53 protein-coding genes, 1 tRNA gene and 7 pseudogenes (2 of these 61 running past the window's edge) are annotated in these 56,240 nt (G+C 59.6%); 28 read left to right on the top strand and 33 right to left on the bottom strand.

Translation table 11 applies throughout. From position 1 onward, the window contains the following. Both RX328_RS29340 and RX328_RS29335 read right to left on the bottom strand, forming a co-directional pair. Positions 1-655 carry the 5' portion of an ABC transporter substrate-binding protein gene (locus RX328_RS29340; protein ID WP_213249678.1) on the bottom strand. It extends 320 nt beyond the left edge of the window, so only the first 655 of its 975 coding nucleotides appear in the window; its start codon is at positions 653-655; the stop codon falls past the left edge of the window. A 99-nt stretch (positions 656-754) separates the two neighbouring features. Continuing rightward, positions 755-1,732 (bottom strand): ABC transporter substrate-binding protein, encoded by a 978-nt coding sequence (locus RX328_RS29335; protein WP_213249680.1) that lies wholly within the window; start codon positions 1,730-1,732, stop codon positions 755-757. Between the two features lie 293 nt (positions 1,733-2,025). On the opposite strand from RX328_RS29335, the gene RX328_RS29330 reads away from it, so the two are divergent. Further along, the gene (locus tag RX328_RS29330) at positions 2,026-3,330 is read left to right on the top strand and encodes an adenylate/guanylate cyclase domain-containing protein (protein WP_213249682.1); all 1,305 of its coding nucleotides are present in this window, start codon (positions 2,026-2,028) and stop codon (positions 3,328-3,330) included. Between the two features lie 195 nt (positions 3,331-3,525). Here RX328_RS29330 and RX328_RS29325 read toward each other — a convergent pair whose 3' ends face one another. Together RX328_RS29325 and RX328_RS29320 are read right to left on the bottom strand one after the other, a co-directional pair. Beyond that, positions 3,526-4,485, bottom strand: a complete 960-nt coding sequence (locus RX328_RS29325; RefSeq protein ID WP_213249684.1) for an ABC transporter substrate-binding protein — start codon at positions 4,483-4,485, stop codon at positions 3,526-3,528. 101 nt (positions 4,486-4,586) lie between these two features. After that, complete coding sequence (locus tag RX328_RS29320) at positions 4,587-5,594, bottom strand: ABC transporter substrate-binding protein (RefSeq protein WP_213249686.1); 1,008 nt, start codon at positions 5,592-5,594, stop codon at positions 4,587-4,589. A gap of 271 nt (positions 5,595-5,865) precedes the next feature. On the opposite strand from RX328_RS29320, the gene RX328_RS29315 reads away from it, so the two are divergent. Continuing rightward, a complete protein-coding gene (locus RX328_RS29315) occupies positions 5,866-7,263 on the top strand; it encodes an IS1182 family transposase (protein WP_213249688.1) in 1,398 nt (465 codons plus the stop codon). A 196-nt stretch (positions 7,264-7,459) separates the two neighbouring features. Here RX328_RS29315 and RX328_RS29310 read toward each other — a convergent pair whose 3' ends face one another. The 7 genes from RX328_RS29310 to RX328_RS29280 all read right to left on the bottom strand — a co-directional run bounded on the left by RX328_RS29310 (position 7,460) and on the right by RX328_RS29280 (position 15,324). Further along, entirely contained in the window at positions 7,460-8,458 is a 999-nt protein-coding gene (locus RX328_RS29310) for an ABC transporter substrate-binding protein (protein WP_213249690.1), read from the bottom strand. A gap of 201 nt (positions 8,459-8,659) precedes the next feature. Further along, on the bottom strand, positions 8,660-9,664 hold the full coding sequence (locus RX328_RS29305; RefSeq protein WP_213249692.1) for an ABC transporter substrate-binding protein: 1,005 nt from the start codon (positions 9,662-9,664) through the stop codon (positions 8,660-8,662). A gap of 516 nt (positions 9,665-10,180) precedes the next feature. After that, a complete protein-coding gene (locus RX328_RS29300) occupies positions 10,181-11,158 on the bottom strand; it encodes an ABC transporter substrate-binding protein (protein WP_213249694.1) in 978 nt (325 codons plus the stop codon). Positions 11,159-11,428: 270 nt separating this feature from the next. Beyond that, positions 11,429-12,451 carry an ABC transporter substrate-binding protein gene (locus RX328_RS29295; RefSeq protein ID WP_213249696.1) on the bottom strand — a complete coding sequence of 341 codons (1,023 nt, stop codon included), beginning with the start codon at positions 12,449-12,451 and terminating at the stop codon, positions 11,429-11,431. 248 nt (positions 12,452-12,699) lie between these two features. Then, entirely contained in the window at positions 12,700-13,704 is a 1,005-nt protein-coding gene (locus RX328_RS29290; RefSeq protein ID WP_213249698.1) for an ABC transporter substrate-binding protein, read from the bottom strand. Positions 13,705-13,970: 266 nt separating this feature from the next. Beyond that, on the bottom strand, positions 13,971-14,933 hold the full coding sequence (locus RX328_RS29285) for an ABC transporter substrate-binding protein (protein WP_213249699.1): 963 nt from the start codon (positions 14,931-14,933) through the stop codon (positions 13,971-13,973). A 247-nt stretch (positions 14,934-15,180) separates the two neighbouring features. Then, positions 15,181-15,324, bottom strand: coding sequence for a hypothetical protein (locus tag RX328_RS29280; protein ID WP_410733919.1), 144 nt, complete (start codon positions 15,322-15,324; stop codon positions 15,181-15,183). 277 nt (positions 15,325-15,601) lie between these two features. Between RX328_RS29280 and RX328_RS29275 the strand changes: the two genes are divergently transcribed. From RX328_RS29275 to RX328_RS29250, 6 genes are all read left to right on the top strand, one after another. Further along, entirely contained in the window at positions 15,602-16,588 is a 987-nt protein-coding gene (locus RX328_RS29275) for an ABC transporter substrate-binding protein (protein ID WP_213249701.1), read from the top strand. After that, positions 16,585-17,580: an ABC transporter substrate-binding protein gene (locus tag RX328_RS29270; RefSeq protein WP_213249702.1), complete on the top strand. Its 996-nt coding sequence runs from the start codon at positions 16,585-16,587 to the stop codon at positions 17,578-17,580. The genes RX328_RS29275 and RX328_RS29270 overlap by 4 nt, the downstream gene beginning before the upstream one ends. Then, positions 17,577-18,533 (top strand): ABC transporter substrate-binding protein, encoded by a 957-nt coding sequence (locus tag RX328_RS29265; RefSeq protein ID WP_213249703.1) that lies wholly within the window; start codon positions 17,577-17,579, stop codon positions 18,531-18,533. Before RX328_RS29270 ends, RX328_RS29265 begins: the two co-directional genes overlap by 4 nt. Before the next feature lie 117 nt (positions 18,534-18,650). Further along, the gene (locus RX328_RS29260) at positions 18,651-21,254 is read left to right on the top strand and encodes an ATP-binding protein (RefSeq protein ID WP_213249704.1); all 2,604 of its coding nucleotides are present in this window, start codon (positions 18,651-18,653) and stop codon (positions 21,252-21,254) included. Next, a complete protein-coding gene (locus RX328_RS29255; RefSeq protein WP_213249706.1) occupies positions 21,251-21,640 on the top strand; it encodes a response regulator in 390 nt (129 codons plus the stop codon). The genes RX328_RS29260 and RX328_RS29255 overlap by 4 nt, the downstream gene beginning before the upstream one ends. Beyond that, entirely contained in the window at positions 21,637-22,890 is a 1,254-nt protein-coding gene (locus RX328_RS29250) for an adenylate/guanylate cyclase domain-containing protein (protein WP_213249708.1), read from the top strand. The genes RX328_RS29255 and RX328_RS29250 overlap by 4 nt, the downstream gene beginning before the upstream one ends. A 38-nt stretch (positions 22,891-22,928) precedes the next feature. Here the strand turns inward: RX328_RS29250 and RX328_RS29245 are convergent, their stop codons facing one another. Then, positions 22,929-23,636: an ABC transporter substrate-binding protein gene (locus RX328_RS29245; protein WP_312017974.1), complete on the bottom strand. Its 708-nt coding sequence runs from the start codon at positions 23,634-23,636 to the stop codon at positions 22,929-22,931. A 53-nt stretch (positions 23,637-23,689) separates the two neighbouring features. On the opposite strand from RX328_RS29245, the gene RX328_RS29240 reads away from it, so the two are divergent. After that, on the top strand, positions 23,690-23,926 hold the full coding sequence (locus RX328_RS29240) for a hypothetical protein (RefSeq protein WP_249726262.1): 237 nt from the start codon (positions 23,690-23,692) through the stop codon (positions 23,924-23,926). A 201-nt stretch (positions 23,927-24,127) separates the two neighbouring features. Beyond that, positions 24,128-24,256 (top strand): hypothetical protein, encoded by a 129-nt coding sequence (locus RX328_RS29235; RefSeq protein ID WP_317258522.1) that lies wholly within the window; start codon positions 24,128-24,130, stop codon positions 24,254-24,256. Here RX328_RS29235 and RX328_RS29230 read toward each other — a convergent pair. The 4 genes and pseudogenes from RX328_RS29230 to RX328_RS29215 form a co-directional block, all read right to left on the bottom strand. Beyond that, positions 24,253-24,522, bottom strand: a complete 270-nt coding sequence (locus RX328_RS29230) for a hypothetical protein (protein ID WP_213249712.1) — start codon at positions 24,520-24,522, stop codon at positions 24,253-24,255. The two genes, RX328_RS29235 and RX328_RS29230, sit on opposite strands and share 4 nt — an antisense overlap. Before the next feature lie 251 nt (positions 24,523-24,773). Next, positions 24,774-25,458, bottom strand: a pseudogene (locus tag RX328_RS29225) (SOS response-associated peptidase). A 472-nt stretch (positions 25,459-25,930) separates the two neighbouring features. After that, positions 25,931-26,338, bottom strand: a complete 408-nt coding sequence (locus RX328_RS29220) for a hypothetical protein (RefSeq protein ID WP_213249714.1) — start codon at positions 26,336-26,338, stop codon at positions 25,931-25,933. Next, positions 26,335-26,634 carry a PilZ domain-containing protein gene (locus RX328_RS29215; protein WP_213249716.1) on the bottom strand — a complete coding sequence of 100 codons (300 nt, stop codon included), beginning with the start codon at positions 26,632-26,634 and terminating at the stop codon, positions 26,335-26,337. The genes RX328_RS29220 and RX328_RS29215 overlap by 4 nt, the downstream gene beginning before the upstream one ends. A gap of 351 nt (positions 26,635-26,985) precedes the next feature. Here RX328_RS29215 and RX328_RS29210 point away from each other — a divergent pair, with 351 nt between their 5' ends. The 3 genes from RX328_RS29210 (at position 26,986) to ligD (ending at position 29,196) form a co-directional block, all read left to right on the top strand. Next, on the top strand, positions 26,986-27,279 hold the full coding sequence (locus RX328_RS29210) for a multiprotein-bridging factor 1 family protein (RefSeq protein ID WP_213249718.1): 294 nt from the start codon (positions 26,986-26,988) through the stop codon (positions 27,277-27,279). A 324-nt stretch (positions 27,280-27,603) separates the two neighbouring features. Continuing rightward, complete coding sequence (locus RX328_RS29205) at positions 27,604-27,945, top strand: hypothetical protein (RefSeq protein ID WP_213249720.1); 342 nt, start codon at positions 27,604-27,606, stop codon at positions 27,943-27,945. A gap of 309 nt (positions 27,946-28,254) precedes the next feature. Next, positions 28,255-29,196: a non-homologous end-joining DNA ligase gene (gene ligD / locus RX328_RS29200; protein WP_213249722.1), complete on the top strand. Its 942-nt coding sequence runs from the start codon at positions 28,255-28,257 to the stop codon at positions 29,194-29,196. Positions 29,197-30,127: 931 nt separating this feature from the next. On the opposite strand, the gene RX328_RS29195 is transcribed toward ligD, so the two are convergent. Further along, positions 30,128-30,298 (bottom strand): hypothetical protein, encoded by a 171-nt coding sequence (locus RX328_RS29195; RefSeq protein WP_213249724.1) that lies wholly within the window; start codon positions 30,296-30,298, stop codon positions 30,128-30,130. Between the two features lie 498 nt (positions 30,299-30,796). Then, complete coding sequence (locus tag RX328_RS29190) at positions 30,797-31,420, bottom strand: SOS response-associated peptidase family protein (protein WP_249726245.1); 624 nt, start codon at positions 31,418-31,420, stop codon at positions 30,797-30,799. A 49-nt stretch (positions 31,421-31,469) separates the two neighbouring features. On the opposite strand from RX328_RS29190, the pseudogene RX328_RS29185 reads away from it, so the two are divergent. The 5 genes and pseudogenes from RX328_RS29185 to RX328_RS29165 all read left to right on the top strand — a co-directional run bounded on the left by RX328_RS29185 (position 31,470) and on the right by RX328_RS29165 (position 34,645). Further along, positions 31,470-31,672, top strand: a pseudogene (locus RX328_RS29185) (cold-shock protein). A 314-nt stretch (positions 31,673-31,986) separates the two neighbouring features. Next, complete coding sequence (locus RX328_RS29180; RefSeq protein WP_213249726.1) at positions 31,987-32,181, top strand: hypothetical protein; 195 nt, start codon at positions 31,987-31,989, stop codon at positions 32,179-32,181. 63 nt (positions 32,182-32,244) lie between these two features. Then, positions 32,245-32,664, top strand: coding sequence for a hypothetical protein (locus tag RX328_RS29175; protein ID WP_312017975.1), 420 nt, complete (start codon positions 32,245-32,247; stop codon positions 32,662-32,664). A 553-nt stretch (positions 32,665-33,217) separates the two neighbouring features. Then, positions 33,218-33,871, top strand: a complete 654-nt coding sequence (locus tag RX328_RS29170) for a GGDEF domain-containing protein (protein ID WP_317258521.1) — start codon at positions 33,218-33,220, stop codon at positions 33,869-33,871. A 192-nt stretch (positions 33,872-34,063) separates the two neighbouring features. After that, the gene (locus RX328_RS29165; RefSeq protein ID WP_213249730.1) at positions 34,064-34,645 is read left to right on the top strand and encodes a thermonuclease family protein; all 582 of its coding nucleotides are present in this window, start codon (positions 34,064-34,066) and stop codon (positions 34,643-34,645) included. 715 nt (positions 34,646-35,360) lie between these two features. Here the strand turns inward: RX328_RS29165 and vapC are convergent. Further along, positions 35,361-35,785 (bottom strand): annotated as a pseudogene (gene vapC / locus RX328_RS29160) (tRNA(fMet)-specific endonuclease VapC). Continuing rightward, positions 35,785-36,018, bottom strand: coding sequence for a type II toxin-antitoxin system VapB family antitoxin (vapB, locus tag RX328_RS29155; RefSeq protein ID WP_213249732.1), 234 nt, complete (start codon positions 36,016-36,018; stop codon positions 35,785-35,787). The pseudogene vapC and the gene vapB overlap by 1 nt, the downstream one beginning before the upstream one ends. A gap of 269 nt (positions 36,019-36,287) precedes the next feature. Between vapB and RX328_RS29150 the strand changes: the two genes are divergently transcribed. After that, positions 36,288-36,626: a hypothetical protein gene (locus tag RX328_RS29150; RefSeq protein ID WP_213249734.1), complete on the top strand. Its 339-nt coding sequence runs from the start codon at positions 36,288-36,290 to the stop codon at positions 36,624-36,626. 96 nt (positions 36,627-36,722) lie between these two features. Here RX328_RS29150 and RX328_RS29145 read toward each other — a convergent pair. Continuing rightward, positions 36,723-36,944, bottom strand: a pseudogene (locus RX328_RS29145) (thiamine pyrophosphate-dependent enzyme); the annotation flags it as partial. Here RX328_RS29145 and RX328_RS29140 point away from each other — a divergent pair. The 3 genes and pseudogenes from RX328_RS29140 to RX328_RS29130 form a co-directional block, all read left to right on the top strand. After that, complete coding sequence (locus tag RX328_RS29140; protein WP_317258520.1) at positions 36,894-37,169, top strand: hypothetical protein; 276 nt, start codon at positions 36,894-36,896, stop codon at positions 37,167-37,169. The pseudogene RX328_RS29145 and the gene RX328_RS29140 sit on opposite strands and share 51 nt — an antisense overlap. 163 nt (positions 37,170-37,332) lie before the next feature. Then, the gene (locus tag RX328_RS29135) at positions 37,333-37,557 is read left to right on the top strand and encodes an antitoxin MazE family protein (protein ID WP_213249740.1); all 225 of its coding nucleotides are present in this window, start codon (positions 37,333-37,335) and stop codon (positions 37,555-37,557) included. After that, positions 37,554-37,817, top strand: a pseudogene (locus RX328_RS29130) (type II toxin-antitoxin system PemK/MazF family toxin); the annotation flags it as partial. The gene RX328_RS29135 and the pseudogene RX328_RS29130, both read left to right, overlap by 4 nt. A gap of 555 nt (positions 37,818-38,372) precedes the next feature. Here the strand turns inward: RX328_RS29130 and RX328_RS29125 are convergent. Beyond that, positions 38,373-39,266 carry an AAA family ATPase gene (locus RX328_RS29125; protein WP_213249744.1) on the bottom strand — a complete coding sequence of 298 codons (894 nt, stop codon included), beginning with the start codon at positions 39,264-39,266 and terminating at the stop codon, positions 38,373-38,375. A gap of 102 nt (positions 39,267-39,368) precedes the next feature. Between RX328_RS29125 and RX328_RS29120 the strand changes: the two are divergent. Then, a pseudogene (locus RX328_RS29120) lies at positions 39,369-40,176 on the top strand (NAD-dependent protein deacetylase). Positions 40,177-40,401: 225 nt separating this feature from the next. Here RX328_RS29120 and RX328_RS29115 read toward each other — a convergent pair. From RX328_RS29115 to RX328_RS29095, 5 genes are all read right to left on the bottom strand, one after another. Beyond that, positions 40,402-41,196, bottom strand: a complete 795-nt coding sequence (locus RX328_RS29115) for a hypothetical protein (RefSeq protein WP_213249746.1) — start codon at positions 41,194-41,196, stop codon at positions 40,402-40,404. Further along, a complete protein-coding gene (locus tag RX328_RS29110; protein WP_213249748.1) occupies positions 41,193-42,212 on the bottom strand; it encodes a DUF6538 domain-containing protein in 1,020 nt (339 codons plus the stop codon). The genes RX328_RS29115 and RX328_RS29110 overlap by 4 nt, the downstream gene beginning before the upstream one ends. Positions 42,213-42,308: 96 nt before the next feature. After that, positions 42,309-42,382 (bottom strand) — tRNA-Gln (locus tag RX328_RS29105). A gap of 221 nt (positions 42,383-42,603) precedes the next feature. Then, positions 42,604-45,750, bottom strand: coding sequence for a multidrug efflux RND transporter permease subunit (locus RX328_RS29100; RefSeq protein WP_213249750.1), 3,147 nt, complete (start codon positions 45,748-45,750; stop codon positions 42,604-42,606). Further along, positions 45,747-46,916, bottom strand: coding sequence for an efflux RND transporter periplasmic adaptor subunit (locus RX328_RS29095; RefSeq protein ID WP_213249752.1), 1,170 nt, complete (start codon positions 46,914-46,916; stop codon positions 45,747-45,749). Before RX328_RS29095 ends, RX328_RS29100 begins: the two co-directional genes overlap by 4 nt. Positions 46,917-47,294: 378 nt before the next feature. Between RX328_RS29095 and RX328_RS29090 the strand changes: the two are divergent. The 4 genes and pseudogenes from RX328_RS29090 to RX328_RS29075 form a co-directional block, all read left to right on the top strand. Beyond that, positions 47,295-47,618, top strand: a pseudogene (locus RX328_RS29090) (PKHD-type hydroxylase); the annotation flags it as partial. Positions 47,619-47,623: 5 nt separating this feature from the next. Further along, positions 47,624-48,589: a tonB-system energizer ExbB gene (gene exbB / locus RX328_RS29085; RefSeq protein ID WP_213250067.1), complete on the top strand. Its 966-nt coding sequence runs from the start codon at positions 47,624-47,626 to the stop codon at positions 48,587-48,589. A 3-nt stretch (positions 48,590-48,592) separates the two neighbouring features. Further along, positions 48,593-49,060 (top strand): TonB system transport protein ExbD, encoded by a 468-nt coding sequence (gene exbD, locus RX328_RS29080; RefSeq protein WP_213249754.1) that lies wholly within the window; start codon positions 48,593-48,595, stop codon positions 49,058-49,060. Continuing rightward, positions 49,057-49,842, top strand: a complete 786-nt coding sequence (locus tag RX328_RS29075; protein WP_213249756.1) for an energy transducer TonB — start codon at positions 49,057-49,059, stop codon at positions 49,840-49,842. The genes exbD and RX328_RS29075 overlap by 4 nt, the downstream gene beginning before the upstream one ends. Positions 49,843-49,960: 118 nt before the next feature. Here RX328_RS29075 and RX328_RS29070 read toward each other — a convergent pair whose 3' ends face one another. Genes RX328_RS29070 through RX328_RS29045 form a run of 6 tightly spaced genes read right to left on the bottom strand, consistent with a single transcriptional unit; the run spans position 49,961 to position 55,973 of the window. Beyond that, positions 49,961-51,412, bottom strand: coding sequence for an aldehyde dehydrogenase (locus RX328_RS29070; RefSeq protein ID WP_213249758.1), 1,452 nt, complete (start codon positions 51,410-51,412; stop codon positions 49,961-49,963). A gap of 23 nt (positions 51,413-51,435) precedes the next feature. After that, on the bottom strand, positions 51,436-52,170 hold the full coding sequence (locus RX328_RS29065; protein WP_213249759.1) for an ABC transporter ATP-binding protein: 735 nt from the start codon (positions 52,168-52,170) through the stop codon (positions 51,436-51,438). Next, entirely contained in the window at positions 52,163-52,912 is a 750-nt protein-coding gene (locus tag RX328_RS29060) for an ABC transporter ATP-binding protein (RefSeq protein WP_213249761.1), read from the bottom strand. The genes RX328_RS29065 and RX328_RS29060 overlap by 8 nt, the downstream gene beginning before the upstream one ends. Further along, positions 52,909-53,853 (bottom strand): branched-chain amino acid ABC transporter permease, encoded by a 945-nt coding sequence (locus tag RX328_RS29055; RefSeq protein WP_213249763.1) that lies wholly within the window; start codon positions 53,851-53,853, stop codon positions 52,909-52,911. The genes RX328_RS29060 and RX328_RS29055 overlap by 4 nt, the downstream gene beginning before the upstream one ends. Continuing rightward, positions 53,850-54,719 carry a branched-chain amino acid ABC transporter permease gene (locus RX328_RS29050; protein ID WP_235782635.1) on the bottom strand — a complete coding sequence of 290 codons (870 nt, stop codon included), beginning with the start codon at positions 54,717-54,719 and terminating at the stop codon, positions 53,850-53,852. The genes RX328_RS29055 and RX328_RS29050 overlap by 4 nt, the downstream gene beginning before the upstream one ends. Before the next feature lie 30 nt (positions 54,720-54,749). Continuing rightward, on the bottom strand, positions 54,750-55,973 hold the full coding sequence (locus RX328_RS29045) for an amino acid ABC transporter substrate-binding protein (RefSeq protein WP_213250069.1): 1,224 nt from the start codon (positions 55,971-55,973) through the stop codon (positions 54,750-54,752). Between the two features lie 173 nt (positions 55,974-56,146). On the opposite strand from RX328_RS29045, the gene RX328_RS29040 reads away from it, so the two are divergent. Beyond that, on the top strand, positions 56,147-56,240 hold the 5' end (the start) of the coding sequence (locus RX328_RS29040) for a helix-turn-helix domain-containing protein (protein ID WP_213249765.1). Its footprint extends 818 nt past the window's final position; the window shows 94 of its 912 coding nt (coding positions 1-94); it begins with the start codon at positions 56,147-56,149; its stop codon lies beyond the right edge, outside the window.

Genomic DNA, 56,240 nt, shown 5'->3' with positions numbered 1-56,240 from the left:
TCAAGCCGCCGATGCGATTTCGCCGCATTTGATCGAATGCGGTGGGTAGATCATTTCCGGACTCGACATAAACAGGCATCAATCCGACATTCATCGCAGGGGCGGCCTTCTCCAGCGATATTATGGCGAACGAAACATTCGGATCACCATGCGCGCCTAGAACAGCGACTCGTTCGAGAGTTGGTACGATCTCCTTCAGCATCTGTAGTCGCTTGGCGTAGGTATCGGTCGCCGCCTCAAACGTAACCCCCGTCAGGTTGCCGCCGGGGTGAGCGAGACTTTGAACCAATCCAATGTCGACGGGAGCGCCGACTGACAGAAATACGGTGGGAATGGTAGAGGTTATACGCTTTGCTGCTGCTCCACCAATCGTACCCCATACAACCAGGATATCGATGTCGGGAATCAGCCTAGTTATAGCGCCCTCGATTGCCTTCGGCTGCGGCGGCACAGTCAAACTGCTTACGACAATGTTCTTCCCTTGAATATAACCAAGAACGTCGAGCTTCTGTGTGAGGGCATGTAGCAGCTGATCTGCCACTTCGGAAGATGAGACGGAGCCAATCCGCCAGACTTTACCGGATTGCTGCGCGCGCGCTGCAATCGGCCACGTCGCCGTAACCCCGATGAGCGTTATGAACTCGCGCCGCCTCATGTGACTCACCCGCAAAAGATGACTGCGCAATTGCTAATCTATAGCAGCCCGGACCGCCCCGCGTGTTTCACGAGTGCCAATAACGAAAGTTGCTCAATTTCACTCGATCACCTTGTCAGCTCGAGCCATAAGGTTGTCGGGAATGGTTAGGCCAAGCGCCGCGGCCGTTGTGAGATTTAGAGCAAATTCGAAAGCGACCGGCTGCTCGACGGGAAGTTCAGCCGGGCTGGCTCCTTTAAAGATTTTGTCGACGTAATGCGCCACCTTGCGATAGACCGGCTTTAGATCAGGGCCGTAGCTCGCCAGTCCGCCCAAAACAACAAAAGTGCTGAGTTGATAAATCGCCGGTATTTTTGTTTTGGCGGCCAACGAAACAATCTTCGGCCGGGTGGGATCGGCTAGGACAAACAGAGCGTCGCAGTTTTCCTGCCTCATCCTGTCAAATGCCTCCTCGAGATCGCCAGGCGTCGGAGCCTTCACTCGAACGACCGCAAGGTCCAAAGTTTTTGCGGCAATTTCCACCAGTTCGTATTCCTGCGGATGGGTCGGATTGGTCGACATGAGCACCGCAACACGTTTGGCGGACGGCAGGATCGTGTGGAGGAGTTCAACCGACTTGCCGATGGCCTCGCCAGACATAGTGGCCATACCGGTAATGTTTCCTCCCGGATGAGCTAAGCTCTTGATGAAGCCTGAGCGAACCGGATCAGTGGCAGGGGCCATTACGATGGGAATGGTCGAGGTGGCGCGCTGGGCAGCGGCTATGGCCGAGGCTGCGACAGCAACAATAACATCCGGGCTGCGCGCGATCAGCTCATTTACCAGCGAAGGTAAGACTTCAGCTTTCCCCTCTGCATTTCTGGCATCGACGACTAGGTTCTTGTCCTCAATGTAGCCAAGCTCCCGCATCTCCGCGCGGAAAACGTCAAATAGCGCACGGACCACGGGATGATCCAGCCTTTCCGGATGAAGGTATGCGACACGCCACCCCCTACCGGTCGCTTGCTGCGCAAGCACTACGCCCGGCCACAACGCTACCGCACGCGCAACAAATGTGACGAATTCCCGGCGTCGCATGGCGCCTCCGCGAGACACGCACGACCGACAGCAAACCCTAGCACTTTGCGAGCAGACGGACAGCAAATATTGGACCCTGCAGCGCTCCAAGCACGACTGTCCGCTTTAGGTCAAACTGAGAAGAACTCAGTGAGACCAAATGTCTTCCGGATTGCCCGTGAAAGCGGACCTTGCTCAATGCCAAGGGCACTTCGCATTTGGCAAATAGGGGACATTGAGCCGTTCCCGACAACCAAAGCTGTTGCTATAATTCCGGCACGGGCCGAAAGTCCCAGCAAGCGTGAGGGTCGTCAATGCAGCCAGACACCCGGTACGCCAAGAGCGGCGACGTTCACATCGCTTATCAAGTTTTCGGCGAGGGTCCGCTCAACGTTGTCTTCGCTCCGCCGGGCTTTACCAACGTCGAGCACTGGTGGGACGAACCTGAGGTGAGTCGTTGGCTGCTGCGCCTGGCGAGCTACGCCCGGGTGGTGATGTTCGACAAGCGCGGCACGGGCCTGTCGGATCGGGTCGCTGACTTCCCGGGCCTAGACCAGCGCATGGACGACCTGCGGGCGGTCATGGACGCCGCCGGCATGGAACAGGCGGCGCTTCTCGGCATTTCTGAAGGCGGCACGATGTCGGCGCTATTCGCCGCGACCTATCCCAGTCGCTGCCGCGCGCTGGTGCTCTGCAACGCCTATCCGGCATCGACATTTGCTCTGTTGAAGCTGGGGCAGTCTCTCGACTATATCGAGCGTGACTGGGGCAGCGGCGGCAGCGTGGGAAGGTTTGCGCCTTCCCGCGTGAACGACTCGGCGTTCAAACGCTGGTGGGGCAAGAACGAGCGAGTGTCCAATAGCCCTGCTGGCGCCGCCGCGTACGCGCGCATGAATCGTCTGATTGACGTCAGCGACATCGTCTCGACGATCCGGGTCCCGACCCTCGTCATCCACCGGACGAACGACAGGGTCATCAGCGTCGAGGGCGGCCGGTTTCTCGCCACGCATATTCCCGGCGCTCGCTATCTCGAGTTCCCAGGGGTCGACCACTTCCCCTTCGTCGGCGACAATGCCGACGACATCGCCGATGCGATCGAGGAGTTTCTGACTGGCTCGCGTGCGCCCGTCGCCGTCGACCGCGTGCTTGCCACGGTGCTATTCACCGACATCGTCGGCTCAACCGAGAAAGCGGCCGCGCTCGGCGACCATCGCTGGCACGACCTCCTTGACATTCACCACACCGCGATACGGCGTGCCCTCTCACGTTTTCGCGGCCACGAAATCAAGACGACCGGCGACGGCGTTCTTGCTACTTTCGACGGTCCGGCACGCGCCGTGCGCTGCGCTTGCGCCATCGCCGACGAAATCAGGCCGCTGGGCATTGAGGTCCGCGCCGGGCTTCATACCGGCGAGTGCGAAGTGATTGGCGATGATATCGGCGGCATCGCCGTTCACATCGGAGCGCGCGTGGCGGCACTCGCCGGCGCGAGCGAGGTGTTGGTATCGGGCACGGTCAAGGACCTGGTAGCGGGTTCCGGCCTACGTTTTGGTGACCGCGGCAATCATTCGCTCAAGGGTGTCCCCGGAGACTGGCGCATCTTTGCAGTGGAACGGTGAATGCGCCGCTCTAACCAGTTCGGCTTGACGCTCCACCGCTCTTTTCCCGCGCCAAACGTCTCTTGCGGGTCAGACTCGGAAGTCCAAATCTTCACGACTGGTTTCTGGTTTACCTTTGACAGCCGACGTGGAGAGGACAATTGCTTTTTTCGGCTGAGGGCCACGACCGGACTCATGCGTCGCAGCAAGAGAGCTCTATTCGATCACCTCGTCGGCGTGAACGAGCAACGCGGGCGGCAGTTGCAGGCCCAATTGCCGTGCAGCTTTTTGGTTCACGACCAACTCAAATTCGGTTGGGGCTTGAACAGGCAGTTCGGCAGGATTGGCACCGCGCAAAATTCGATCAACATAGGATGCTGCGCCTGCGAAAATCTTCTCGATTTTCACCCCGTACGACATTAGGCCGCCGGCCTCGCAGAAGATGCGAAGCGAGTAGATCGCCGGTAGACTGCACTCTGCAACCAGCGCAGTAAGCTGAACACGCCGCACAGAAGTGATCGCATCTGGCAGAAAAATGAGTCCACTATTCGGCTTATCCTTGAGAGAGCGAATAAGACGATCAATGTCGGAGCTATCGCCGCTCGGTGTTTCAATCGAGCCAATCCCTTCTTTGCTCGCGACTTCATCAATTGATTTGCGAAACGCTGAGGAATTGTTGCCCGGTTCAGGGTTATATACGATCCCTATGTGCTCGACGTTTGGCGCCACTTCCTTAATCAGCGCAACCCATTTGCCGCCGAGGGACGGTTCAAATGGCGTAAAACCAGTCACGTTGCCCCCGGGCCTTGAGAAGCTCTCGACGTAACGCATTCCGACTGGATCGCTGACCATCGCGAAGACGGTCGGGATGTTAGAATGTTCGGCATGCAGAGCGGCCATAGAGGTGTTGGTCGCTACGAACAGAAGATCGGGCTGCAAAGCGAGCAGCTCCCGGGCATATGCCTGTGAGAGATTGGTATCGCCGCGAGTTATTCGAGACTCGATCTGGAGATTTTGGCCGAGTATCCACCCCTTCTCTCTGAGGGAGGTTTCGAGAAAGCTACCTTGACCTGGCTCGGAAATGAGAAACCCGACACGACGCGCGCGGCCTTGAGCGATCGCGCCGTCGACGTTGGCGAGCATCGCAAGACCGAGAATGAACTCCCGCCTCCTCATGCGCCCACCTTAGATTTCAGATGCGCTAATGATACCGCGCCGCAGAAAAGGCGGATAGCTGTGTCCGCGTTGGGAGGTGCCATAACCGGACCTTTGCTTGTTCACTCAATTACCTTATCGGCACTCGCGACGAGCGCAGGAGGTACGGAAAGCCCCAGCTGCTTGGCTGTCTTGAGGTTGATGGACAACTCGAATTTGGTTACCTGGTAGATCGGGATGTCGCCGGGGTTTGCTCCTCGGAGAATTGCGTCGATGTTGTTGGCGACGCGCTTATACAATTCGATGAGGTCGAAGGAATAGGCCATTAAGCCCCCGACCTCGACGGAGTGCGGATGCGTAAAAATCGCCGGAAGCTTCGCGTCACCGACCAACTTAGCGACCAGAGTGCTGTTTTGATCGACCTCAGGCGAATCGAGGACCATCACCGCATTTGCACCGTCGCGGGCGATGCTTTCGACCGCCGCCCGATAGTCTGCTTCGCTGGCACCAATTTCCAGTAAAGACACCGCGAGAGGGAGGCCTGCCGTTTCGGCCGCTGCGCGGATTCCGGGACCGGTGATTGGCCCATGCCATTGCGATCGAAGACCGAGACAGCCGAGTTTCGACATGGTCGGAACCATCTCGCGCAACAGTGCAATCCGTTTTCCGTGAATGGATGGACCGGTATCGATGCTGACTCCCGTGAAATTGCCGCCCGGGTGAGCCAGACTTTCGGCGATCCCTGCCCTAACGGGGTCGCCAGTTATCACAACGATCGGAATGCGCGTTGTGAGCTTTTTGAAGATGACTGCGCCAGGGCCAATGACAAGGATGACATCTGGGTTGCTCCGAACGATTTCCGTCGCCAGGGCTTCGGGGCCGGACGTGTTCTGCTCTCGGCCGTAACTTTCGACCTTGAGGTTTTGTCCCTCGATCCGCCCCAACCGCCGAAGTTCAGCGAATAGAGCTGGGGAAACTTTGCTTTCGCTATGCTCATGTAAGTCCGCGCTCGGCTGTGATGGGCTGAAGATAGCAAGACGTTTCTTATTGGTGCTCTGCTGTGCCACCGCAGCAAGCGGCCATCCGACCGCCGCACCGCCAAGAAGCCTGATGAAATCGCGCCGTCTCATGCAGCCCTCCAAGGAGGCTCAGGACCACGCTAAATGCAGATCGAAGCCTACCACATCGCGGCATGGGAGTCCGGGGTGTTGGAGGCGCAAGATGTCGAGCGCGGCAATCCGCTATTCTGCGTTGCGCCATGACCGCTAAGGAGCATTCGCTTCGTTCTGACGTGCGCTTGCGACTTCCGGTCTAACCCCGATTGTGTTGCCAAACTCTCGTTGAGACGACTCACGATCCGTGATTCCGTTGGTGGAGAGAGGGCATCAGCGGGAGCAGCGCATGATGGGGCGGCGGGAAACTGGGCAGGGACAGTTTTTCTATTCGTTTGATCTCGACGAGGTGGTTCCACCCGATCATCTAGTCCGGCAGATCGACGGTTTGCTCGATCTGAGTTGGGTGCACAAGGAGTTGGCGCCTTATTACTCGCACACGGGACGGCCGTCGATTGACCCGGTGCTGATGATCCGGATGCTCCTCGTCGGCTATGTGTTTGCAATCCGCTCCGAACGACGGATTTGCGCCGAGGTTCAGGTGAACCTTGCCTATCGCTGGTTCTGCAAGCTCGGCATCGAAGACAAGATTCCCGATCACTCTGTATTCTGCCGTGCGCGGCGCGAACGAGAAAGCGATACCTTGCGCCGAGTATTCGAGGGTGTGGTGGCGATGAGCATCGCGGCCGGGCTGGTTGGGGGCGAAGCATTCTCGATCGATGCGAGCCTGATCAAGGCGGACGTGGACAGGAAGAAGCGGATCCCCGGCGATCAGCCGTTTGCATGGCCGAAGGCAGAGGAAGCTTCCCATGCGGTTCGCGAGTACCTTGCAGCCCTCGATGCCGGCGGCGATGAGGATCGTAGTGGAGTCGGTGACGGGGCGAGCGAAGGCGGCGATCGACGCAAGCCTCCCAAAGAGGTCTCGCTTACCGATCCGCAAGCGACATGGGTTGCGAGACCCGGCCTGGACCCGTTCTTTGCCTATGACGCGAACTACCTGATCGACAACAAGGTCGGGATTATCCTTGATGCGGCAGGCACTCGCGCGAACCGCGCCGTGGAGATTGCTGTCACGCAGGCTATGGTGGATCGTGTTGAGCGCCGCTTCGATCTGCGGCCCCGCAGGCTCGCAGGCGACACGGCTTATGGCGCAGTACGACTGCTCAAGTGGCTAGTGGATCGCAACATCACACCGCACGTACCTGTGTGGGACAAGTCGGCACGCGCCGATGGCACCTTTAGCCGCGCCGACTTCGTCTTCGATCCAGAGCGCAACATCTATGTTTGCCCAGGCGGTGCGGAACTGACCAGCACAGGCAATATCGATCAAGGCCATATCGTTTACTACAGGGCCAGTAAGAGCGATTGCTCGCAGTGTTCACTGAAGCCGAAATGCACGACGGCGGTCGTGCGCAAAATCACCCGCGACCTCAACGAGGATGTGCGCGATCGCGTCCGTGCATTGGCCAATACAGAAGCCTTTCAGCAGTCTCGCCGCGAGCGGAAGAAGGTCGAGATGCGATTTGCGCATATGAAACGGATTCTTAGGCTCGACCGACTTCGGCTGCGGGGCTTGGGTGGTGCCAGAGACGAAGTGCTGCTCACCGCAACGGCACAGAACCTAAGGCGGCTGGCCAAGCTTCTCTGCCGCGCCCCGCTACCTCTCGGAGCCGCTTGTCTTGTATAGATACCAGCGAATAGGCACCGCAGCCGACACAAGGGAGGGCGCAAACAAAGGGCCGGCTAAAACTCTTCGCCAAGCTCTGCAATCGAGACCTGCCGAGTTTTGCAACACAATCACCCCTTAAGCGGACAATTTGCGAACCGCTCAGCATGCCTCAAAAGTGCCACTTCCGGACTCATTCATCGCACAAAACAGCATACTATTCGATCACCTCGTCAGCGCGGGCGAGCAACGACTCGGGAATTACCAGTCCGAGGTCCTTGGCAGCCTTCTGATTGATGACCAGTTCAAATTTCGTCGGTTGATAGTAGGGAATATCACCGGGCTTCGCACCCTTGAGGATTTTGTCGATAGAACGAGCGACTTGGTGAAAGAGCTCCACAAAATCGATGCCATAGGCCATAAGCCCGCCGCCGTCTTCTATATACGAGCGAAATGGATAAATGGCTGGCAACCGGTATTTCTTAGCCAACTCGCCGATCAGTTGTGCCTTCGTAATGAGTTCCGGACTACTGTCGATGAAGAGCGCGTCGGCACCTTCCTGCGACATGAAGGCGAACACACGACGATACTCTGCCTCGCTCGCATCCTCGAGAAAGGAGGGACCCACGACCGCGATGCCTGCTTTCTCGGCCGCCGCCTGCATTGAGGCCGCGTCCAGGCCTTGTCGCAGACCCAGAATTGCCAGCTTCGATATTGTTGGCACGGCTTCCCGGAAAAGCTCAAGCCGTTTGTCCCAAAGGTCCGATCCGGCATCGATGCTGACGCCCGTGATGTTGCCACCCGGCCGTGACATGCTCGGCACAAGGTCAAAACCGACCGGATCCCTAGTCATCGCAACGATCGGTATGGTGGACGTTACCTCTTTGAGAGGGACCACCGTCCGATTCGTAAACGCTAAGATAAGATTGGGATTGCTGTTTGCGACATCGCGGGCGAGCTTGGGGTAGAGTTCCGCACGCCCCTCGCCGGAATAACGCTCGATCACGAGGTTCTGCCCTTCGACGTAGCCGAGCCGGCGAATTTCCTGGAAAAGCTCGCGCCAATACCGGTTGCTGCTACGATCGGTCAGCTCGGCGACCGGCCACAATGGATGCAGTATCGCGATCCGGTACGCCTTCGTCGATTGCTGCGCTCGTGCGCTAAACGGCAGCATGACTCCTAAACCCATGAACGCGATGAACTCACGCCGTCGCATGTGTCCCTCCTACAAGGATCACGTCTGTGGGTGGATGAGAGCCTAGCACCTTTCTGCGACGGCCGCTTCGGGTCACACAAGCGGCGGTCGCGATCCCTGATGCGGAGTCCGGATTACCCTAAATACCGGACTAGCGGCAGGCGACGAAGTTGGTCGGCTTGGGGCCATAACCGGACTCATGCGCCGCAGCAAACAGCCTCTCTATTCGATGACCTCATCGGCGCGTGCGAGAACATTTGGCGGGATTTCGAAGCCGAGCGTTTTTGCGGTTTTGAGGTTGATGGCGAAGAGGAACTTGGTCGCTTGCTGGTACGGAATTTCGCCCGGCTTGGTTCCGCGCAAAATCTGATCGATTTGCCCGGCCGCGCCTCTATAGGCTTCGGAGAGCTTGATGCCGTAGGCCATTAACCCGCCGGAAGAGACGAACTCCGGATAGGCGTACATCGCCGGCAGGCGGGCGGCCGTTGCCAGCTCGGAGATAAGCCCGCGGTTTGCGATGTTCTCGCTCTGATCGCTCGCGAGGAGCGCTTGCGCGCCTGCATCGGCGATCGCCAGGATGACTCGGCGATACTCTGGCTCCTGAAGAGAACCATGAAGCTGCGGCCCAACAAAGTTCAGGCCTTGCCGTTGCGCAGCCTCCCGAAGGGCCGGCCCGTACCACGAGTCCCAAGTCTCGTGGTCCGCAAGGAAGCCTATGCGGGAGAGGCCAGGGATAGCTTCTTTCAACAGTTCGAGACGCTTCCCCCAAACCTCTCGACCAGCGTCGACACTGACTCCCGTAATGTTACCACCAGGTCGCGCCAAGCTCGTCGCAATGCCGGCAGCGACCGGATCGGCCGAAATGCCGACGATCGGCATGGTTAGGGTGGCGGCTTTTAGCAACAAAATCATTTCGTTCTTTCCCGACAGGATCACGTCTGGCCTGCGACCTACAACCTCACGGGCCAGATCGGCATATTGCGCGGTCCGCCCCTCGGCGGAATATCGCTCGACACGTAGGTTTTGGCCTTCGATATAGCCGAGGCGGCGAAGCTCCGCGAAGAACGCGGGGAACCACGGGAGACGGTCGCTCGCCTCGTTCATCTCGGACACGGGGTACGACGGATGGGCAATGGCAATGCGGTAAACCTTGTCCGCCTGCTGCGCCTCAGCGCGGCTGAGCGCGGCGGTGCAAACGAGACCGGCAATGAACGCGCGGCGCCTCATTTGATCCCCTCCTTGGCTCCTGAGCCGGGAGCGTAACAGCGCTTTAACTTGCGCTATCTTATCACGTCGGAATGAGGGCGGGCGTGCTAAACTGGATACACCGGTTCACGATCACGGCCGTTCTGGCCGACTCGTTCGCCGCTCGAGCTGTAAGCACACGTAGATGCGTATGAGTCCTGTTTCGAGACGGCTCATTTCAGGCCACGCAAGATGTGGTGAAGTCGCTCAGAGTTTGGGACACCGCGCCTATCCTGCTCGGCGCGCCAAACCGATGTGAGCGCCGACCCGGCGGGCACTCCAGTTCCTCGGGGTTATGCCACGCATTGGTCCGCTTGCATCGCGGACAGCGGGTTGCGACTAGAAGCAGCGACGCACGTCGGGTTCGGGGTCATTTTCGGAAGTCGGCGCAAGTAAGGACAAGGTCCGTTTTGACGCCGTGAACGGACATCCCTGCCCCGGCACCGCAGGTCCGAAAAGTGCCAACAACGGACTCATGCACCGCGGCGAATAACACATTTATTCAATCACCTCGTCCGCGCGGGCGAGCAATGTTGGAGGCACACCGATGTTCAGGGCATTAGCCGTTTTTACATTGATCACCAACTCGAATTTTGCCGGCTGTTGGATGGGAAGTTCGGCAGGTTTGGCGCCTTTGATGATCTTGTCTACGTAGGCAGCGCCTCTCTTGAAGAGATCGACGAGGTCGGGGCCGTAGCTCATCAGCGCTCCCATCTCGACAGCATCGCGATAACCAAAAATCGTGGCTAGTTGCGCCTCTCGCGCAGCATCAACGATATTACGTCGATACGTCCACAGCAGACCCTCTGGAAAAACAATGAGCCCGTCAACGCTTCCGCGAAGCGAATGGAACACAACATCGATATCCTCGGCCCGGCGCACATCATAATCCTTGAGAGTGAGGTTTACCGATCGTGCTGCGTGGCTTACCGCATCGAGGTAGAAACGGCTGCCAGGATTTGCAGAATTCCAAAGCGCACCAATTCGGGTGATTTTAGGGGCTGCTTCGTGCAGAAGCTGGAGCATTTTCGCGTTTGTTTCCGGCGTGACCTCTAAAGAAAAGCCGGTCAAGTTGCCACCAGGATGGGAGATGCTGGCGGCTAGGCCACCTCCTACGGGATTAACAACCGCAAGCGCGACGATTGGTAACTGTGCTGTAGCTTTCTTGGCAGCAACAGCCGGGGGATGGCCTGCCGTGACAATCACGTCCGGCTCACTTTGGGCCAACTCGCGCGCTACATCGTCGTATTGGCTTTCTTGACCAGCCATCCAACGGTACTGGATGGACAGGTTGGACCCCTCACTATAACCTAACTCGTTCAATCCTCGCCTGAAGGAGTCAGCAAGAGGGTTCGGACCTGCCGCAACTGAAAAGAAAACAACTCGCCACACTTTTCCTGATCGCTGCGCTCTAACCGATGGCGGCACGAGCACAGTGGTAACTCCACTGATAACGAGGCTTCGTCTATCGATCATGCGACGGTCCTCCTGAAGGCGCGCTTTACGCCGTTGCAACGGCACGAATACACGCATGTCCTGCTCGTGATCCGTGAAAGAAGGTCGCAGCGCGAGAAGTCAACTAAGCCGGTCGGCCTCTCTGGATAAGCCCGGTTTGGGTCAAATTCGGAAGTCCGGGCGCGCAACAGGGCAGCCCGCTGTACCCTCAAGAACAGACTGTCGCCAGCCGGGCCTGTCAGGTCCGAGAAGTGCCAACAACGGACTCATGCACCGCAGCAATTACCAGCTTTAGTCAATCACCTCGTCGGCACGGGCGAGCAGCGAGGGTGGAATGGTGAGGCCGAGCGCTCTTGCGGTCTTGAGGTTAATCACCAGCTCGAACTTGATCGGTTGTTCGACCGGCAGCTCACTCGGTCTCTTGCCGTCCAGAATCTTCGCGATCAGCACTGCGGCCGAGGCTGCCATCCCGTTGAGGCTGGCCCCGTATGACATGAGGCCGCCAGCGTCGACGGACTCACGGAACGCGAACATCGTGGGCAAGCGATTCGTCATCGCGAACTCCGCGACCTGCTTCCCCTGCGCTATGAGGATCGGGTCGGGGTAGACGAACAACGCGTCGGGGTTCACCTTCGCGACCGCGCTCAAGACGGTCCTAAGATCGGACTCGCCCCAGGTCTGCAGGCGGTCCGCCGCCTGCACGTCGGTGACTTGGAGCTTGATCCCCAGGCGAGGTGCAGCGTCCTGCGTCAGTTTGAGCCCGGGCGGCGCGTCTTCAGGGTCGGAAAGGTAGACCACCCGGACCGCGTTCGGGACCGCCTCTTTGAGCAACTCGAGCCTCTTCGGGCTCAGCTCCGTGGACAGGCAGGTCACTCCGGTAAGGTTGCCCTCTGGTCGGTTGAGCCCAGCGACGTGCGCCAACGCGTCGCAAGAGAGGATCACCAGCGGCGTCTCCTTCACCGCGGCGCTGACGATCCGGACCGCCTTCGTGCCGCCAACGTAGATGACGTCGACCGGGAGGCGCACTAACTCAGCTGCAAGTTCCGCCAATCGCTCGTATCCTCCGTACCGCGCTTCGATGACGAGGTTCTTTCCCTGAATGTAGCCGTGGTCGGCCAGCCGATCCAGAAACGCGCGGGCAAATCCACCTTTCCCAAACGACGGCTGCGGAATATTAGGCGGGAGAAGATTGGGCGGTCGGATAAACACCATGCCCACTCGATGTACCTTTCCAGGTTTCTGCGCCGAGGCGACCGGCGCGACGAAGATGCTGAGGGTCAGGATCGCGATGAGCCACACCGTCTTGCGCCACATGATTGGTCTCCTTTCCTGCGCCGCGCTGAATTAGTTGGGCGGGAGGTCGGGTCCACACAATTCAATAGGGGCACTTGTACCACGCTTAGGCGCATTGCGCCGCAAAAGTCTTGAGCCGCCCATGTCTCAGTTGGGTCAATCGCGTCGGTTCGGCCGACCACTGATCACTTCCGGTCTTCCCTCAACTGCGGACATCACGCATCGGGACCACCACTTCCGAAAAGTGCAATAACCGGACCTTTGCTTGTTCACTCAATTACCTTATCGGCAATCGCGACGAGCGCAGGAGGTACGGAAAGCCCCAGCTGCTTAGCTGTCTTGAGGTTGATGGACAACTCGAATTTAATTACTTGGTAGAACGGGATGTCGCCGGGTTTTGCTCCCCGGAGAATTGCGTCGATAGGATGTGCGGAGCGCTTATACAATTCGATCAGGTCGAAGGAATAGGCCATTAAGCCCCCGGCCTCGACGGATTCGGTAAACGAAAAAATCGCCGGAAGCTTCGCGTCGCCGAGCAACTTGGCGATCAAAGCGCCTTTTTGTTCGGTCTCAGGCGACTCGACGACCATGACCGCATCTGCACCGTCGCGAGAGATGCTCTCGACCGCCGCCCGATAGCCTGCTTCGCTGGTACCCATTTCCACTAAAGACACCGCGAGAGGGTGGCCTGCCGTTTCGGCCGCTGCGCGGATTGCGGGGCCTTGGGTTACATTCCATTGCAATCGAAGAATGAGACAGCCAAGTTTCGACATGGTCGGGAACATCTCGCGCAACAGTGCGATCCGTTTTCCATAAATGGATGGACCGGCGTCGACGCTAACTCCCGTGAAATTGCCGCCCGGGTGCGCCAGACTGTCGGCGATCCCCGTCTTAACGGGGTCACCAGTTATCGCTACGATGGGAATACGCGATGTTAGTTTTTTGAAGATGACTGCGCCAGGGCCAACGACGAAGATGACGTCCGGGTTGCTTCGAACGATTTCCGTCGCCAGGGCTTCGGGGCCGGAGGTGCTTTGCTCTCGGCCGTAACTTTCGACATTGAGGTTTTGTCCCTCGATCTGTCCTAACCGCCGAAGCTCAGCGAATAAGGCTCGCCAACCTTTGCTTTCGCTATGTTCATGCAGGTCCGCGCTTGGCTGTGATGGGCTGAAGATAGCAAGACGCTTGCTATTGGTGCTCTGCTGTGCCGCTGCAGCGAGCGGCCATGCCACCGCCGCACCGCCAAGAAGACCGATGAAATCGCGCCGTCTCATGCAGCCCTCCAAGGAGGCTCAGGACCACGCTAAATCCAGGTCGAAGCATACCACATTGCGGCATGGGAGTCAGGGGTGTTGGAGGCGCAAGATGTCGAGCGCGGCAATCCGCTATTCTGCGTTGCGCCATGACCGCGAAGGGTCAGCCTTAGACGAAATTGCGATCCCAACGGTATCAGCTCTACCCCAACAAACGGACATCGTTGAACGCGAACGGCAGGTCTGAAAGTGCCAAAACCGGACTCATGCGCCACAGCAAGAAAACGCTATTCGATCACCTCATCCGCGCGCGTAAGCAGCGACGGAGGAATGGTGATGCCAAGCGTTTTGGCGGTCTTGAGATTCACGATTAGCTCAAACCGGGTCGGTTGCGCGACTGGCAAATCGGCCGGGCGTAAGCCCTTCAGTATCTTGTCCACGTATATGGCCACTTCCCGCCACTGGTCGGGATCAGAGGCGCCGTACGACATCAGACCGCCCGAAGAAGGAAACGAACCAACCATCGAGAACGAAGGCATCTGATGCTTCAGTGTGAGTTCGATGACATCCCTCCGTACCAAGGTTGGTTGAATAATAACTGCATCCACCTTGCTTTGGCTCATTCCCTCAAAATGACCCTCGGCATTCTCCGTTGGATGCATCATTACCCGATTGATCTCGATGCCAAGGGCCGGTGCTGCGAGCTCGATCTGACTGAGAAAGGGCTTGCTGAAGGGGTCCACCGTGTTCGCCAGAACTGCAACGCGGCGAGCGGCCGGCAACGTCTCACGAATGAGTTCGACGTTCTTAGCCATGACTTCTGCAGCGATAGCCGTATTTCCGGTGATGTTACCTTCAGGCCGTGCCAGGTTCTTTACAAGCCCGGTAGCAACCGCATCGCCGACTGCCGCCATGATGATGGGAATGCTGCTCGTGGCTTGCTTCGCCGCCATGGCAGATGGCGTTTGCCAAGCGACAATAACGTCGGCTTTGAGGCGAACCAATTCACTAGCCAAGTCTCCAAGGGCTGCCGCATCGCCACCCGCGGATCGCAGCTCTAGGCGAAAACTCTGGCCTTCGATGTAGCCAATTTTTCCCAGCGCTTCTCGAAGAGCTTTCAAAAAGGGACCGGGATTAGGATTCCCAAAAACGAGTACGCCGATTGTCGGAACTTTGATTTGCTGCCCAAACGCAGCAAAGGGACATATTACGGCTCCGCCGAGGCTTAAGAGAAACTCACGCCGTTTCATCCTTGTCCCTGAGAGCAATGAAGCGCAGCTATTCATTTAATTGCCCGAAACCAAACGTGGTTTCCGGTGCCTGTTTTAGCCGCTTAACAGCTACCTGTATATCCAATTGGACCCTGCGTGATGTCCGAGTTGGGTCAATCGCGTCGTTTTGACTGTCAGCCGGTCACTTCCGGTCTACCCCGATAAACAGACATTGTTGGTATTTGGCGCAAGTCGCAAAGAAATGCCAACAACGGAAGTGGTCGCTTCACTCGATCACCTCGTCCGCACGGGTGAGAAGGGACACCGGAATCTCAATATCGAGCAATTTCGCTGTCTTGAGATTAATGAGAAGCAGGAATTTGGTGGGCTGCTCAATCCGGTTTGGCGCCTTTGAGAATTCGATTGACATGGTGACGATGAGATCGGGTTTCGATCGCACCAGGTCGGCGGCAAAAGTCGAAAGCTGGTAAGGCGAGAACCCACTCCTTCGCTCGATGAAAATGGTGGTACCTTCGTAGATTTACGGTCAGCAACGTTGACCGAAACGGCATGATCTAACGTCTGAATGGGGCGTTTTGGAATCGACAACCTCTGACGCTGGGTGTTCAATCACGAGCAGCAGAAGGGTCTTCCGCTCAATCAAAGAACGCCAATGTCGCCGCGTAGACTCGCGGGGAGGTGATCGAATGAGGAGGCGGCAATTCATCCACCTTGTGGCAATGTCATCTGCTTGGCCGCTGGTCGCGCACGCACAGCGGACTCCTGCGAGTAGCCGGGTCGTCAAAATCGGTGTGCTTTGGCACGCCGGCAGTGCTGACGAAGAGAAGGTCTATCTGGACATCCTAACCAAGGCGTTCAGTGATCTCGGTTATGTCGACGGCAAGAACGTCGTGTTCTTGCACCGATTTCCCGCTGAGCAACCCGAAAGGTTTCGCCAGTTCGCAAAGGACCTCGTCGAAGAGAGAGCCGACGTAATTTTGGCTGTGACCCAAAGAGGCGCGATGGAGCTTAGGCGGGCGACGAGTGCAATTCCCGTAGTCCTTGTCCTAGGCGTTAACCCGGTCAGCAGTGGCCTGATTGAAAGCTTGGCTCACCCAGGCGGCAACGTCACGGGACTTTCCGTCATGACTCTAGATACTTCGGGCAAACGGTTAGGTCTCTTGAAGGAGGCGGTTCCGACGCTCAAGCGCGTGGCGCTCCTGATCGACACTAACGACCCGGTAAATGCGAACCTCTCATCATATCTTAGCGCAGCGAAGGCTCTGGGGCTGAAAGCTGGGTCTGTCGAGGTGCCAACCCCGGATGCGATTGAGACGGCGTTTTCATCAGTCGCGGGCAACAGTTACGACGCCGCGCTTGTGATGGGATCGATGCTGTTCAATGAACGGGAGCGGGTCGGCAAGGCTGCGCTGGCGCACAGAATACCGGCGGGGTCCGTCATTGCAGAAATGGTGCCCCACGGACTGTTGATGTCGTACGGTCAGGATTTCCCCGACTTCTTTCGCAAAGCGGCCAGTTACGTCGACAAAATCTTGAAGGGCGCAAAACCTGCTGACCTGCCCGTCGAACAGCCCACGCGCTTCAAGCTGGTGATCAATCTCAAGGTCGCGAACGCACTTAATCTGGCTCTACCGCCAACATTGCTCGCTAGTGCGGATGAGGTTATCGAATGAGACGGCGCGAGCTTATTGCGATCCTAGGTGCAGTTTCCATACTGCCGCTTACGGTGCGTGCGCAACAAGCGGCAAAGATGTACCGGATGGCGATCATGCATCCGTCGCACCCGATAACCGAGCTGAACGAACTCAGCCGCTTCCGGTACTATCGCGAGTTCTTCGGAGAACTTCGCCAGCTCGGGTATGTCGAAGGACATAATCTTGTGATCGAGCGCTTCTCGGCGGAAGGGCGCGTCGACAGCTATCCCAAGCTCGCCCGCGATGTTGCGGCCCGAAATCCAGACCTTATTTTTGCGATTAGTGTTTCGCTGGTTGCCGTTCTCAAAGAAACAACGTCAGCAATCCCGATTGTTGCCATGACCAGCGATCCGGTTGGCCACGGTATCGCGGCTAGTATCGCTCGGCCCGGTGGAAACATCACCGGCGTTACCGTCGATGCCGGTCTGGAGCTTTGGGCAAAACGCATCCAGCTTCTAAGGGAATTCGTTCCAACAGTATCCAAGTTGGCAATCCTGGCTGTACGACGAAACCCCGAACGAGCCTCAATGCAAGAGGCTGTCGAGAAAGCGGGTATCCAGGTCGCGGGTCCATCTTTTATCGATGATGGGAGCGAGGAAGAATATCGGCGCGTCTTCGCCAGGATGTCGCAGGAAGGTGCCGAGGCGCTATTTGTCGATGGAAGCCCGGAGCACATCACAAAGCGGCAGCTGATCGGCGAACTGGCTGCACAGTATCGGTTGCCGGCCATCTACCCGTTTCGTTCATTTGTGGAAGCCGGTGGCCTTATGGCCTATGGCATCGACCTCGTGGAGATTTTTCGACAAGCCGCCCATGTGACTGATCGAATCCTCAAGGGCGCGAAACCGGGTGATATCCCTTTCTATCAGCCGACCAAATTCGAGTTCGTCATCAATCGCAAGGCTGCTCAGGACATCGGACTACTAAGTCCTGAACCGCTGCTTGCCCGCGCCGACGAGGTGATCGAATGAGGCGGCGCGAACTTCTATCGGGCAGCTTTGCTTTACTGCTTCTTGCGCGTGGTCGCGCCGTCGCCGAACCATCTCGAACTTGGCGCGTCGCCTACGTGGGGTCTGGCTCAGCGGTGCGATCGGTCCCAGTGTTGAGGGACGCTTTGCGCGGCCTTGGATACGTTGATGGAAAGAATCTGATCCTCGAGGTACGAGAGGCAAAGGGCAACTACAGTACCTTGCCCGATCTTATGAGAGAAGCTGTTAGCTCAAAACCTGACGTAATTATCGCCGAGGCTACCCCTGCTATAGCCGCCGCGCAGAAGGCAACCTCCACGATTCCAATCGTAATGTCCCCTGCGACCGATCCGATAGGTTCGGGATTCATCAAGAGTTTTGCCCGTCCGGGTGGCAACATCACCGGTGTGGCGAACATGTTCGGCGATCTGACTGCAAAGACGCTGGACTTTCTCCACCTTGTGCTTCCAAACGCTAAGAAAATCGGCGTGTTAACTTCCAACAATCCGACGCACCCTCCCTTGTTTGAGGTTGCAAAGCGTGGAGCCGAAGCAATTGGGATTTCGGCTGAACGGTTTGTCGCGGACACGCCGAACGATCTCGAGGCCGCCTTCAAGGCAATGAAATTTGCCAAATGCGAGGCGGTGTACGTTCTCGCAGATCCTCCTCGTCCAGCGATACCGGAGCTATCTCTGAAATTTGTCTTACCGGCAATCTATCAGGTGGATGCGTACATCCAGATGGGGGGGCTGATGAGCTACGGGCCGGACATTTTGGCCATGTTTGTGAAAGCGGCCTACTACGTGGACAGAATCATCAAAGGCGCTAACCCGTCCGAAATGCCCGTCGAGCAGCCAGCTACGTTTCGGTTCATGATCAATCTTCGTACGGCGAAAGCGCTTGGACTCACAGTTCCGGAGTTGGTGTTGCTGCAGGCGGACAGCGTTGTCGAATGAGGGAGAAAGGTGTCGTTCGGTCCAGTTGTCCAAGGCAGAAAGGCTGTGAACGTGGCGGCAGCAGCTCTGCCGGCCCGAGCATGAGAAAGGTTCGGAGTTGTTTCCAGGGTTAGGCATATGAGCATTTCCCTCCACCCCGATGCGCCTCAAGGCGGGACCTTGACGGCACTGCCGCCAGAGAGCGCGGTGTCGAAGCCAGCAGCTTCGGGGCGTAAGGACCGGAGCCGCCTTTTCGTCAAGTACGTCGCACTGTTCGTTGCAGTCGTCGCCGTTGCGCTCCTAACAAATGGAGTTTTCGAAGTTTTCTTTTACTATCGCGAGCACAAAGCTTCCCTCATACGCATCCAGCACGAACAAGCGGAAGCCGCCGCGGCAAAGATCAGCCAATTCGTCAAGGAGATCCAAAGCCAGCTCGGCTGGACGACACAGTTGCCGTGGTCGGCCGGATCGCCAGAGCAACGTCGGTTCGATGCCCTACGGCTCTTGCGCCAGGTGCCGGCCGTCACGGAACTGGCCCAGGTGGATTCGACCGGCAAGGAACGGCTGCGTGTATCGCGCCTGGCTATGGACGTGATCGACAGCGGACTCGATCTCTCAAAGGATCCGAAGTTTACCGAGGCCATGGCGCACAGGGTCTATTACGGGCCGGTCTATTTCCGACGAGAGTCCGAGCCGTACATGACCCTGGCGGTCGCCGGCACCCGCAAGGACGCCGGGGTCAGCATCGCGGAAGTTAACCTGAAGCTGATCTGGGACGTGGTCTCCCAGATCAAGGTCGGCCAGCACGGTCACGCCTACGTGGTCGACTCAAAAGGCCGATTGATCGCGCATCCCGACATTAGTCTGGTGCTACGTAACACCGACATGTCGAAGCTGGCGCAGGTCCAGGCCGCGCAGACTGGCCGGCTTGACGACGCAGCGAACGAGTTGCAGGGCGCACTGAACATCCACGGGCAACAGGTTCTGACGGCCTCCGCACCAATTGCTCCCGTGGGCTGGACCATGCTCGTGGAGCTGCCGGTGGAGGAGGCCTACGCCTCGCTCTATGCCGCCTTGCAGCGGTTAGGGATCGTGTTGCTGGCCGCCTCGATCTTCGCCGTACTCGCGGGGGTTCTTCTCGCCCGGCGCATGGTCGGGCCGATTCAGGCGCTGCGTATCGGCGCCGCGCGTATCGGTGGCGGAGATTTTGCCCAACGTATCGCAATCAGGACCGGTGACGAGCTGGAAGGGCTTGCCGACCAGTTCAACGAGATGGGGGCGCGACTGCAGGAATCCTACGCCGACTTGGAAAAGAAGGTCGAGCAGCGGACGGCCGAGTTGCGCGAGTCCCTTCAGCAGCAGACGGCGACCTCCGAGGTCCTCCAGACGATCACGTCGTCGGCCGGCGATCTCGCGCCTGTATTCGAAAAGATGCTCGAAAACGCAACTCGGATCTGCGGAGCCCATTTCGGCACCATGACCCTTTATGAAGGCGACGGCTTTCGCACGGTAGCGGTGTACAATGCTCCGAAGGCGTACATTGATATCCAGCTTTACCAGCTCATTCGTCCTCACCCCGAGAGTGGCCTCGCGACAATCCAGCGGACGCATCAAACGGTCCACATCTCTGACATCAGAACGCAGCCGCCATACCTTCAAGGCAACCCTTACGTCCGTGCGCTCGCTGACCTTGCCGGCGCGCGAACACTGGTGATCGTTCCGATGGTCAAAGAGAACGATCTAGTCGGCACGATTACGATCTTCCGACAGGAGGTCAGGCCGTTCACAGACAAGCAGATCGAGCTGGTCGCCAACTTCGCCACTCAAGCGGTGATCGCGATCGAGAACGCGAGACTGCTAAACGAGTTACGTGACCGTACGGCCGAATTGTCGCAGTCGCTCGAAGAACTGCGCGCCGCGCAGGACCGGCTGATCCAGACGGAGAAACTTGCCTCTCTCGGCCAGCTCACCGCTGGTATTGCGCACGAAATCAAAAACCCACTGAACTTCGTCAACAACTTCTCGGCGCTGTCGACCGAGCTGATCGACGAAGTGAACGTTCTGCTCAAATCGACCCCGCTCGCCGACAGGGTGCGCGAGGAGCTGGATGACCTCACGCACACTCTGAGAGGCAATCTCGAAAAGGTAGTGCAGCACGGCAAACGCGCCGATTCGATCGTCAAGAACATGCTGTTGCACTCGCGTGCGGGATCGGGAGAGCGCCGCCCTACGGATATCAACACGATCGTCGAGGAGAGCCTCAATCTCGCCTATCATGGCGCCCGCGCGGAGAAGTCCGACTTCAACATCACGCTCAAGCGCGATCTCGATCCCGACGCGGGCGCGGTCGACATATTCCCGCAGGAGATCACGCGGGTCCTTCTGAACCTGATTTCAAACGGTTTTTACGCAGCGACGAAGCGCAAGCAAGCCGAAAGCGACGGATTTGAGCCCACCCTTAGCACCAGCACCAGGAGTCTTGGCAATAAGGTGGAGATCCGCATTCGGGACAACGGCACGGGGATTCCCAAGGAGGTCCGAGAGAAGATCTTCAATCCGTTTTTCACTACCAAGCCCGCAGGCGAAGGCACCGGACTTGGCCTCTCCATGAGCCACGACATCGTGGTGAAACAGCATGCGGGCAAGATCGACGTTCTCAGCGAACCAGGCGTGTTTACCGAATTCATTATTACGCTGCCACGGACGTTGGCGGCGCAAGCAAGAGCGGGAGGCGCAAATTGAGCGTTTACATTCTTGTGGTCGACGACGAACCTGACGTGGAGGTCCTGTTTCGCCAGCACTTCCGGCGCGATCTGCGCGCCGGCCGATTCCTCATGGAGTTTGCTCCTTCGGCGGCGGTGGCGCTGCAGCGCGCCGTGGAGATCCGGGATGCCACGCTAATTTTGATCCTCTCTGACATCAACATGCCCGGCATGAGCGGCCTGGAGATGCTGCCGGAAGTGCGAGCCCGGCGGCCCGACGTTCCCGTCATCATGATCACGGCCTATGGCGATGCCGAAACTCGGAAAAAAGCGATCGAGAGTGGCGCAGAGGGTCTTCTGACCAAGCCGATCGATTTCGCTCTGTTGCGGCATGAAATCGATGCCAGGCTCGAGGAAGCGGCATGACGGCCACCATCCTCGTAGTCGATGACGAGCCAGACCTGGAGGAGTTGGTCCTGCAGAAGTTCCGCAGGCAAATCCACGGGGGTGCTGTAACGTTCATGTTCGCGCGTGACGGCGTCGAGGCGCTGCAATTGATTGAGCTTCATCCGGATATCGATCTGGTGGTCACCGACATCAACATGCCGCGGATGGACGGACTATCGCTCCTGGCAAAACTTCAGCAAGAGGACGAGAAGAAGTCGACCATCATTGTTTCGGCGTACGGAGACATGAGCAATATCCGTATAGCGATGAACCGCGGCGCCTTCGACTTCCTCACCAAGCCGATCGAGTTCGCAGACCTCGAAGCGACAATCGACAAGACGATGCGGCACGTCCAGATGCTGCGCGAAACCCGCCGCCGTCAGATCGAGGCGGAGCTCGCCAATGCTTCGCTATCGCGCTATTTCTCGCCTCAGTTGGCCAAACGTCTTGCGGCTGGCAGTTGTGAGGCCGACGGCATGGAGGTGCACTGGCGCGAAGTCGCGACCATCTTCACCGACATCACTGGATTCACGTCCCTAGTCGAAGCTGCCGCGCCGGGGGTTTTGAGCGAACTGCTGAACGAATACGTCACCGGAATGACTGACGTAGTCTTTGCGCACGAAGGAACGGTGGCCAAGATCATTGGCGACGCGATCGAGGTTCTCTTCAATGCACCCGGCGATCAGCCCGATTATGCCACGCGCGCGGTCGCTTGCGCGCATGCTCTCGACGCTTGGGCGGAAGAATTCCGTGAGCGGTGGAAAGCCAGGAGCGTAAATTTCGGAGCGACCCGCATCGGTGTTCACGCCGGCCCCGCACTGGTCGGAAATTTCGGAGGAAGTCGCTTCTTCGACTACACGGCCCACGGCGACACAATCAACACCGCGGCACGCCTGGAAGCGGCCAACAAGTTCTTGGGGACCAGGATCTGCGCCAGCGCGGCCGTCGCAAATGCAGCAGCGAATTTCCGCGGGCGCCCGGTCGGCGACCTGATCTTGCGGGGTCGGAGCGGACCACTTCGCGCCTACGAACCACTGAAGGCCGAGGCCTTCGCGGCGGCCGCCACCGCTCGCTATTCCGAAGCCTTTGCTAGGCTCGAAGCCGGCGATCAAGGAGCAATGCCGGCCTTCGCGGCGCTGGTCGGCATGCATTCGGATGACCCGCTCGCCGGCTTTCATCTGAAACGGCTACTCAACGGCGGCAAGGGGGTCCGGATGGAATTGGGTTGAGTGCCACAGCAGACTGATGGTTGGCTGAGAAGGCAGAATTATTCGATCACCTCGTCGGCGCGGACGAGCAACGAGGGCGGCACGGTGAGGCCGAGCGCCTTGGCCGTCTTCACGTTGACGATGAGCTCGTATTTGGTCGGCTGCTCTACCGGTAGATCGGAAGGCTTGGTGCCTTTCAGGATCTTATCGACATAGCCGCCTGCACGGCGGAACAGATCGGCTATATCGGGGCCGTACACGACCAATCCGCCATTGGCGAATTGTCGTGAGATATGAATAGCAGGCAGGCGATGCTTCGCCGCGAGCGCGATAACTCGGGGGCCTTGGACGACCGTGAGGGCATCGCCAAAAACAATCATTGCATCGGGATGCTGGGCGGCGGCCGAGGCAAAGGCGGTATCGAGCTCCTCGGCCGTGGTCGCCTCAACTATTGGCAGAGCCACGCCCAGGTTCCGGGCTGTGCGGGGTACCTCTTCCGCTAACATCAGCATGTGCATTGGGTTGCCCGGGTTGACCAGGATCGCGATCTTGGAGGCGCCAGGAACCAGTTCCCGGAGGATTTCGATTTGTTTTGCAACCGCTACTCCCGCGGAGGTCGCAAGACCCGTTATGTTGCCGCCGGGACGCGGTAGGCTTTGCACGAAGCCGAGCCCTACGGGATCGAACACAGCTACGAATACAATCGGAACGGTAGCAGTTGCCGATTTTAGGGCCGCGGTTGCCCGTGGTGCAGCGGCGATGAGCACATCGGGATTGAGAGCAATGAGGTCGGCGACTGAAGCTGGCAGTCGATCGGGGGATGGGAAAAGCGAGATTCGATAATCAGGTTTCGTCCATCTATCCAACAGAGGCTTCGCAGCCCATCAAGGAACACACGCTCAGCTTGATTCAGGGCCTGCCCGCTTCCATCACCTATGGCAAGAAAGCCAAGTCGACGGCGAGCCCCCTGCGCCCACGAACACCTTGGCAAAACGAGCAGCGCCGCAGTTCCCGTTATGAACTTCCGCCGCTTCATTCGATCCTCTTAGCAGCCTGAGGACGACTGGACGCACTATACCACGTCTCGATGGTCGTCGCATTTACGGCGAGGGCAAATGTAGCGTGGCGGGCTGCGCGTGCAGCGCACCCAGCGACCCGGATTCATACGGGGCCGTCTTCAGGTGATCCTTTACGATCAGGGATTACATTTCCTGGGATGGAAAGCGAATACGATCCCGAGAGCGAAGCGGAAGCGGCCATGAAGTTCGCCGTCGCTGCTCATGGCCGGGAGCGCGAGATATGGATCAGTCTCGCCATGGCCTGGCGAGAGCTCGCCCGCGGACGACCGGCACGACGTCCCTATAGCGCCAATGTGGAGGCGGCCTAGCCGCAACCGGGCGGGCACTCCGAGCAGGTGTCGCCGATCGAATCCAGCACGTCGCGTACTTCTGCAACGGCCTCGTCCGGAGACACGCCAGGCGGCGGATCTTGGCGAGCGAGGAGAACGGCCCGCTCGCGAGCATGCGGATCGGCACGGTCCTGCATCCAGCCGTGTTCGTCGCATTCCTTTATGGCGCCGGCCTCCTGCAGCACGGAGATCGCCCAGCCGCGCATCGTGCGGATGGTGGGACGCCGTTCCTTCGTCATCAGCATCGAAATAGCTCCTGCCCGGGACGAATCCTTACGGCCCGTACCCGTTCCGGCAGCTAACACATGCCAGGGATTCGGAATCGCGGGGCGAATGCTTTTTCCACCTGTTCCGCTGCCCCTGAAAAACGGCGGCGGGAAGCCAATAGTCCGCTGCGCCCGGCACCGTCAGCGTCGCCGGACGACGTCGGCATAGAAGGCCGGCCTCTAGGGCGGCCCCCAGGCCACTACGGTTGCCATTTTTTGAGAGTTTGCGCTCAGGCGGGTCTCTCTGCCGACGAGAGCGCGACGGCCCGGTCTTCCTTGTCGGGTCCTCGCATAACGATCTTGAGCCCGTCGTTCGGCAGCGGACGCTGCAGCGCCTTCGCCTGGTCCCACGGCGCGCATCCAGACGTCGCGCTCCTCTTCGGTCGTCAGGATCACGGGCATCGCCTTCGGATGGATCGGCTCGACGACGGCGTTCGGTGACGTTGTCAGGAAACCATAGACCAGATGGGGCCCAGGGATCGGCTTCGACTTCGTGCCACGGTCGCCCTTGAATTCGGTCCAGATGCCGGCGAACGCGAACAGCGGCCGGTCTTCGTTCAGCGCGAACTAAACCACGTCCTTTTTCTTGGTCTCCGGATTCGGCTCCGGAGCGTACTCGGCGAAGCTGTTCGCCGGCACCAGGCAGCGGTTCTCCGGTCAGCCAGCCGCGCCAGTGCGGTGGCGACGTGTTGCGGATGTTGGTGACCGGTGCACCATCGAGTTTCGGCGGTGGCGGCATTCCCAGCATCATGACCATCTCGCCGTCGGGTCCTGGCATTGCGGACGATCGGAGCGGGATAGTCCGGAAGTACGCCGCGCATCGTCGCTAGGTTGCCCGTAACGGTTAACGACGCGGAACAGCGTGAGGATGGCGGCTTGGTTGGTGGTGATCGAATAGAGATTGCACCTGTTCAGCGTTCGTCTTCCCGGTACCAGGACCCAAATTCGAGGGTCTGTTCCCTCCGGAGGCGTACAATGTTGTCCACCGGCTTCCAGCGCCTGTTCGGTGCGGCTTCGGTGCAGTGACGGCATCGAGAGATGCCTTCAGCTTCCAGATGGGCGTAGCGATTGTCATGCCGGCTCCTTGACCTTGAGCGTGAGCAGGTGATCGCGAGGACGAAATAGCTATTAGTGCTGTCGTCGATACGGACAGACAGGATCAAGGGAGTGACGGACCGCTGCCACAAAGATCACAATTGCGGGGCGAGATGTCGCGCAGAGTATCGTTGGGTTGGCGGATGTACCCAATCCCTGCGATCTAAGGAGCCCCCGGAAAGATCATCTCCGGGGGCTTTGTCTTTTGGCCGCCGCTTCGCTGTGAAAGTTATCTAGCCGTGAAACCTCGGGAATTTGGCTACTCAACGGTTGCGACTGGCGGTGTCTGCGTTCATCTGTTCGCTTCGTGTTGCTCGGCTGAAGCCTTGATGTTCGCAATCTCCGCAAGTGCCATCACCGATGCAAACTCGGCGATGGAATAGATCCTAGTGCCATCGCTGATCGAGATGCCTGTTAGCCTCCCGACGACATGCCATTCGACCGCTTTTGCAAAAGCGTCCCTAGCCGTTTTGGCGGTGGCTTTGAACATGTGATCGTCAACGTGGGCATGCACGTGGAAAATCATAGTTGATGCTTGCCCAACGCCACGGGGCTGGACCAGACGGTGAATCTCGCACGGCGTTGCTTGGCGCTCAAATTGCACCGAGGAACGGTCTTTTTGCTCAAAGCCTGCCATCTTGAGCCTATAATGCGGTCCGTCCACAAAGCCCGGCCGACTGCTTGCTGTGCCGGAGTTCAAGGCACCGGCTGCTGAGACTTCTTCTTTATGTCGGCCGCTTTAATGAAGCGGACGCCAACCTGATCGCCGTTGACCCAAGCTAGTTGGCAACGCCGGTATGCTTTCCCCACTGTCGAGAGCACAAGAAAGAATTCTTTCAGCGGAAGACCTTCAATCGAACCGCCGACGGAAAGTCTAGCGCCCGTCTCCGATATATCCTGCATTGTACGCGGACGCTGCCACGTACCATCAATCGCCATCATGTTTGCGGCGAACCCGCGCTCGAATACGACACGGTGGGCCTTACGCTGTTCCATCTAACCAAAATCGTCGAACTAAAATGAATGACGATGGGACCGCCAAGGAGACGGTTCAATATGCAATGCTCCCGCGGTGCCGCTTTTCGGATTGGACCACGATGAACAAAGAATATAGGTGAGCGGTTAATATTTGCTCAAAAGCGATGGATGACGGGGCCAGTCACGCGAGCTTTCCTCCGTAAAACTACGGTGCGCACGTCGCAAGTCTTCATCGCGCATCAGTTTGCTGGCATTGCGCTCACAACCTGATCTTGGTTGACGCTAACGAAGAGCCAACAATAAAAATCTTTTTGTATCGAAATAATACTGTCCACTTTTGAATGCTCTGTACTCTTTTTTGGAGTAGCCATGCATGATTTTCCGAAACTCGCTGCGCAGGTAAGGGGCGCACGCGCACTTCTTGGTTGGTCTCAATCCTATTTGGCAGAAGGTGTCAGTGTTCGTCGTGGAATCATCGCTGATCTCGAAAGCGGCAAGCGCGAACCGCAGGCGTCAACATTATCCGCATTGATAACTGAATTAAGCGCGGCAGGCATCGTCTTTACGAAAACAGGTGTCGAGCTTCTGGAATGGCCACCGAGACCCTACGTACCGACCGGGTGCGCAACGATAAGGAAGCGCGCAAGGGTTCGCCGACGTTAAGTATCGGGACATCACGTCAGAAGACGTCGCGCATGAACCACCGGACACCTATTGTGTTTGGTGGAGGGTGGCCTTCCACTCGCAAAGTGTTAAGTCGGCATCGTACTACGCGTGTCCTTAGCAGGCCCGCCATGTCGACGCCGGGATTTCACTACCGTTGTTGGACGAGCGGCTGCGGTTTGGCCGGGTTGGTGCTTGCGCAGGCACCGGCCTGCAAAGTACGGCGTGTTGCATATCCTTTCCGCACAAGCGGACCCCATTCAAAAACATCGACGCCGCTGCGCCAGTCACACATCTGGGCACCTTTCGGATGCGGATGTTGTTATGACGAAGTTTCGAATGTACCTAAACATCTCCGGCATTCTCATTTCCGGCAGCCTCATTCTTACCGTCACCTCCGCCATAGCGCAGGAACATCGCCATCGGCCGCAAGATCAGGCCATCCATGAGCGGTTTTACTCCAACTGGATGATGCCAGACAATCGCACCGTATCATGCTGTGACAACGGAGACTGTTCGCCCGCAGAGTCTAGGCTCGAAGACGGTCATTGGATCGCCCGCAAGGTCGGCGGTGACGGCTATTGGACCACTATTCCGCCGGAGAAAATAGAGCATGATCGCGAGAGTCCCGACGGTCAGTCTGCAGCCGGGTCGTTTGGATCTTAAAGCGTGGCGTTGAGGAACTCGTGTATTGCTTTATTCCTGGAGGCAGCCTTTTGATCGAGAGCTAAGCGCACGCTATTCGGTCGCGCCGACCCGGTCATCGAAAAAGCCTGAGCACTTCCGCTGTTGGCACAAAACGGACATGCGGCCATAACACGCGATGTCCGCACCTGAGGATAAAACGGGCATCTACGACTAGGCCAGGACGCCTTTGAACCAGCCGAGTCGTCCTCGAGTCCACCTTGATAGCAAGGTAGTGGCAGAAGCGATCACGTCCCCTGATTGTTCGAGATTTCTGAGAACTGAGCAAAAATGCTCACTTTCCAGCGGGCATTTTTGTGGGTTGAGTTATTGTCAAAGCAAATTCAGATGCCGGGCTTCATTAAGCCCCAGCTTGCGACGCTGAGGTCGAAGGCGCCGAAGGGCGACCAGTGGCTTCATGAGATCAAGTACGACGGCTATCGCGTGCAGGTTCACGTAAACAGCGGGCGCAAGAAGGTCTACACCCGCACCGGGCTGGACTGGACCAAACGGTTCTCTGTCATTGCTGGCGCCTTCGATATTCCGGGCCAAGCCATCATCGATGGGGAGGTCGTCGTAGTTCATGAAGGCCGCACCAACTTTTCCGAACTCCAAGCCGAACTTGCCGCGGGCAAACAGGATCGATTGGTCTTTTATGCATTCGATCTCCTCTGGCGCGACGGAGACCTTCGCAGGCGACCGCAGATCGAACGCAAGCAGCTCCTGTCGGACCTGCTCGGCGAAAACGACATCGAGCTTCCGGTGCTGTTTTCTGAACATCTCGTCGGCGACGGTCAGAAGATGTTTGAGCATGCCACCAAGTTGAATTGGGAAGGCATCATTTCTAAGCGGGCTGACGCCCCGTATCGGTCGGAGCGAAATGAGAACTGGCCGAAGATCAAGGCCGTGCACAAAGGCAAGTTTCCCGTCGTTGGCTTTGTCAAAGACCCTAGCGGCGTCGCCGCGCTGTACCTCGGCAAACAGGAAGGCAACGAACTGGTTTATATGGGCAAGGTCGGGACGGGTTGGTCTCGCACTGTTTCCAGCCACATCAGGAAGCAACTCGACACGGTGGTCAGCCCGAAATCAAAACTAACCAAAGCCATCAAAAAGCCAAAGGCGACATGGGTCGAACCGAAATTCTTTGCGGATGTTGAGTATCGAGACATCACATCGGAAGGTCTACTACGTGCCAGTTCGTTCAAAGGACTTTCTCGGAAGGATCAATCCTGATTGTCGCACCTGCTTCGGAGTAGGATGGGTATGTGAAAATCATCCGAAGCGGGTGGAGCGACGAGCTGGGTTGCCAATGCGGGGCGGGCATGCCGTGCGACTGCGTCGGTGCTGACGGACTTGAGGAGCCTGATGTGGGCCAAATCCTCGGCGCCCCGTCAACTCGCCATTAGCGCGAGCGGTCTTCCGACGATTGTACGCACCGGCCTAAGGGAAATCCCCTCGCGCTGCGAGCGGGGCACGGCGTCCTTCGGCGGCGTCGGCAGGCGCGCGAGCAGACTGGTCATCGAGGTCCATCTCGGCCGCTCGCCCCGAAAGCGCCAGCATCGCGGCAATGTCGGCCAAACAGGCGATTTTTCGAAGACGCGGCTTCTGATCGCGCATCGAATTTGCGCAGCGCGGCAAAGTTTGCACTGCCATCATATCAACGGTTGTGCTCTCTTTGGCTGCGCGACCTCTCGCTGATCATTTCAGTCCGAGTCCCATGGTCGGCTCGACGAGAGGGAGCGCGGCCCCCGGCGTTGATCCCACGGTTCGCGCCTGGCCGCCTTGTTCATGAGTTCACCTTGGAATGGCAGCAATGGTGCAGAAGCTAGTGATCGTATTGGTCGTGGTGGCTTTGATTATCATGGGCGTGCTTGCCTACGCCCAAAAAAATGAGGGGTGCTTGCACGGGCGCTCGCTCCAAACCTTCAAGCCCTGCGGATCGGTTAGCGTTGACATGTAGCGCTGGCCCGCGACGCTGCGGCCAAGCTCGCGCGATTTGAATGCATGCTGTGGTGCACGTGAATTTTGGTCGAGAGAGAAAGCGAGAGCAGTCCCACGGGCAGCTTCGGGACGCCTCAAGTCAGAGAACTATAGTCCGTATCCCGGGGGAAGACTGAACCAAAGCTACAGGTTTCCCTTCTTCAAGGTGTTGCTACAGCTCTGACTAATTCACAGCGTCGTTTTTGGCGCTGGGCAACCGCAGCTCTGCAGCGCGTTCCTTACGTAGCTTCTTGCGAAACTCATTTTCCTTGCGCTCAAAGGCGGCAAGCTCCTTCTGTGCCGCTTCAAGAAAGCGCTCGCGTGGTGTTGGCTCCAAACGGTCGGCATTGGTCATTACGCACCCCTGAGGTTTGACCGCCCAGCAGCTCTTTATGCAGCTAATGGAATTGGCGGAAGGTCCCTTACCCTAGAGGGACGTAGTGCGACGATTTTGTGAAGGTGATGGAAAAGGCCGCGATTGGGCGGCTATTTCTTCACCGGCAGGATCACGGGAACGTGCGGCGTGGTACTCACCACTACTCTAGAACCGTCGGAGTTTCGCCGAAGTGCTTCGAGCACGAGCATGAATTTTTCCGCAAGCATGAGCGTCACCTCATCAGCGCATCTCTCCATTAGTTGGAGAGCATTGAAATTCGGTTCATAGGACTTGTTTAGCCGCGCGTCTGTCCTGAACCAGACTTTGGAAGAGAGATGCGCGCTCGAACGTACGGAATCGAACCGCCCACCTCGGGAGCCCCGGGCGGCGGCGCGGCCATTTCAAGTTCTGACACCCAGCGGAGTTCACAAGGGTGCTCGCCCCTGTCCACCAATCAGCGGCGAGCGGTAGCGTATTTCATGCGGCAACCTTGTCTTCCTTGTCCGCTCCTCGCAGCACGATCTTCAACGCGTCATCTGGCAGCGGCCGCTGCAGCGCCTTGGCCTCATCCCACGGCGCACGCATCCAAACGTCGCGTTCCTCGTCCGTCTGCAAGATGACCGGCATGGCCTTCGGATGGATCGGGTCGACGACGGCATTGGGCGACGTGGTAAGAAAGCCGTAGACATTATGCGGTCCAGGAACGGGCTTCGACTTGGTCCCGCGATCACACTTGAACTCCGTCCAGATGCCCGCGAAGCAGGTCAGCGGCCGATCATCATTGATGGCGAACCAGACGACGTCCTTTTTCTTGGTCTCCGGGTTCGGCTCAGGCGCATACTCCGCGAAGCTGTTGAATGGCACTAGGCAACGATTTTCCGGCTCCAGCCAACCGCGCCAATGCGGCGAGGACGTATTGCGGATATTGGTCACCGGCGGCCCGCCAGTGCGTGGCGGTGGCGGCATGCCCCAGCGCATCAGGGTCAACTCGCGTTCGGTGCCCGCATTGCGAATGACGGGCGCGGGATAATCGGGAAACACGCCTGGCATCGGGGGCAGGTTGCCGACATAACGGTTCATCACGCGGAAGAGCGCGCGCATCGCTTCTTGGTTCGTAGCTGTCGCCCACTGGTTCAAAAGGGAGAGGACAGTGGCGACAGGTACGGTAAAGTGGTTCAACGAACGAAGGGATATGGGTTTATCCAGCCCGACAGCGGCGGCAAGGATGTTTTCGTGCATATTTCAGCTGTTGAGAAAGCCGGCCTGAGCAGCCTCAATGAAGGTGCCAAGGTGAGCTATGAAGAAATGAGCAACCGGGGCAAAACGTCCGCGGAAAATCTAAGAGTCGGGTGAATTCGAGTCAGCTGGCTCGCGCCGGCATGGAGTATCGAGGCTTCGAGATTAGGGTGGTCCAGGGCATCGACAGAAAGTGGAAATGGTCTGTCCGGCTTCAGGAGAGGCGCCGGCAGGGCGAGGCGCGCGTCCGGGATCACGCCATCACCGCGGCGAAGACGGCAATTGATCGCGCCCTTGACCCCAAGAAGGTGCGACTGCAGCCGCGGTAACGCTTGCAGGTTCCGGTCCTATCGGGAGACGAGGCTTTTCGCGAGTAGCCCAAGACAGTATACTACTTCCATTGCACTTTGTTTGTTGTGGTGGGGCCTGTCATGTTGGATGACGAATTTAAGAAACAGCGCGCCCAAACCGTACGTGATCTTGCAGAGAAAGCCGACCCGTTCATCAAAAGGCGGCTTCTTGATCTCGCAGCGAGATATGAAGACAAGGGCCGGCTCTCTCATGTCACTAGCACGCCAAACGACCTGCAGTTCGTTAGCCATAGCAATGAAGGTTCGGAACGTTAAGCATGGAATGGCTGGCCACGGCGACGCAATCTGCCGACTAAGGCTGGTTGAAGGCAAAGGGAAATGAGCGCAGCGGACAAACTTCACCAATTCGCAGAAATGTTAGCCGCGGCCTCGTCTAGAACCCGCTCGCAAGCTGATTCCACCGTGGCCGCACCTTTACAGACCAATCCAATTGCCACAGAGGACGCTACCGCTGATGATGCGAGGGTAAAGCTTGGATCTGCCGTGGCTACAGCCATTACTGAACCTGAGCGCGAACACGAACCGGCGACAACAAATCAACCGCTTTCCCCACTGGCCGGTATAGAGCTAGACGCAGCGATCCGCCTCCGCTGGGCGCTGCGCGATATCAAAGCCAAGCGAACCAAATTAACGCCAGCGAATCCAGATGATCTAAAGACCTTGATTGAAATGGGCCTCGTCGAAATGCGCGACGACGTGCCCGTGCTTACCAATGAGGGTCATCGAGCGCTCGATTGAGACCCGGCCTTTGAGGCGAGGCCTGAAAGCGAAAACGGGGGGCATAGACTGTGCACAGGGGTCCGGAAAGTTCATTGAGGTTGGTAGCGGCCGTGCGATGACGGAAGCAGCGCGCTGCCGGAAGTAAGTAACGGCGCTAAGTGAATCAAGGACCCTTCATTCACCGTGGCCGACGCTCTTCTCGCCGATCCTGAATTTGCTTCAGTGCTGAAAACGGTTTTGAAGGACGGCCATGCAGTGGTCTCGGCAACGAATGCAGCACGAATGACTCGCAAAAGGTGGCCGCCGAAGCGGCGATATCAGCAATTTGAGCTTCGTCCTTAGGGCCCCATTAACGGCGTCTCCTGGACCAATGCGTGTCTTAACCTGCCGTGAAGGAGAGGAGGCCCATGCTGGTCGTTTTACGACGGCGGAGCCAATGGCTACCGATATCATTACGCACAGGGATGCGCTGCGCCACACCGCGACTCGCTCCGCCGTGAGCGTAGGCCTGACCGTCGTCTTGACGTTGTCCTTTTGCCTCTTGCAGTTCGGCTCCGATCCGGATGCGTTCGTGCGCGCCGGCTTCGTGACCACATCGTCGATCATGATCAGCATGACCATTTCGGGACTGCTGACCGCAGCCCTGAGCTACCGGTCCGCGCTGATGATGCGGGAGCTGACGCTGACGCGCGCCGAGCTGCAGCGAATTTCCGGCACCGATCAGTTGACCGGGCTGCTCAACCGACGGGGCTTTGACCAGGCCGCCGAAGCGACCTTGGCCACGGCGCGCCATGCGAACCTGCCCACCACCGTGCTGATGTGCGACATCGACCGCTTCAAGGCGATCAACGACCAGTTCGGGCATGAGTTCGGAGACAAGGTGCTCATCGCGATCGCGGAGGTGTTGCGCTCCTTCGCCGAGCGAAGGCAGATGCTGGTGGCAAGACATGGCGGCGAGGAATTTGCCATTCTGATGACCGGCGTATCCAAGGAGCGCGCTGCCCAATACGCCGAAGAGCTGCGGCAGTCCTGCGCCGCCGAGTCGGTCGTCGGCGACGACGCGTCGGTCAGCGTGACGATCAGCATCGGCCTGGCCGCATGCTTGGGTGAAGCAGACCTAGCCAAGGTCATGCGCATGGCCGACCAGGCGCTCTATGCGGCCAAACATCGAGGTCGCAATCGCGTGGTCCGGGCGGACGTCCTGGCGGACTCGATCGCGGCGTAGCCCGAGGGGCGTGCCGGATCTCGGGTCGCGGTGTGGCTGCCGCATCTGACGGCGCATGACGTCGCCGAGATCGATGCTGAGATTAGGGCAGCGAAGCGTGACCAGCTTTTCGCGCTGCCATCCAATCGCATTCCAAGCGATTTCCGGGGCAAGCTCCACCTTGAGTTAACGGTGGTCATGTATTGATAGCGGATGCCTGATAACGTTTACAAGTTTCGCCAAGCGAAATGGGCCGATCTGAAGAGGTTCAAAATGCTGGCCTACTTCAAATCGAAGCGGTCGAGTTCGCGCTACTTTTCTTTTTCTTGCCTTGTCATTCTTTGCCTGCTTGTTAGTTTCGTGGCCGTTCAGGCATGGCCGAAGGTCAAACCTGAAATTTCCAAATCGGCCGGCATCCCGGCTTCGTCATCGGTGCGCGTGATTGACGGGGACACCATCAGCCTAGAGGACGGCAAGCGGAACGTTCGTCTGGTTGGATTCAACGCGCCAGAAACAGGAAGCCGAGCCAGATGCGAAGCGGAGCGCCAGAAAGGTGAGGCTGCTAGGCAGAGGCTCCGCGAACTTGTTAGCAACGGCCGATCCGACTTTGAGCAAGTTGCCTGTTCGTGCGCGCCGGGTACGGAAGGCACGGAGGCTTGCAACTTCGGCCGCCGCTGCGGCACACTTAGAGTCAATGGCGTGGATGTAGGATCGACCTTGATCAATGAAGGCTTGGCCGTTCGCTTCGTATGCGGCGCGACAAGTTGTCCGACGCTCCTGCGCCCGTGGTGTTGATGGCAGCCTCGTTACCGATGTGCACGAGCGGACTCGGCGAGGCTTGGAGGTTTCCTCAACGAGTCCGCAACCGCCGCCGCTGCCTTGATACCGCGCAAAAGGAGACTTAGGACTCCCGGCAGCGGAGTCTGTAACGAAGCGAACAAAACACCTTTGGAACCGGCACGATGTGGTAAGGGGGGCACAAATTTTCCTGCTCTCTCCCGACACCAATACTGGGGAGATCTATCAAGGTGACGGTCAGTGGTTTGCTGGGCCACGCGACCAGAATCCAGGGCGCAGGAGCAGGGTATGGTTTGGTGTGCTCGTGTTTCAATTGATAGCGCGAATGCTTGAAAAGTCGCTTCGAGAGATCTCTAAAATTGGATGCAACGCGGAGTTTGATGGCGACCGCAACGACAATTGTCATATAGATGGCCGCGGCAACACATCCGCCAGTTCCTCGTGCCTCTTTTCGGCGACCTTGCGGGCCCCGTCGTATGGGATCGCCGACCGGCGCCGCAATGTTCGCCGTAGAGGTTAAGCTGGCGGCAGGGTCGGCGGCACTGGCCGTTTTGTGCCCGGACAGACTGGAGCCATGCCTTGAGCTACTGCGCGGGCCGATGCGAATTGCTGAAGCCGGATGCTCCGCGTTTGCCACCGGCAATCCCATAGGGCTCAGCCGTACCACGACATTTCGGACGCCGGCTCCTTACTTGGGGTTTCGTTTTTTCGGCTATTCGGAATTTCGTGTTTGAAACATCCTGGCCTCAGTCAGGATCCAGTTCTCGGCTCTGACCCCGCATACAGGCGAACTTGCGCATATTGTTGGTGACGACGATCAAGCCTTCGCCGCGGGCATGACCGCCGACTTGCATGTCGTGCGGACCACTCGGTGTTCCCGCGCGCTCCAGCTCCGCTCGGACCTGACCGTAGTGCGCAGCCGCCTTCTCAGCAACAGTACATCGAGGCGCGCCACAAAATGCTCGATTGCCGTTATGTTGTGGGCGCGGCGTGCGGACTTTTCTGCGCCATAGTGCAACTCGCCGAGCGTGAGACGCAGAGTTGCTCGGCCAATGCATTGAACTTTTCGCGCAGCTCGATCGGATAGTTCTTCATGACATAGATGCAGATGTTTGTGTCAAGCATGTAGGTAAGCATCAGAGCGGCTCGCGCTCCTCGGCTACGGGCTGCTTACGCTCGACCATGAAATCCTTGCTCGCGCGCTGTCCGTTCTGAAACAGATCATCCCACCGTTTGCCTTGCGGCACGATCACACGGCTACGGCCGATCTTCAGAATATCGACGTGATGCACATTCTCGGGAAAGGCCACTGCCTTGGGTAGGCGGACAGCCTGACTGCGATTGCTCGTGAACACCGTGGAGCTCGTCATGCGCATCTCCTTGTATATCCAATTGGGAAATACCTGTTCCCGTGGCGATATTCTTACAAGGTAAAGGACGTCCCGTCAGCGACATCCGCTGAGGCGACCAGTAGGCCGCATGGGCCGGCGCCGGGCCCGTGCCGTTGCAGGCATCGCACCGGATTTCGGGGCCTGCCGTTTTCATGCCTCGCCTGCCCCGAGGAAGGCAGAGACGGGCGGCGTGGTGCGCGGCAGCGGCCGTTCGATCACCCTCGACCCCGTGGAAGGACTGACGGCCCTTGCATCATACCGACAGCCAGGTCCAGCAGGCGCTGCTTGGTGAAAGGATCTGCCTTCTCGGCCAGATCGCCGACGCGCTGCGCCTGCTGCCGGTAGAACCCCCGATCCATGACGCACCCCCACAACACATCGCCTACCGCACAATTCACGACGCCGACGCCGGCCAAGTCAAGAGTCCGAGCACATTGCCCAAGCAACTTCCGCGACCCGCTTGTGTCCGCCGTCATCGCGGCACTAAGCTGCGGCAGCAGGGGAAATATCGATCAGCTTCGTTGTTTTTGCTGTGGTTTTGTTTGTTTTCGATGCCGTTCGTTGCGTCTCGGCTAGGTCGTTTCTGATGCGAAACTGGTGCGGTTCATGGCGTCCGTCCAGTGTCGGGATCTTACGATACTGGCCAAGGCGAGTGCAAAGGAGCTTCCGTTGTCTGGCTGAAGCTAGACCGCCCTGTCGACCATCACTTCGATTAGCTTCGGGCCGGGTCTCTTGAACGCGGATGGCAAGACATCCAGTCCGTCGGCGGCATCGATTCGAATAGTTTCCAATCCGAGCCCTCGCGCAATCGCCGAGAAATCGACGGGGGGATCGGCAAAGTCCATGCCGACAAAATGATCGTCCTGGTGGAACGCCAACAGCCGCTGCTTGATGATGCGATAACCGTGAAAGCCGTCTTGCCCTTGCTGCTAGGGCCTGATGTGCCAATCGGCGGCTACAACAATTTCCTTCGCCTTAGACTGGCGGAAGACGGTTTCGGCGTATTCGTCATTGGATTGGAGGAGGTGCCCGACAGCGAGGGCTGGGCGGCTAATCCCAAACACAACAAGGACAGCCCGATCCGGAGCAGCCCGCGTTTATTCCGAAGGTCGATCTCAAACCTCACTTGATTGAGAAGGTGTCTTTACGGTTGAACACGCCGCAAGCAGGGCAAACCGCGGCGCCCAACGCTTATCGTGTTGAGGGTATCTGAGCAGCCCTCGATGCATTGGCAAAAAGGCTGGCCAATCGGATGCGATGCTAGGTTACATGTAACCAAACATGGAGGGACCGATGGCGACGGCGTCAAGGCCCAAGCCTGGCCGGACGAAGGTCCGGGAACATCGTGAAAGGTTGCGGGCACAGGGTTTGCGACCTATCCAGATTTGGGTGCCCGATGTGCGGTCTTCATCCTTCCGCAAGCAGGCTCATCGTCAGTCACTTGCTGTTGCGGCCAGCAGCCATGCCCGCGACGATCAGGCTTTCATCGACGACGTGTCTGATCTGGACGATGAATGAGACGCGGTGAGATCTGGACCGTCGCTGGCGGCAAGGATTACGCAGGCAAGCCGCGCCCCGTCGTCATCGTGCAGGACGACAGGTTCGACGCGACCGACTCCATCACCATTTGCCCCTTCACCACCGATCCGACGGATGCGCCGTTGTTCCGGCTCATCTTCGAGCCGAATGAGCGCAACGGCTTGCTCTCGACATGCCGGCTGATGGTAGACAAAATCACAACCGTTCCCAAAGCCGAGGTCGGCAGGCGTGTTGGGCGTCTCGACGATGAAGATATGGTACGGCTCAATCAAGCGATGATGGTGTTCCTCGGCATGGCCGTATCCCCCAGGGGCGGAAGAAAATGAAGCCATGGCCACCTTAGGCGCCGAGCCGCCTACACGGACGGCCATTCCCAGAGCATGGACATTTCAACACGAAAATCCGGATAGCCGAACAAAATTGACCCCCCCCTCGATTTTCTTTGCACCGAAATCCAGCTGAACGAAAAACTGAGCCAAATTTCCTACAACTTCAAAAACTTGGGGAAATCGAGTCGTCCTTAGTGGTGCGGATCGAGTCGTTCTTAAAGCGTGATCGAGTCGTTCTTTCGTAGTCCGCACAAATAGCCGGATGGTGGGCCCGGCAGGACTCGAACCTGCAACCAGACCGTTATGAGCGGAAAGTTCTAACCATTGAAGCCGCGCCCGCGGGAGGGAAGGTACCCGCTCCAGTCCCGACATACCTGGCGCTGAGTCCAGCTTGGGTGGCACAAGTCCAAACTTATATTTCGTCCTGCAAGAAGTCTGCAGCGCGGCGGCACGGTGCAAACGCTATTATTCCACGCGTGCGATTGGAGGCTCCTCGAGTGCCTCTCGTCTGTTTGCGAGAGTATTCTTCCTTCGATGGATTTCACTGCGATAGGTGGCGAGGGCGTTCAAATCGCGGCGCATTTCGGCCACGTCTGGCATTGGGATTTGACGTCCGGCAGCCATATCGTGTCCGGAGAGCTCCGAAACGCGTTTCATGTTGGCGAAGATGACTTGATAGTCGCTGTCCTCGACGACCACACCCTTCAAGCTCAGCGTCTTGACACCGGAGGAGAAGCGCTCGACGACGCCGTTTAACAGAACCTCCTCCACGAGCCGCTCCCAAGTCTCGCGCAGGTCCGTGTAAAAATCCTTGGCAACACGGCGGAAATCCTCCGAATCGCGATGTATTCCGGCCGGGACAGCCCGCAGACGCGCCTCTAACGCCTCAATGCGCTTTGTAACTTTCTTAGCAATCCAAGGCTCGTCGTTCTCGGATACCAGACCGAAGCGCCCGTCGGACTTACCGATCAGATTGACGATCGCCGGGACCTGCGGGACCCGCGCGGCCGCCGCCGCCAATATCTCTTGGTAGAAGATCAAGTGATGGGTAAAGACGATTACTTGGCGGCCGGCTGCGGCCTCTTCGACCAGCCGCTCGGCAACCTTGCGCAGCCGCTGGTGGTCTAGAGAGGTCACAGGGTCATCGACAATGATCCCGTGGTAGCCTGGAATACGGGACATTTCCGCGAGGAAGCAAGCGATGCCGAGCGCGCGCTGCTCGCCTTCGCTCAGTACTCTGGCCTTTACGGCAGGTCGGTGGGCGTCTAGCGCTACGTCAAACAGGTTCCGACCGCGCTCAGTCGCCTCGCCAAACCGGAACGGAACGTGGCCCAAGTCAAGCCGCTGAATCTCGGCCATGATACGGTCTCGCAACTCGGGCGTGACGAGCTCGCCTCGGCGGCGCGTTGCGAACTGCGAAATTCTTCGTGTATCCAAAGCAGCTCGGCAATTTAGCAGGCGCTGGCGAAGCTCGAGCTCAGCCCGGCGAAGCAGAGCCACGAAAGACTGTTTGTCCTTACGGGTGCCGGCTGCAGCACGAACTCCGGGATACCCGACTATCGGGACGCCGACGGCAGCTGGAAGCGAATGCAGCCGGTGCGCTTTCAGGCGTTCGTCGCAGACGACGCCATCCGATCCCGCTATTGGGCGCGCAGCATGATCGGCTGGCGTCGGTTCGGACAAGCCATTCCCAACGACGCGCATCACGCCTTGGCTCGGCTCGAGGCCAACGGACGGAGCCGAATGCTCCTCACCCAGAACGTCGATAGGCTGCATCAAGCCGCCGGGAGCAGGGTGGTGATCGACCTTCACGGCCGGCTCGATCTGGTGCGCTGCATGGCCTGCTCGGCTGCCCTACGCCGCGCCGACTTTCAGGAAGATCTGGTCCGTCTCAACGCAAGCTGGGCCGACTTGGATGCCGCCGTTTTGCCGGATGGCGACGCCGAGCTCGACCACCTGGACTTCTCGGGCTTCGCCGTGCCGCATTGCCCGTCCTGCGGCGGCGTGATGAAGCCGGACGTCGTGTTCTTTGGCGAAAGCGTTCCGCGGGATCAGGTCTTCCTGGCCATGGAGGCTCTGGAGCAGGCCGACGCGATGCTGGGTCGTGGGTTCGTCCCTTATGGTCTATTCGGGGTTCCGGTTCGCTCAGGCGGCAGCACGGCTCGGCATTCCGATCGCCGCCGTCAATCTCGGCCGGACACGGGCTGACGATCTGCTGGCCCTGAAGATCCGAGACCGCTGCGAGGCGGCACTCTCGTTTCTCCTGTAGCCGGGCGAGCGCGGGCCATGCGCCTGCAAACTTCCAGACTCAACTTACTAGGCTGGACTCAAGGTCCGGCTCGCCAGACTCAATTTGGGTCGATCACCACACACTGGCACACGCCGCTATGTCGGACCTAGTTCGCATAAGGTTCATTACGCGAAATAACCCTCCGGTGCCGTCTGGGGTTCGACCCGAGTGCGGCAGATCTAGCTAAGCAAGTTTGCGCTGCTGTTATCCGATAGGCTTTGCTTTCTTTTTCATTTCCTTCTCTGCCAAGGCGACATGACGCGCGAGCTCTGCGTCGCGCTTAGGCGCTGCGACGCCCCGCGTTCCGAGGTAGCGGAGATGAGACAAGTCGGCCTTGATCTCGATCGCGTTCACCAACCGCCGCAGTATCGGGAGCAGAATCCGCTTCGTGTAACGCTCGCCCTCGGAGCGGCGGATGATCGACTCGTGGCCGATGAGTTCGTCGATCCACGCTTGATTGATTCCGGCCATGTTCTTGAGGTCGGTTTCCACGTTGCCGCGGAACGAATGAAAATCAATGCGGGCCCGATAGACCTTTATTGACTGCCTATAATAGGAAAAGCGATCAGTGAATGCCGCAGACCGGCGCTTTCCGGGTCCTTGCGGAATCAGTTCCGGAAACAAGGGCTCGGAGGGGGCGCGGCCGATCACCCGTTGTTCGAGAAAGCCCATGTCGAGCACCAGGTCCGCGAAAGGAACGTCTCTAGGCGAGCCCGAATCTTTGCCATCGGTGATTTCCAAATACGGGATCGGACCCTCGCCGGTATCTTGCACCTTGATGTCGCCGACGAGCGCGTCGCAGGTCTCATTCTCCCGCGTCCCCATGGTGCGCGCCAGAAGCGGCATCCAGAACAGAGCGTCGCGGTGAATTTCGTTTCCAGGCTTTGCCCGCCGGAAAATCGAGGAGCATCCTGCATATAGCGGCGACTCGAATAGTGTTTTTTCGAGGCTGGCCGGCCAATTGAACCGTTCGTTCCGCGCCTTACGGCCTTTCTTCAAAGGGACATGGAGACCAGCAAAGGGTTTTCGATATCCGCCGGAATTTTCTTCTTTTCGACGAGGTAATCCCAATATTCTGCGAGGTTGCTGACGTGCTTGTTGACCGTCGGGCTCTGCATTCTTTCTTTTTGCGGCAGCGTCCGGCCCTGCGCCAACAGCTTTTCCCCGGACATCTTCTTCCGGTCGCCGCGGGCATAATGGCGCGGGAGCAACAGCAGGTTCGTCTTGAAGTCGCTGGCGATCGGTTTGTCGATCAACTGCGCCACGGTCGCGGCGGGAAATAGTTTGTCAAAGATGTTCTTCGTGCCTGCAGCGTTCGCGGCCGTATCGGATTTCCACTCGCGAACATCCTTCTTGTGCTGCTCGAACTGATCCCAGAACGCGGTAAAGATAAACGCGTCCGGCTGCGCGGGCTTCTTTTCTACGGCGATCTCGCGAGGAATCGGAATGACGGCCTGCCGCATTTCGTCGAGCAGGGTCGCATAGCCGCGCAGGATGGTCCGTTCCACTAACCGGCCGGCCACGGTATTAGGATCGGCTGGCAGGCCGATTTCGCGCGCTGCCGCCGCGATGATGGTCTGGTATTTGTCCGATGCCTCCTTGCCGGTCAGAATGCGCTCGATCTTGGCCTGTTGTTCTGGCGCGAACATGTCGGAGGCGAGGCGGAAGAGACCGTCCAGCTCGGCGGCCTCTTGGCGCCCCATCTGTTCGATCTCGTCGCGCTCGAAGAAATCCAGCCCGCCGGTGTCCGCGCGCCGGACCTCGCGGCGCCAGATGCAATCATCAATCCAGTTACGGACCGCATTCTGCAGTTCGGCTCGGCCCGGGTTGCTCGTTGAAGTCATTAGCAATTCGATTTTGAGGACAAGCAGCATCGCCCGGCGGCGAGCGATGCGGACGTCGCTCGTCTTCAGGCTGCAAATAAGCTCACCCGGGAAACCGCAACCCGCAAGACGCTTGGGCCATTTCCACCGGAAAAACCATGTATGACCTCGGCGGCGTAGGTAGGAAGGCACAATCCGGCTCCCGTGGACCATGGTGTTGGACCATCGTCTGCCGGATTTCAGATCGGCCGATCTAAGCTGTCAGGATTGTTGCGGTTTTTCGGAGTCTGGCTGGGGAACTAGGATTCGAACCTAGACAAACAGAGTCAGAGTCTGTTGTGCTACCGTTACACCATTCCCCAATGATTGCTCAATAACATCAATAGCTTATTCGAATGTCCGGGCAATCGGCTGGAGCGGGATCGTGCAAATCGCCGCTTTCGCTGGTGCGTCGTTCTACCCGTTCGGTCCGGGCCTTGGCAAGCGTGGAAGGGGGCTTTTTGAAGCTGAGCAAACCAATTTAGGTGGCGCTTCGAACCGCGGCGACAGACCCCCAAGATGATTTATCGACGACCTAAACAAATCATTCGGCGGCTTGCTTGACGGAGTGTTGCCCATCCGCATGGGCGTCATGGTCAAGATCGGCCGAACGGCCCCAGAGCGCAAAGGCGTTCGAAAGCCGGTCGAGATAGAGATAGACCACTGGCGTCGTGAACAACGTCAGCGCCTGGCTGACGAGCAGGCCGCCGACCATGGCATAACCGAGCGGCTGGCGAATTTCCGATCCCGTGCCGGTGCCGAGCATCAGCGGTACGCCGCCGAGCAGCGCCGCCATCGTCGTCATCATGATCGGGCGGAATCGCAATAGCGCCGCCTTTCGGATCGCGGCTTCGGGCTCGAGCTGCTCGTCGCGTTCGGCCGTGATCGCGAAGTCGACCATCATGATGCCGTTCTTCTTCACGATGCCGATCAACAGCACGATGCCGATCAGCGCGATCAGGCTGAAATCGAACCCGAACAGCATCAGGATCGCCAGCGCGCCGACTCCGGCAGATGGCAGCGTGGACAGGATCGTGATCGGATGGATGTAGCTTTCGTAGAGAATGCCGAGGATCAGGTACACCACCACGAGCGCTGCGAGGATCAATAGCGGCACGGTGCCGAGCGACTGCTGGAACGCCTGCGCGGTGCCCTGGAAACTCGAATTGAGCGTGGTCGGCGCGCCAAGCTCGACCATCGCCTTCTGCACCGCGTCGGTCGCCTGTCCCAGCGCCACGCCTTGCGCGAGGTTGAAGCTGATCGTGATCGCCGGAAACTGGCCCTGATGGCTGATTGACAGCGGCCGCACCGGCACGCTGGTCCAGGTGGCGAAGGTCGACAGCGGCACCTGCTCGCCGGTGGTGGGCGACCTCACGTAGATCTTGTTCAGCGTGTCGAGGCTGCCCTGCAATTCAGGCAGCACCTCGAGCACCACCTTGTAGGTGTTGAGCTGGGTAAAATACTGGGTCACCTGGCGCTGGCCGAACGCATCATAAAGCGTGTCATCGATCAGTTGCGGCTGGATGCCGTAACGCGCGGCGGTGTCGCGGTTGATCTTCAGCTCCAGCGTGGTGCCGTTGGTCTGCTGGTCGGTGGCGACGTCGCGCAGTTCCGGCAGCGTCTGCATCTTCGCCAAAATCTTCGGCGCCCATTCGTTCAGCTCGGCGAGGTCGGCGTCCTGCAGCGTGAACTCGAACTGGGTTCGCGTCGGCCGGCCGCCGAGCCGCACGTCCTGCGCCGCCTGCATATAGAGGCGGGCGCCTTCGACTTTCTCGAGCTGCGGACGGAGACGCGCGATGATCTGCTGGGCGCTCGCCTCGCGCTCGTCGCGCGGCTTTAGCGTGATGTAGAGATTGCCGTTATTGCCGGCGCGGCCGCTGCCGCCGATCGCCATCGCGACCGAGGCGACGTCGGGGTCGGCCTGCACGATTTTTCCAAGCTCCTCCTGATGCCACTTCATGTCGGCAAAGGAGATGTCCTGGCTGGCTTCCGAGGTGGCCGTGATCAGGCCGTTGTCCTGCTGCGGGAAGAAGCCTTTCGGGATGATGACGAACAGATAGACCGACAATCCCAAGGTGGCGAAGAACATCATCAGCGTGGTGAGCTTCCAGCGCAGCGCCAGATCGAGACTGCGCTCGTAGACGCGCAGCATCGCGTCGAAACCTCGCTCGCTCCATTGATAAACCCGGCCATGGCTGGTTTCGCCGTGCGCGCGGAGGAAGCGCGAAGCCATCATCGGCGTCAGCGTCAGGGATACGATCATCGATACGAGAATGGTCATCGCGAGCACCACCGCGAATTCGCGGAACAGCCGCCCGATGATACCGCCCATCAGTAACAGCGGAATCAGCACGGCGACCAGCGAGATGCTGATCGATACGATGGTGAAGCCGATTTCGCTGGCGCCTTTGAAGGCGGCGGCCATCGGCTTCTCGCCTTTCTCGATGTAGCGCGTGATGTTCTCGAGCATCACGATGGCGTCATCGACCACGAAACCGACGGCGATGGTGAGTGCCATCAGCGAGAGATTGTCGAGCGAATAGCCGCACACCCACATCAGCGCGCAGGCGCCGAGCAGCGCCAGCGGCACTGTCACGGCCGGGATTACCGTTGCCCAGAAGTTGCGCAGGAAGATGAAGATGACCATCACGACGAGCGCGATGGTCAGCAGCATGGTGAATTGCACGTCCTCGACCGCAGCGCGAATCGTCGTGGTGCGATCACTCATCACCTCGATCTTGACCGCCGCCGGGATCGCGGCGACCAGCCGCGGCAGCGTCGCCTTGATCCGATCGACAGTCTCGATGACGTTTGCGCCGGGCTGCTTGAATACGACCAGGAACACACCGCGCTTGCCATTGGCCCAGGCCGCCTGCTTGGCGTCTTCCGGACCGGTGACGGCCTGGCCGATATCGCGAATTCGCAATGGGCCGCCGTTGCGATAGGCAATGATGACGTCGTTCCAGTCCTTGGAATCCGGCAACTGGTCGTTGGCATAAATGGTATAGGCGCGGCGCTCGCCGTCGATATTGCCCTTGGGGCTGTCAACGGTTGTGATCGCGATCTGGCTGCGAACGTCTTCCAGCGATAGCCCCTTGGCAACAAGCTTTGCCGGGTCGATCTGAATGCGGATGGCAGGCTTCTGCTGTCCGCCGATGATCACCTGGGCCACGCCGGAGATCTGGCTGATCTGCTGGGCAAGCTGGGCATCCACGGCGTCGCTGACGGTGGTGAGCGGCAGCGTGTCCGAAGTCGCAGACAGGATCAGGACTGGTGCATCCGCCGGGTTGACCTTGCGATAGATCGGCGGGGAGGGAAGGTTTTTTGGCAACTGGCCGCTGGCCGCATTGATCGCGGCCTGCACGTCGTTAGCCGCGGCGTCGATCGGGCGGTTCAGATCGAACTGGATCGTGATCGCCGTCGTACCGAGATAGCTGGTCGAGGTCATCTGCGCGACGCCGGGAATCTGCGCGAGCTGGCGCTCCAGCGGCTGCGCCACCGACGACGCCATAGTCTCCGGGCTGCCGCCGGGCAGGGAGGCAGAGACCTGAATGGTCGGAAAATCGACCTGCGGGAGCGGCGCGACCGGCAGCAGTGGATAGGCGACGAGGCCGACGAACATGATCCCCGCCATCATCAGCGAGGTCCCGATCGGGTAGCGAATGAAGGGGGCGGAAATTCCCTGGCTCATTCCCGGGCAGCCTTCGCCTGATCCGAACTGGCGACCGCGGTTGTGACCAATGTGCCGGGCTGAACCTTGAACTGACCCGCCGTGATCACCCGATCGCCCGGCGACAGCCCCTCGTCGACCACAGATCGGCCATCGATTGACCGCGTCGCCTTGATCTTGCGGAGCTCGGCCTTGTTCTCGGGGCTGACCGTGTAGGCGTAAAGTCCGTTGGGGCCATGCTGGACGGCATCGTCGGGAATTACGGTAGCGTTCTCCAGCGTCGCAATCAGCAGCCGGGTCGAAACCGACTGGCCCGGCCACAGCGCGTGGTCCTTGTTGTCAAAGACCGCCTTGAGCCGAACCGTACCGCTTGACGTGTCGACCTGGTTGTTGATCAGGGAAAGCGTGCCGGTGGAAAGCACCCGCTTGCCGTCCGTGGAGAGTGCGATCACTTTGGGAGAACCGGCGGCCAGCGCGGCTCTGATATCCGGCAAGTGGTCTTCCGGCGCGGTGAAGATCACCGCGATCGGTTCGATCTGGGCGATCGTAACGATGCCGGTCTGAGTCGCAGCGTTGACGATATTGCCGACGTCGACCTGGCGCAGCCCGGCGACACCGGAGATCGGCGCCTTGATGGTGGCGTAATCGAACTGGGTCTGCGCGTTTTCGATCGCCGCATCGTCGCCGGCCACTTGCGCCGTCAATTGCGCGACCAAGGCACGCTGGGTATCCGTTTGCTGGCGGGTCGCGAACTCACCGAGCCGAGTGGAGCGCTGCAGGTCGAGGTTGGCGTTGGCGAGATTGGCTTGATCCTGCGCCTTCTTCGCCTTGGCCTGATCGAGCGCGGCCTGGAACGGCCGCGGATCGATCTCGGCCAACGTATCGCCTTCCGTGACGAACTGGCCTTCCTGAAACGCAATTCGATTGATCTGACCGTCGACGCGGGTGCGGACGACGACGGTGTTGAAGCCTTGCACAGTGCCGAGGCCGGTCAGATAAACGGGAAAACTGGTCCTTTCGACCAGGGCCGTTCGCACGGGCACGGCAGCACGGGCTGGCGCGGGCTTCTGGGCTTCAGCTTGCGCCTCACGGGCCTCGCTTTGGAATCGCTGCCAGCCGAAAAAGCCTACTAGCGCGGCGATCGCTGCGACCAACAAGACCCAACGGATGGTGCGTGATCTCGACATGCTGAACCACTTGTTTCGGATAACAGGCAAAGGCGCCCAGCACGGTTCCCTGTCGAGACAGGTATAGTCTGCGCGCTCTCGGTGCGTACACGCACGAGCGCTTGAGAATCCTAAACTATTGGAAAGGTTGCGGCAGCGCACGCGCGAGGATCGGCATAGTACAGGCGCGAGGATCGGCATGACGCGTGGCTCGCAATCTCATCCGCATCACCAACTGTCGAACGACTTTGGACCGCAAATTAGAATCGTTGTGATCTGGATGGATTCAAGCGACGTCTCGCCCCAACCGCGTTGACCCCGAAAGTTTCGCTCGGTACTTACGGTGCAGGATTTGTCCTGCCGCCGGCCGGTCGCTGCGAGCTGAATCAGCGGCACGTCCTTTCGGAGCCGGATGAATGCGGCGGCGAGCTGGTGGTCGCGGACCTTCACGGTTCCCACCAGATCAAGCTCGCGGCCGGTGACCTCGTGCCTTGGTCCTGCGTCTAGACTCCTACGTCTAGTTGCATCTGGTCGGGCCGGTTGCTCCGGGTATGCGCGTGGCATCTTTTTTCAGGCTCCAGAGGGATGCCTACGCCCGCGGCCTGATCTTCGATCTCGACACCTCGATCTAGGCCCTGGTGGAGCGGCTTGGCGAGGCGACCCCGAAACGGTCAAATTGACCGGTTCTATTATAACCTGATCCGCTACTGGGCCGAAGTATGAACAACATGTCTCTTTCTCGCGTCATGATATTTGCGGCGATGTTGGCGCTGGCGATGCCGTCGCTGTCGGCGCCGTCGTCGGCCCAGCAGGGTACGCCTGCTGCGGCGCCGCCCGCACCTGCGGCCCAGCAGGCACCCGCCGTATCGCAGGTCCCGGCCACGCCCTCACAGCCGTCGGCTGCGCCGGCCCCACCGGCCGCACCTTCGGATTCAGCCGCTTTGCCGGCGGAACGCGAGAGCAAATTGCTGAAGTCGGCTGCCGCTGAACTCCGCGAATTGTCGCCCTGGTCGATGTTCATGTCGGCTGACGTGGTGGTCAAGGCGGTCATGATCGGTCTCGCCTTTGCCTCGCTGGTGACCTGGACCATCTTCATCGCCAAGATGGTCGAACTCACCGTCATTCAGCGCAAAGTGCGCCGGGCGCTTGCCAAGATCTCCGATGCGAGGTCACTGGCGGAAGCGCAATTCGCGCTGGGTTCCAAGGGCAGCGTGCTGTCGTCCTTGCTCGCGGCAGCGATGCGCGAGGCGCGGCTGTCGGCGGGCATTTCGAGCGATGCCGGCATCAAGGAGCGCGCCGCGTCGAGCTTCTCGGAAATCGTGCGCGCCGAGGCGCGTCGGATCCGGCTCGGTATGGGCCTGCTCGCGACCATCGGCGCGACCTCGCCGTTCGTCGGACTGTTCGGCACCGTCTGGGGCATCATGAACAGCTTTATCGGCATTTCGAAATCGCAGACCACGAACCTTGCCGTGGTGGCGCCCGGCATCGCCGAAGCGCTGCTCGCAACCGCGATCGGCCTCGTCGCCGCGATCCCGGCCGTCATCATCTACAATCACTTCGCGCGCGTCACCAAGGGTTACATGGAACTGGTCAGCCGTGCATCGGGCGCCGCAGGACGGCTGCTGTCGCGCGATCTCGACCGTACGCACGTTAGTTCACTCGGCGGCTCGCATGCCCGCGCGGCGGCGGAGTAAGCGATGGGCGCGTCAATCGCAGAACACGACCTCGATGATGACAGCGATTTCGCCGAATCGCACGAGATCAACGTCACGCCGTTCATCGACGTCGTTCTGGTTCTCTTGATCATCTTCATGGTCGCGGCGCCATTGTCGACCGTCGACCTGCCGATCGATTTGCCAACGTCGACCGCAACCCCGCAGAAGAAGCCGGACAAGCCCACTTATGTGAGCATCAAGCCGGATCTCTCGGTTGCGATCGGGGAGGAACTTGTCAAGCGCGTTGATCTGGTGCGTTCGCTAGATGCGATGCCAGACAGCAACAAGGACCGTCATATCTTCATTCGTGCCGATCGCGCGGTACCTTACGGCGAGTTGATGGTCGTGTTGGAGATCTTGCGCTCCGGCGGCTACTCGAAAATCAAGCTGGTGGCGCTGGAAGGCGTTCCTGATTCGGGGGCGGCGCAAGCAGCGCCGGCAACACCTTGATCGGCCTTGACGAACAGAAGCCATCACGGCGGCTCTGGATTTTTGCCGCTGTGACTGCGCTTGTGCTTCATGCTGGTGGGGCTGCGCTGGCAATCGCGCATTTGCAATCCGAAGTAGAAGCGGACGATGCCGTAGGTGCGTCAGCGATCGAGGTTGGAGTTGAACTTGCATCGGCCAACCGTGAAGAAATCAACCTGCCCCCGGGTCCTGATACCGAGGCTTCCGTAGCATCGCCCCAACTCGCCGACCAAGAGGCCGAGGTCAAGGACACGGAACTGCCGCAGGACAGACCGACCGACGTCGATGAAGCTGACCGCGCGGTGACGCCGAACAAATCGGAAAAGCCGAAGGAGGACGATCCGAAGCTTGCGGCGGTACAAACGCAAGCCTCGCCGGAATCAGCGGCGCAAGAGGCGACGGCGACGCCTAACCTTGACGGGCGTCGTGAAAACACGGCTAAGGCTCCGAAATTGGGCATCGGCAAAAGTGTCGAGCTCGCGAAAGTGGCGTGGGAAAAGAAGGTCGTTGCTCATTTCAAGAAGTTCCTGATGTTTCCGGACGGCGTGAAGGTGAAAGGCGCGGCGGTGAAGCTCGCGCTTGAATTCGACCGAATGGGTCACGTTGTTTCAGTCAGCGTCGCCGAAGGTTCTGGTCTGAGCGCTTATGACGAAGCTGCTATGAAAATGGTCCGACGGGCTGATCCTGTACCGAAGCCACCGCCGTTGGTCGCTGATCTAGGTTTGACTCGCACTTTGCCCGTCACGTTTAAGGACGCAAAATAAGTCGATACTTCTCGTTTGTCCGTCAGGTCGCGCACGAAGTGGACACCGGTTCGCGTGAAGAGAACGCGTCAAAACAAGAATCCAGAGCTTCGGTTCTGACTTGGTCAGAAGCGAAGCGTTAGATCGGATAATGCTGTGGCCCTGTTTCGATCGTGATCCAGCGCAGTTCCGTGAATTCGGCGATGCCGGCCTTGCCGCCGAAGCGGCCATAACCTGACGCCTTGACGCCGCCGAACGGCATCTGCGCCTCATCGTGAACCGTGGGCCCGTTGACGTGGCAGATGCCGGAATCGATGCGCTTGGCGACCTCGAAGGCGCGCGCGATGTCGCGGCCGAATACCGCTGCCGATAGCCCGTATTCAGTGTCATTAGCGACGCGAACGGCTTCGTCCGTGCCGTTGACGCGCACGACGCAGACTACCGGACCGAACGACTCCTCGCCGTAGATCCGCATCGACGAGTTGACGCCGTCGATCACAGTCGCCGACATCAGCGTTCCCTCGCTGCGCCCGCCCGCGACCACCTTGGCGCCCTTGCTGACGGCGTCGTTGATCAAGGTCTGGATGCGGGCGGCTGCATCGGTGCCGATCAGCGATCCCAGCGGCGCGTTACCCTTGCGCGGATCGCCGGCGACAAGCGATCCGGCTTTCGCCGCGAGCTTCATTACGAAGGCATCGGCAATCTTCTCGTCGACGACGAGCCGCTCGGTCGACATGCAGATCTGGCCCTGGTTCATGAAGGCGCCGAACGCAGCGGCGGCAACGGCTGCGTCGAGATCGGCGTCGTCGAGCACGATCATCGGCGCCTTGCCGCCGAGTTCGAGCAGGGCCGGCTTGAGGTACTTTGCCGCAACCTGCGCGATGATGCGGCCGACGCGCGTCGAGCCGGTGAAATTGACGCGCCGCACGGCTGGATGGCCGATCAGCATTTCGATCAGCGCAGGGGCATCTTCCGGCGCGTTGGTGATGACGTTGAGGACGCCGGGCGGCAGGCCGGCGTCGCGCAGGCATTCGGCGATCAGCCGGTGCGTGCCCGGGCAAATTTCGGAGGCTTTCAGGATCACGGTATTGCCGCAGGCAAGCGGCAGCGCGATGGCGCGCACGCCGAGAATGACGGGCGCGTTCCAAGGCGCCATGCTCAGCACCACGCCCGCGGGTTGGCGCACGGCCATCGCGATGCAGCCCGGCTTGTCCGAGGGGATGACCTCGCCTGAAATCTGCGTGGTCATGGCGGCGGCCTCGCGCAGCATGCCGGCCGCGAGGTGAACGTTGAAGCCGGCCCAGCCGGCAGTCGCGCCGGTTTCCGCGGCCATCAGCTCGACGAATTGCGACGCCTTCGACGCCAGAAGATCGGCAGCCTTCAACAGGATCGCGCGCCTGGCGTTCGGGCCGGTAGCGGACCACGCGGGGAAGGCGGCTGCGGCGGTATCGGCCGCGCGCTTTGCATCCGCGATCTGGGCTGCCGCGGCGCGGCTTGCGAGATCGCCGGTGACCGGGTTCAGGCGATCGAACGTCGCGCCGTTCGATGCCGGCACATCCTTGCTCTCGAGCAGCAGCGAAATTTCATACATGGCTTTCTCTCCTCAAGCGGGGCTTATGACGATGATGCGGTGGCCGGCGGCACGCCGCCGAGATAGGCGCGCTGGACGGCGGGATCGGCTTTCAACTCGGCGGCGGTGCCGTGCCCGACGATGACGCCGTTCGCGAGCACATAGCCGCGATCGGCGATCCGCAGGCTCTCCTGCGCGTTCTGTTCGACGAGGAGGAGCCCAACGCCGGCCTCGCGCACACGGCGCAAGGTGGCGAACAACTCCTGCACCATGGCAGGTGAGAGTCCGAGCGACGGCTCATCAAGCAGCAGGATGTCCGGATTGGACATCAGCGCGCGGCCGATGGCGAGCATCTGCTGTTCGCCGCCGCTCATGGTGCGCGCGATCTGGCCGGCGCGCTCGCGCAGGCGCGGAAACAGCGCAAGCACTTGCTCGCGCCGCGCCGCTTCGCCCTCGCGGGCGCGCTTCGGGTTGGCACCGAGCAGAAGATTTTCCTTCACAGTCAAATCGCCGAAAATTCCGCGGCCCTCGGGCACCAGCGCCAGCCCGCTTTCGACGATCTCGTGCGCGGCAAGCGCGGAGATATCGCGGCCACCGAGGCGCACCTGCTTGCCTGGCAGTGTCCGAACGACGCCGGCGATGGCCTTCAGCAGCGACGTCTTGCCGGCGCCATTGGCGCCGAGAATCGTCACGATCTCGCTGCGGTCGACATTGAGGGCGACGCCATCGAGCGCGCGGTGCAGCCCGTAGGCCAGGCTGAGATTTTTGACCTCAAGCATCGGCGGCCACCCCGCCAAGATAGGCCTTCACGACGGCCGCGTCGCTCAGTACGTCCGCAGTCGCGCCTTCGGCGATCTTGCGTCCGCTGCTCATGACGATGCAGCGGTCGCAAAGCGCGCGAACCGCGCTCATCACATGTTCGACCAGCACGATGGTGATCCCGTCAGCCCGCAATGAGCGGATCAGGTCGATGCCGATCGCAAGTTCGGATGGGTTGAGTCCGGCGAGCCATTCGTCGAGCAGCAGCAGTCGCGGCTTCGCCGCCAGGGCGCGTGCGAGTTCGAGGCGCTTGCGGTCGATATAGGTGAGGTCCGCCGCGGGCCGCCAGCCGTGGCCGGCAAGACCGACGCGATCAAGCAGCGTGTCGATCCGTAGTTCTGCCTCGGAGGCGGGCAGATACGGTCTCTGGAACGCCAAACCCGCCTTGATGTTCTCGCGGCAATCCATGCCGTCGAGCACGCGGACGAGCTGGAACGTCCGGGCAAGGCCGAGCCGCGCGATCCGGTACGACGCAAGGCCCGCGATGTTCTGGCCCATCAGGCGGATGGTGCCGGCATCGGGGCGCAGCACGCCCGAGATCAGATTGAGTGCGGTGGTCTTGCCCGACCCGTTGGGGCCGAGCAGGCCCATGATTTCGCCTTGGGCAACCGCGAAGCCGAGATCGTTGACCGCGACAAGCCCGCCGAACGCGCGCCGCAGTCCGTTGATCGCCAGCACTGGTATTCCGCTGTCCTGGCTCATGCGGCTATCCGTTGCGTGGCTTTGCCGCCCGCCGTCGTCGAGAGCTTCTCGAACAATCCAGCGACGCCCCTCGGCAGCATGTAGACGATCAGCAGGAAGATGCAGCCGAGGATGATCGTGAACGTGTTCGGGAAGCGCGCGCTCAGCAGCTCAAACAGCAATGTCAGCGGCACGGCGCCGAGCACCGGTCCCCACAGCCGGTGCGCGCCGCCGAGCAGCGCCATGATCAGCACCTGAAACGAGATCATCGAGTTGAAGGCGATTGATGGTTCGATATAGGTCCAGCGTGGTGCCATGATTGCGCCGACCAGCGTCATCACCGTGGCGCTGATCGTGAACAGGGCGACCTTGGCAAAGGTAGTATTGATCCCGCAATGTTTCGCGACGGTCTCGTCTTCGCCGATCACGCGCAGCGCAAAGCCGAGGCGCGAGCGCGCGATCAGCCAGCCCAGCAGGAATACCGCGGCGGTCAGCGCCAGCAATTGCCAGTAGATATCGGCCTGCGTGATGTCGACGAAGACATAGCGCCCGAGCACGCGTGATTTGTTGACCTCGAACCAGACCACGAGTTGGCGGATCAGTTCCGTCAGGCCAAACGTGAAGATGACGAAATACACGCCGCTCAAGCGCAGCGTCGAGAGCCCGACGATGCCAGCCACAATGGCGCCGAGCGCCGCTGCGATCAGCAGCACCAGCGGCCACGGCAAAATTTCGCCCAGCACGGCGACGGTATAGGCGCCGACGCCGAAGAAGGCGGTCGTTGCCAGGGAGACGTAGCGTGTGGGCCCGGAGAACATGCTCCAGGCCGTCGCCAGCACGGTGTATTGCAGCAGGCTAATGGCGAGCGCGAGGTAGTAGGCATTGCCGAGGCGCGGAACGAGCGCCAGCAGTGCAAGCGCTGCGAGCGCGACGGCACCGAAGCCGGCGATACGAGCGCTCATCGCGTGGCCCTGCCAAACAGTCCGGCCGGCTTCACCAGCAGCACAGCGAGAAACAGTGCGAAATTGACTGCGAGCGTAAGTCCGGGATCGACATAGGAGGCAACCAGCGCCTCGCTGAGACCGAGTGCTAGTCCCGCGACCAGGCAGCCCAGCATATTGCCGACGCCGCCCATCACGACGACGATCAGGGCCTTCATCGTGAAGACGACGCCGGATGACGCGCTGAAGGTGAGGAAGGTGCTGACCAGCACGCCGGCGGCGGCGACCAGCGCACCACCCAATGCAAATGTCAGGGCCGAGGCCTGCGGCACATTGATGGCGACAAGCTGGGCGGCGAAAGGATCAACGGCGACGGCGCGTACCGCCGTGCCGGCGCGGGTCCGTGTCAGGGCGGCATACAGCGCCAGACCGAGCAGGATGGTGATCCCGAGCGCGGCGAGGCGGTTGGCCGCAACCGTCTCGCCGAGAAACTGCACCGGGAAGGCCAGGAACGAATAGCTGTAATAGGCTCCGCCGAACAGCGCGAGCATCGAGCCCTGAATGACGAAGGTGAGGCCAAAAGTTGCGAGAATGCTGTCCACCTCCAGCGCGTCGCGGTTGGGCGCGCGGCGCACCAGTGGCGTGAGCAGCAGCTTGTAGATCGCAAAATTCAGCACGAAGGCAAGGGGAACGACCAGCGCCAGTCCGACAAACGGACTGATCGCCCAGCCCGTGAACAGCCAGTGCGATGCAAAGGCTGCGGCGATCAGAAACTCGCCGTAGGAGAGATTCATGATGCGCGCAACGCCGTACTGGAGCGTGAGCCCCATGGCGATCAGCGCATACATGCCGCCCAGCATCAGGCCGGTCAGAATGGCGTTGGTCATTGGCGTGCTGGCCGCGTCACTTTCTTGGCGTTACGGTGCCACCCACGCCGGCTTCGGGACGATCGCGGTGCGCGCGCCTTCGTTCTTCGCCGGTGCGATGCCATAGAACTCACCGTCCTGCCACTGGCCAACCCACCAGAAGCGCGTCGGCATGTTGTTCTCGAGCTTGACCTTGCCGATGACGGTATCGAACGTGCCGGTCTGCAGGTCCTTGATGACGGCAGCGCGGTCGATCTTGCCGACGCGCTCGATCGCCTGCTGCAGCATCTGCAGGCTGGCATAAGTGACCGCGCTCGCCCAGCGGTCCGGCTCGGCGCCGTTGGCGGCGGAAGCCTTGTGGCGGGCGAGATAGTCCTTGATCGCCGGACTGTCGCCGCTCCAGCCGCCGATGCCCATCACGCCTTCGGTGTTCTTGCCGAATTTTTGCCGATAGAGCGGGAAGGCGGTGCCGACGCCGGTATAGAAAACCTTCGGATTGAGCCCGGCGATGCGCGATTGCTCGGTCAGCGCCAGCGTATCCGGCGGATAGCTGAAGGCGATGAAGACATCCGGGTTGAGCGCCTTGATCTCGTTGACGATCGGCGCCAGATCCTGCGTGCCGATCGGATAGCTCTTGTCGTAAGCGAGCTTGAACTTCGCGTTGGTGAGCGCCGGCCGCGCCGCCGACGACAGATCGATCCCGAAGCCGTCGGCAATGCTGACCATGGCCACGGTGTCGCCGATCTTCTTTTCGTCGCGCAGTTTGTTCAGCAATTCGACCAGCGATTTTGCGGCGTCCGCGCTGGTGCCGAGCAGCCAGAAACTGTTGGGCCAGCGCTTGGCGAGTTCGGGCGCGCGGTCGGTCACAGCGGTCGCAGCGAGGTGCGGATAGCCTTCGCGGTTCAGCGTCGGACCAACCGCCAGATTGAGGCCGGTGCCCCATGGCGGCAGGATGAAATCGACCTTGTCCTGGTTGATCAGCCGCTCGAGCGCGCGCACCGCCTCTTCGGCGTTGGAGCGGTCGTCATATTGCACGACCTCGATCGGGACGCGCTTGTCGCCGAGCTTGATGCCACCGGCGGCATTTACCTCCTTAACCCACAATTCGTAGTTGGGGATGGTGGTGACCGCGGCGCCTCCGGTGTTGGGGCCGGTGCGCGAGATGGCGTAGCCGATCTTGATCGAGGTCTGCGCCTCGGCGATGGCGGTCAGGCCGAGCGTAGCCGCGCAGGTGGCGGCCGCCAGCAGGGCGGTGCGCCGCGTCAGGAATGTCATCATTTTGTCCTCCCAGGGTGCGTCGACCGGCGCCATTGAACTGGCGCTCGTGATCGCCCTGACGTTAGGGGAGGTTGCCGGAAGCTTGGAATTGGACGAAACCGGGGAAAGATTGTACTTTTCTGGCAAATCTTCCGCTTCACTGGCGGCGGATTGTCTCAGGAGACGGGGGCATGTCGGCATCACCAGGGTTGAACGGACTGCCGGTCGGCGTCGCGCTGGCGGTACGTGCGGAAGCTTTTTCGGCCGCCCTGGCGGCTCGATCGT

Source organism: Bradyrhizobium sp. sBnM-33 (assembly GCF_032917945.1).
Classification (GTDB): domain Bacteria; phylum Pseudomonadota; class Alphaproteobacteria; order Rhizobiales; family Xanthobacteraceae; genus Bradyrhizobium.
This window is presented reverse-complemented; position numbering and strand designations above follow the sequence as displayed.

Excerpts from the sequence above, each read along its gene's own strand:
- RX328_RS29335 (WP_213249680.1), bottom strand. The coding sequence starts at position 1,732 with ATGCGACGCCGGGAATTCGTCACATTTGTTGCGCGTGCGGTAGCGTTG.
- RX328_RS29330 (WP_213249682.1), top strand. The coding sequence starts at position 2,026 with ATGCAGCCAGACACCCGGTACGCCAAGAGCGGCGACGTTCACATCGCT.
- RX328_RS29325 (WP_213249684.1), bottom strand. The coding sequence starts at position 4,485 with ATGAGGAGGCGGGAGTTCATTCTCGGTCTTGCGATGCTCGCCAACGTC.
- RX328_RS29320 (WP_213249686.1), bottom strand. The coding sequence starts at position 5,594 with ATGAGACGGCGCGATTTCATCAGGCTTCTTGGCGGTGCGGCGGTCGGA.
- RX328_RS29315 (WP_213249688.1), top strand. The coding sequence starts at position 5,866 with ATGATGGGGCGGCGGGAAACTGGGCAGGGACAGTTTTTCTATTCGTTT.
- RX328_RS29310 (WP_213249690.1), bottom strand. The coding sequence starts at position 8,458 with ATGCGACGGCGTGAGTTCATCGCGTTCATGGGTTTAGGAGTCATGCTG.
- RX328_RS29305 (WP_213249692.1), bottom strand. The coding sequence starts at position 9,664 with ATGAGGCGCCGCGCGTTCATTGCCGGTCTCGTTTGCACCGCCGCGCTC.
- RX328_RS29300 (WP_213249694.1), bottom strand. The coding sequence starts at position 11,158 with ATGATCGATAGACGAAGCCTCGTTATCAGTGGAGTTACCACTGTGCTC.
- RX328_RS29295 (WP_213249696.1), bottom strand. The coding sequence starts at position 12,451 with ATGTGGCGCAAGACGGTGTGGCTCATCGCGATCCTGACCCTCAGCATC.
- RX328_RS29290 (WP_213249698.1), bottom strand. The coding sequence starts at position 13,704 with ATGAGACGGCGCGATTTCATCGGTCTTCTTGGCGGTGCGGCGGTGGCA.
- RX328_RS29285 (WP_213249699.1), bottom strand. The coding sequence starts at position 14,933 with ATGAAACGGCGTGAGTTTCTCTTAAGCCTCGGCGGAGCCGTAATATGT.
- RX328_RS29280 (WP_410733919.1), bottom strand. The coding sequence starts at position 15,324 with ATGTCAATCGAATTCTCAAAGGCGCCAAACCGGATTGAGCAGCCCACC.
- RX328_RS29275 (WP_213249701.1), top strand. The coding sequence starts at position 15,602 with ATGAGGAGGCGGCAATTCATCCACCTTGTGGCAATGTCATCTGCTTGG.
- RX328_RS29270 (WP_213249702.1), top strand. The coding sequence starts at position 16,585 with ATGAGACGGCGCGAGCTTATTGCGATCCTAGGTGCAGTTTCCATACTG.
- RX328_RS29265 (WP_213249703.1), top strand. The coding sequence starts at position 17,577 with ATGAGGCGGCGCGAACTTCTATCGGGCAGCTTTGCTTTACTGCTTCTT.
- RX328_RS29260 (WP_213249704.1), top strand. The coding sequence starts at position 18,651 with ATGAGCATTTCCCTCCACCCCGATGCGCCTCAAGGCGGGACCTTGACG.
- RX328_RS29250 (WP_213249708.1), top strand. The coding sequence starts at position 21,637 with ATGACGGCCACCATCCTCGTAGTCGATGACGAGCCAGACCTGGAGGAG.
- RX328_RS29240 (WP_249726262.1), top strand. The coding sequence starts at position 23,690 with ATGGGAAAAGCGAGATTCGATAATCAGGTTTCGTCCATCTATCCAACA.
- RX328_RS29235 (WP_317258522.1), top strand. The coding sequence starts at position 24,128 with ATGAAGTTCGCCGTCGCTGCTCATGGCCGGGAGCGCGAGATATGGATC.
- RX328_RS29230 (WP_213249712.1), bottom strand. The coding sequence starts at position 24,522 with ATGCTGATGACGAAGGAACGGCGTCCCACCATCCGCACGATGCGCGGC.
- RX328_RS29215 (WP_213249716.1), bottom strand. The coding sequence starts at position 26,634 with ATGGAACAGCGTAAGGCCCACCGTGTCGTATTCGAGCGCGGGTTCGCC.
- RX328_RS29210 (WP_213249718.1), top strand. The coding sequence starts at position 26,986 with ATGCATGATTTTCCGAAACTCGCTGCGCAGGTAAGGGGCGCACGCGCA.
- RX328_RS29205 (WP_213249720.1), top strand. The coding sequence starts at position 27,604 with ATGACGAAGTTTCGAATGTACCTAAACATCTCCGGCATTCTCATTTCC.
- ligD (WP_213249722.1), top strand. The coding sequence starts at position 28,255 with ATGCTCACTTTCCAGCGGGCATTTTTGTGGGTTGAGTTATTGTCAAAG.
- RX328_RS29195 (WP_213249724.1), bottom strand. The coding sequence starts at position 30,298 with ATGACCAATGCCGACCGTTTGGAGCCAACACCACGCGAGCGCTTTCTT.
- RX328_RS29190 (WP_249726245.1), bottom strand. The coding sequence starts at position 31,420 with ATGCGCGCGCTCTTCCGCGTGATGAACCGTTATGTCGGCAACCTGCCC.
- RX328_RS29180 (WP_213249726.1), top strand. The coding sequence starts at position 31,987 with ATGTTGGATGACGAATTTAAGAAACAGCGCGCCCAAACCGTACGTGAT.
- RX328_RS29175 (WP_312017975.1), top strand. The coding sequence starts at position 32,245 with ATGAGCGCAGCGGACAAACTTCACCAATTCGCAGAAATGTTAGCCGCG.
- RX328_RS29165 (WP_213249730.1), top strand. The coding sequence starts at position 34,064 with ATGCCTGATAACGTTTACAAGTTTCGCCAAGCGAAATGGGCCGATCTG.
- vapB (WP_213249732.1), bottom strand. The coding sequence starts at position 36,018 with ATGACGAGCTCCACGGTGTTCACGAGCAATCGCAGTCAGGCTGTCCGC.
- RX328_RS29140 (WP_317258520.1), top strand. The coding sequence starts at position 36,894 with ATGATCGTCCTGGTGGAACGCCAACAGCCGCTGCTTGATGATGCGATA.
- RX328_RS29135 (WP_213249740.1), top strand. The coding sequence starts at position 37,333 with ATGGCGACGGCGTCAAGGCCCAAGCCTGGCCGGACGAAGGTCCGGGAA.
- RX328_RS29125 (WP_213249744.1), bottom strand. The coding sequence starts at position 39,266 with ATGGCCGAGATTCAGCGGCTTGACTTGGGCCACGTTCCGTTCCGGTTT.
- RX328_RS29100 (WP_213249750.1), bottom strand. The coding sequence starts at position 45,750 with ATGAGCCAGGGAATTTCCGCCCCCTTCATTCGCTACCCGATCGGGACC.
- RX328_RS29095 (WP_213249752.1), bottom strand. The coding sequence starts at position 46,916 with ATGTCGAGATCACGCACCATCCGTTGGGTCTTGTTGGTCGCAGCGATC.
- exbB (WP_213250067.1), top strand. The coding sequence starts at position 47,624 with ATGTCTCTTTCTCGCGTCATGATATTTGCGGCGATGTTGGCGCTGGCG.
- exbD (WP_213249754.1), top strand. The coding sequence starts at position 48,593 with ATGGGCGCGTCAATCGCAGAACACGACCTCGATGATGACAGCGATTTC.
- RX328_RS29070 (WP_213249758.1), bottom strand. The coding sequence starts at position 51,412 with ATGTATGAAATTTCGCTGCTGCTCGAGAGCAAGGATGTGCCGGCATCG.
- RX328_RS29065 (WP_213249759.1), bottom strand. The coding sequence starts at position 52,170 with ATGCTTGAGGTCAAAAATCTCAGCCTGGCCTACGGGCTGCACCGCGCG.
- RX328_RS29060 (WP_213249761.1), bottom strand. The coding sequence starts at position 52,912 with ATGAGCCAGGACAGCGGAATACCAGTGCTGGCGATCAACGGACTGCGG.
- RX328_RS29055 (WP_213249763.1), bottom strand. The coding sequence starts at position 53,853 with ATGAGCGCTCGTATCGCCGGCTTCGGTGCCGTCGCGCTCGCAGCGCTT.
- RX328_RS29050 (WP_235782635.1), bottom strand. The coding sequence starts at position 54,719 with ATGACCAACGCCATTCTGACCGGCCTGATGCTGGGCGGCATGTATGCG.
- RX328_RS29045 (WP_213250069.1), bottom strand. The coding sequence starts at position 55,973 with ATGACATTCCTGACGCGGCGCACCGCCCTGCTGGCGGCCGCCACCTGC.